The organism is Chryseobacterium piperi (assembly GCF_002285635.2).
Classification (GTDB): Bacteria; Bacteroidota; Bacteroidia; order Flavobacteriales; family Weeksellaceae; genus Chryseobacterium; species Chryseobacterium piperi.
Window position 1 is genome coordinate 980,413 of record NZ_CP023049.2, and the last position, 57,671, is coordinate 1,038,083.

A 57,671-nucleotide genomic window follows, 5' to 3' on the forward strand; every position below is an offset into this window, starting at 1 on the left:
CCGGACAATCCTATTCCTTATGTGAATCAGAAGGGTGTGATTGAAAGAGATTTCACTAAGAAGGAAGCGTATTATGTATTTCAGTCTTACTGGACCAAAGAACCGATGGTCCATATCTATGGACATTCATGGCCGGTAAGATGGGGTGACGTAGATGAACAGAAAATGATAAAAGTATACGCTAACCTTGATGAAGTTGAGCTCTTTCTGAATGGCAAAAGTCTGGGCAAAAAGAAACGTAATTCTCAAGATTTTCCTGCAGCAGGTTTAAGATGGATAGCCCCCTTCGTACAAGGTAACAATACCATCAAAGCAATAGGAAAGAAAGATGGTAAGTTATTGAGTGATGAGATTATCCAAGAATATCAGACTGCAAAGTGGGATCAGCCGGCTAAGATGATTTTAGAAAAAGTATCTGAAAAAGATGATATCACTCTGATCCGGGTAAGAATTCTAGATAAAAACAATATTTTGTGTCTGGATGCTAAAAATATAGTGACTTTCGGTTTGACTGGAGATGGTGAGCTTATCGATGATTTGGGAACTGCCCGTGGTTCGCGTAAAGTACAGGCAGGAAATGGAAGAGCAGAAATCAGCATTAAACTGAATAAAGGAAAAAGCGTAGCGAGTGTAAAAGCTGATGGCCTTGCTTCCGCATTTATTGAACTTTAAATATGTAAAATGAAATTGATCCGATGTTTAATTTTAGGAGTTCTCTCCATTTGTGGTAATGCATATGCTCAAAGTAATGACCCTCTGAGATTATGGTATGATCGACCTGCTACAGTATGGGAGGAGGCTCTCCCTTTAGGAAATGGTAAAACCGGGGCAATGGTATATGGTCGTGTAGGCAGAGAACGTATTGCTTTAAACGATAATACCCTATGGTCGGGTTTTCCTTCTGATGGAAATAACCCGGATGGTCCCAAAATACTTCCTCAGGTAAGAACAGCAATTGATGAAGAACAATATGATCGGGCAGCTATGCTATGGAAGAAGATGCAAGGCCCCTATTCGGCCAGATATCTTTCTCTTGGAGAGCTGTTTCTTAAATTTAACCATTTAGATACCATTCCTGAGCATTATCAAAGGGAGCTAAATCTTCAAAATGCTATTTCTACTGTAAGATATAGTTTAAACGGGATCAGCTATAAAAGAGAAATATTGACCAGCTTCCCCGGGAAAGCATTAATAATGAGAATTACAGCAGACAAGCCGGGCTCGATTAGCTTTACTGCAGGTCTGTTGAGTAAACTTCGTTTTCAAACGAAAGTCTCCGGTACAAACGAACTGACCCTGAAAGGAAAAGCTCCAAAGTTTGTAGCCAACAGGAGTTATGAACCTGAGCAAATCATATATGATGAAAAAGAAGGAATGACGTTTCAAATTTGCCTTAAAATTAAAAATGAAGGCGGCTCCCTTACTGAAAGCGAAAATCAGCTTACGGTTAAAAATGCCAATGCTGTTACCATCTATTTAACCGAAGCGACAAGTTTCAATGGATTTGATAAATCTCCGGGATTAGAGGGAAAGGATCCGGCTATAGAGTCTCAAGACTATATGAATCAGGTCTTTTCTCAAAGTTTTGAAAAACTAAAAACACAACACATCAATGATTATCAGGAGCTATTTAATCGGGTGAAGTTTAATCTTTCGTCGAATCCTGCTGCAGAAAAACAAACAACAGACAAGCGTTTGAAACAATATGCAAAAGATAAAAATGATCAGGGATTACAGGTGCTATACTATCAGTTTGGCAGATATCTGATGATTGCTTCCTCTCGTCCAGGGTCAAGACCATCTAACCTTCAAGGGATCTGGAATGACCATATACAACCACCATGGGGAAGTAATTACACCATTAATATTAACACAGAAATGAACTATTGGCCAGCTGAGAACACCAACCTCTCTGAATGTCATCTTCCTTTATTAGATTTTATAAAAGAGCTATCAGTGAATGGCGCCAGGACAGCAAAAGTGAATTATAATATAGATAAAGGCTGGGTAGCCCATCACAACTCCGATCTTTGGGCCAAGACTTCCCCTGCAGGAAATTATGATACTGATAAGACATACTACCCTGCTGCCTTTTCTTGGCAAATGGGTGGTGCATGGCTAAGTCTGCATTTATTTGAACATTATCAGTTTAATCGCGATCAACAATTTTTAAAAGATACGGCCTACCCTTTAATGAAAGGTGCTGCTATCTTTATGCTACAGTGGCTGGTGAAAGATAGAAAAAGTGGATATCTGGTAACCAACCCTTCGACTTCTCCTGAAAATCTGATTAAGATCGACGGAAAAGAATACGCTTTATCTATGGCTTCAACCATGGACATGTCTATTCTAAGGGAACTCTTTACTGCTTTAATTCAAAGTGCAGAAATTCTTAAAACAGACCTGGCATTTAGAGGAGAGTTAATCACAGCACGGGAGAAACTATATCCTTTTCAGATAGGTCAGTACGGACAACTTCAGGAATGGTACCGGGATTGGGATGATCCAAAGGATAAGCACCGTCATATTTCTCACTTGTTCAGCTTATTCCCGGGAAATCAAATCTCTGTTTTTAAAACTCCCGAACTGGCGAGTGCTGCAAAACAAAGCCTCATTTACAGAGGAGATGTGAGTACAGGATGGTCTATGGCATGGAAAATCAATTGGTGGGCAAGATTACAAGATGGCAACCATGCTTATAAAATACTGGAAGATGCCTTCACCTATGTTGATCCTACATTATCTAAAACACAAGGACGTGGTGGAACTTATCCCAATCTCTTTGATGCTCATCCCCCATTTCAGATTGATGGTAATTTCGGCGCAACTGCAGGAATTACAGAAATGTTATTACAAAGTCATGATGACATGATCAGTTTATTACCGGCATTGCCGCAAGCCTGGAAAGAAGGTCATATTAATGGTATCAAAGCCAGAGGAAATTTTATATTAGATATTGCCTGGAAAGAAGGAAAGCTAAGCTCTGCCTTCATAAAATCAGAAGCAGGAGAAACTTGCAGGCTCAGAACTTTGCAGCGGGTTAAAGTGGTCGAGGTAAAAACAGGTGAAGGCACCTATGAAAAGGGAAAGGTATTATTACAGAAAGACTGGACTCCACCTTATCAGAACCATCCAAAATCTGCATTACAGAAACTTGATATAGAGCCCGGGTATATATTGGATTTCAAAACAGAGAAAGGAAAAACCTATCAGATTATAGTTTTGTAAGTACTGTATTGAGAGATTCATAATAAAGTTGATCCTTACTTTACAAAGCTTTATTTAAACCAGCATAAAGCGCTGGGAACCCCACAAAGTTGTCAATAAATTAATACCTACTCGATAATTAGGCTGAGTAGAAGCCTTTTTATGTAAACTATTTGGGTTTAAAAAGGTTATTCTCCTTTATTTTATTTTCGAAAAATGATATTTGATACACTGTTAATATTTCATTAATAATTCTGTAATAATAGTAAATACGGGTTAAAGTATCTGATCATGAATACTATAACGTTTTCGTGAAAATATTTTTCAATTATTATTAATAACATACTGGTATTGAATTTATTATGCATGATTTTGTATTCTGGGATAACAATACAGGTAGTGGGAATTACTCTATAAAATAATAACGGATACAATAATTTGTATTATTGATAATTAACACTTCTTTTAAGAAGTAATAAACCAATGTATCATGAAAAAAAATGTATTTTTTACAATTTCGTTGTTGTTTTTACTAGCTGGAGATCATGTTTTATTTGCCGCAAATAATTCGACAAATAGTATCGATAACCCAAGCATAACAAATCCGGCTGTTTATAGTAATATAATTGAACTGCAACAGGTTCCGAGTACAGAGACGGAAATAAAAAGGCTGAGACAGGTACAGAAAAAATTTGATCATATTGTTACAGGTTTTTATCTTCCGGCAGGAAAAACACTAAAGCTCAATGTTGAAATTCTGACTCCGGCTTTGGATAACCGTATGCCGACTGTGGTTATCGGAACGAGAGTCAAAAATGGCTCGAATGTAAAAGAAATAGCTTTACAATCAGGAGAAAATATCATTTCTTCTAACCAACATTCCGGTGGAATTATTTACCTCAGGTATATTGCCAATAATGACAATGCTACAGGAAAAGCCAGAATTACTTTTGCACAAACCGGAAGCGAACATGTAAGACATCCGTATTATATTTTAGGAAGTACTACCACCGATGAGTTTAAGCAACAAGTAGCCAACTATGCTTATACAGAGGTGATATTTGCCAATAAAAATGCAATTGTGGTTGTGAATAAAGCCAGTGCAGAAAAATACTCTTTTACCAATTATAACAATAGACCTCACAATATAGATGAATGGCTGAAAGGGATAGAGAAAATATTCGATGCACAGAGAGATATAAGCGGAGTCAGTGCAAACGATCCTAATCCGCTCCATAAGCCTATGAATATCAATCATAGAAACTTGATGGTGGAAGCTACCACTGGCTATATGTTTGCCACAGATTACGGATCCGGCTACAATGGTAATAATGATGGGGCTATGCAAAGATTGTTGACTCAATATCATATAGAAAATAATCCTTGGGGAATTTCTCACGAGTTAGGGCACCAGAATCAACAGAGTGCTTACAAACCCGGAGAGTATACAGAAACTACCGTCAATTTTTATTCTATGGCGGTGATGAGAAGTCTCTTTGGTGCCAATTGGCAAAAATGGGATCAGTCTGTATGGGATAGAGTCCACAACAATTGGTTTCCTCAGCCAGATGCGAACCGTAATTATTGGGGAAGCGAAATCGGAAATGTTTATCAGAATGTTAATGAAAGCCGTTTAATATTTTTAGCACAACTGCAATATATTTTTGGAGATGAGCTCACTAAACTATTACACAGAATAACGAGAGAAGAAGAAAAAGATGGCAGTAGTAATGATGAAAGGAAGTTCTACTTTTTATACAAAGTCATGGAGATTTCCGGATATGATCTTCGGGATCTGTATTACAAATGGGGACTTTTTCTCACGCCTTATTATCAGGAGAAAGTAGACCAGCTTGTTGCTCAAAAGCAGCTTCCTAAACCTCCTTATAATGACAACCTTTATCTGGTAACCCCCTACTCTTCACCAGATCCTGGAATGAGCTATCCCCTACCTTTAATAGGAATTAAAAATTCTTCTCCTGCTCTACCCGACACTCAACCGGCAGATCAGCTCGCATCGAAACTGAAATACTGTAACTACGAAAGCAAAAACGGAGAGATTACAGACCTAAGGGATGGTAAAAAATATGCCTATAAACGTTATGGAAATACGGATTGGTTTATGGAAAATCTAAACTGGAACGGATATGATGGAAGCAATTCAGCAACCAATAATACCGTAGGTATCGCGACTCCTGAAGATCCACAAGGAGCAGTATATGGAAGGTATTATCCTACCAATGCCCGCGTTGCTTCTGCTAATTGGTGTCCTAGTGGATGGAGTGTTGCCAATACCCAAGACTGGAGGGACTTATTCACGAGCATTAAGCAAGAATATTATACTACTGATGACCAACTTGCTCCTATTATGAAATGTGGAGAAGACCGGGATAATATAGCTGACGGGCTTTGGGCAAAAGGCCCCATGGCGAATCATAAGGTCAATGCCAATACCGTAGGGTTCAATGCTCTTCCTGCAGGGGTGTATAATAATGATCAACAATCCTATGATGGTGGTGATCAAGTGGGTATGAAAGCTAGTTTTATAGACCAATCATCAACTTGGAATCATAACTTCACTACAGCGGAAACCAATACATGGGGCAATACAAACAGAAATTCAAGACACCATGCTTCTATTCGTTGTGTGAGACCTACTCTGCATGCTATAGAAGCAACTTTTAATGAGGTTCCTTCTTCTATCCCCGGAAAAATCGAAGCAGAAAACTTTAACAAAGGAGGTCAGAATATGGCTTATTACGATTCAACTCCGGGCAATCAATATAATAAATACAGAACGGATGAGGATGTAGATATTGATGACAGTACCGATGCTGATAATGGTTTTTCTGTAAAATCAATTACTAATGGAGAATATTTAAGATATTTTGTCCATATCAAAACTGCAGGGTATTATGACATCGGATATCGTGTTGTAGCTCCAGCCGGAGGTACCATCGACTTTAGTATTCCAACGCAAAATATTTCGTACAAAAAAACATTAGCTCCGATACATCCTGCCAAAAAGGGTCAACCAGCAAAATATGCAGATCAAATAAGCAATAAAGTATGGCTTGACGAAGGCTTACAAAATATTAAACTGGCTTTCTCTGGTCTGGAAAATAAAGAAATGACACTCAACTATTTTGAAATTCAACCTGAAGGGACTCTGAAAGCAACAGAAGACGGAAATGAATCTTCTCACCATCATAAAATAGAAGTATACCCTAACCCTGCCAAAGAAGTGGTCAATATAAAGCTTCCTGCTGTACAAAAGGGCACTATAAAAATATATAATGTATGGGGTAAACTTGTAAGATCTTCAGAAATCGATCAGAGAAGTCGTACGACGGCGATTGATATCAATAGCTTACTTAAAGGCCCATATTTTATTTACATACAATCAGAAGCTAATATCATCATTTCAAAGTTTATTAAGCATTAAATCATAGGCCATGAAATCGACATCGGATTATTTATATTATAAGAAGGGCGTATTTTTCTTTCTTATGCTAAGTATCGGAGGTTCCATGATGGGACAGAAACTGCCAGAAAAGAAAAAAGATACATTAAAATCCAAGGACATAGACGAGGTTGTTATGGTAGGGTACGGAAAGCAAAAGAAAATCAATGTTACAGGAGCCGTTTCCACAATCGGTCCGGAAGTTTTGGAAGATAGACCCGTTACTAATGTAGCACGTGCTATTCAGGGAGCTTCCCCAGGTTTATCGGTTACAAGAAGTTCTGGTAGACCTGGAAGTGAAAGTATCAATGTGGAAGTGAGAGGAGCAACTACAGTAAACGGAGCAACGCCGCCTCTATATGTCATTGATGGTGTCGTAGCTTCTCAAGAAGCCTTTACAGCCTTAAACCCCAATGATATAGCAGGTATAAGTGTATTAAGAGATGGTGGAGCTGCTGCTATTTATGGATCAAGAGCTGCAGGAGGAGTGCTTATTGTAACGACTAAAACGGGTAGAAAAGGAAAAATGAAAATTTCTTATAGCTCCTCGATGGCTATACAACGTCCTATGAACCTACCTAAAAGAGTCTCACTGCTACAAGAAGCAGAATATGCGAATTTGGCAAGGGCTAATTCCGGATTACAACCCGAATATTCTGAGATAGATTTGGATTATATACGAAGAGGTATCGAATATGTGACGGATCCAAGCAACCCAAACAGGTACATCACTTATAACCAGAAAAGTATTCCGGATATGGTACTTAGAAAGACCTATAATATGTACCAGAATAATATTGATTTTAGTGGAGGTTCTGAGAAGATTACGTATATGGCTTCAATAGGCAATTTGCAGCAGGATGGTATTTTCAAGGTAGGAGAAGATGATTTTACCCGATGGAATTATAGATTAAATCTAAATGCACAGGTTAATGATTATATTTCGATAGATTTAAGGTCCTCCTATGCGAGCGAATATCATAGAAGAGCTGTTGACGGAGGTTATGGTCTGGAAGCTGGCGGGAATGGTATATTTCGACAACTCTATACAGCCAGACAAAGATTTCCGGTTTATACAGAGGATGGCAGATATTATATTGCCGGAACCTCCTCTATTTTTGGTTACGCTCTGCTAAAAGACGGAGGGTTCAACAGACGTACGGTGAATACATTATCCAATATAGGAACCATTACATTAAAAAATCTGGCAAAAGGATTGGAGTTTAAGGCAATCTATGGGCGTGAAAATCTTGATTTCAACGAAACTAATTTTAGAAGAACGGTCAATTTTTACGATAAAGGGCCAGCTGTTATAGGAAGACAGAATAGTCCAAATTCTTATCAAGTAGAAAGACGTCTCCAGTTAACTGAGAATTTTCAATTCCTTGCAGATTATACGCTGAAACTCAATAAGCATAATTTCCACGTGTTGGGAGGTTTTCAATATGAGAATACCAGACGCGATTGGTTAACTGCCAGAACCTCTAATCTATATGTAAACGAGAATCCTTCGCTAAATTTTACCGGAGATCAAAGAAATAAAACGAATAGCCAATATATAGATGAATTAGCTCTACAGGCATTTTTTGGAAGATTTAACTATAATTTTAATGAAAAATATATTTTTGAAGCAACCGTAAGAAGTGATGAAAGCTCCAGGCTGGCACCGGGAAAAAGAATAAAAGTATTTCCATCGTTCTCTTTTGCCTGGAATATGCAAAAAGAAGGTTGGTTTGAGGGTAGCTTAGGGTTTATTACCGAATTGAAGCCGAGAGTGACATGGGCTAAAGTAGGAAGTCAGGCAGGAATTGGTTATTATGACTTTATGAGAAATTTGAGCTCAGGAAATAACATTATTGTGGGGATAGACAGGACAACATTTGTGTATCAATCCGGAATTCCTTCACCAAATCTGGCTTGGGAAACTATAGAGACCAGAAATATAGGGGTAGATTTTAGTTTATTCAATAATAAATTGAGCGGGACCTTTGATTATTATAATAAGTTTAATAGAAATATGTTGGTGGGTATCAATTTGCCTGCTACTGTTGGTATTTCTACGCCCATTGTAAATGCTGGAGAGTTAAAAGTATGGGGATGGGAAGCATCTTTACAATATAAAGGAAAAATTGGACAAGACTTCAAATACAGTGTAACAGCTAATGTGTCTGATAGTGATAATAGAGTCATCCGTTATGATGGCGGAAGAGATGTTGTCAAACAAGGACTGAATCAAGTTGTTAGAGATAGAGGGATTTTTGATCTTATTGAAGGATATTCTCTGAATACTATTTGGGGGTATAAAACAAATGGTTATATACAGAATGCAGAGCAGCTTGCCAATGCACCGAGGATACCTGGAACTATGCCAGGGATTGGGGATATTCTTTATATAGACCAGAATGGGGATGGAAAGATTGATGTTGGAGGGGGAAGATTGGGGGATCGAGGTGATCTGGTAAACTTAGGGAATACCAACCCAAGGTATTTATTTGGGCTTAATATGTTTATGAGTTGGAAAAATATTGACTTTAGCTTTTTTGTACAGGGTGTAGGTAAACGTAATATTATGCCTAGTTCCGAGCTTATTTTTCCTCAGCAACAACCTTGGTATCAACCATTATCTATCCATATGGACTACTGGAGACCGGATAACCCTAATGCAGCATTTCCAAGACCTATGGTCAATGGAAGACAGAATAACGTTCCATCAGATAAATGGGTAGTGAATGCTGCGTATGCAAGACTAAAGAATGTTCAGGTGGGATATTCCTTACCGCAAAGTGCTCTCAAGGGAATGCCTATTAGCAGACTGAGAATTTATGTCACAGGAGAGGATTTATTAACCGTTTCAAAATTAGGAGTATTCAAAGGTGTTATAGATCCGGAACAACCTTATAATGGTATTAACTACCCTTTCTCGTCATCAGTAGCACTTGGGGTAAATGTTGATTTTTAACAAAAAAAGAACTAAAATGAAATTTAACCATAGAGTAATAATAGGATGTTTAGCAGTTTTTATGCTGTCTAGCTCATGTAATGTCGACAGGCTACCAGAAAGTGGGCTTGTTGATGAAAATTTTTGGAATAATGAAGAAGATGTTAAACTTGGCGCTAACTATTTTTATAGAAGCTTGCCGGATCTTAGTGTCAGCCAGAGTCTAGAAGATGCCTGGGGAGATAATCTGGCGAGAAGAGAAACTCCGGATGTAATTAGTGATGGTTCACGGGTGACTCCGGCCCAATCCGGTGACTATGATTATAATCTGATTTTTGCAACCAATAATCTTTTAGAAAAAGCTCCCGGAGTCATTGCAAAAGGAGGAAATGCTGCAGAGATTGATAGTTATGTGGGAGAAGCTTATTTTTTCAGAGCATTAGCCTATTATCAGATGTTTATAAGGTTTGGAGGCGTACCTTTAATTCTTAGAACAATGGGTATTGACGATCCTGATTTATACAAACCAAGAGCGACAAGAGACGAAATTTTAGAGCAAATGTACAGCGATCTGGATAATGCTATTACAAAACTGAAAACAATAAATCAACTTGGTAATACAAATTATGGAAGAGTCTCCAAGACTGCAGCACAGGCACTGAAAGCAAGAATAGCACTGTTTGAGGGAACAAGATGTAAATTTCATTCTTATGGAAATGCTACAAGGCATCTGGCTATTGCAAAAGAAACGTCTGCTGCTGTAATGAGTTCTGGTTCGCATGCATTATTAAGTACACCAAAGATTGGAGCTAACGGTGAAACCCAGAATGATGCATACTATAATCTGTTTCAGGAGGCAGGAGATGGAAGAGCAAATAGGGAAAATATATTGGTTAGAATCTATGGTAATGATATTAATAATAATGTTACTTCCACTACAATTCAAAGGACTTTTGAAGGAAATGCAGGACCCACACAATCTTTGGCCGTATCATATTTAATGGCAGATGGTCTGCCAATAGATAAATCTCCATTATTTATAGCTCCAAATTCAACAATGAAATATGCAGAATATTTTGAAAAAAGGGATCCGAGAATGTCTTTCTCATTTCTGAAAAGAGGAGATGAATTTCAGTTCAATAATCCTTTTACAATACCTAGTCCGACATTTGCCAGAAGCGGATACACGGTTAGAAAATATGCTAATGCCATAGCACATAGGGATCAGAGATCTTTTATCGACAGAGCGATTATTCGCTATGCCGAAGTATTATTGACGTATGCAGAAGCAGTCTATGAATTAGATGGTGCTATCACAGATACAGATCTTGATAGAACGATAAATTTATTAAGAGAGCGATTGCCACAAGTAAATATTGGTACAACAGCAGTTCCTAACTACAAATCTATGCCTAAATTAACAAATTCATTTGTTATAAGTAATGGATTAAATATGAGAGAAGAAATCAGAAGAGAACGTCGGGTAGAATTAGCTTTTGAAGGATTAAGATACTGGGACCTGATCAGATGGAAAACGGCTGAAACGGAATTGCCTAAATCGGTTCTTGGAAGCTACCTGTTTCCAGAAATGATTAGTGGAGGCTGGGATCCTACAACTCCGGTTGATGCTAATAATTATATTCTGATTCAGAATGCAAGTAATAGAGTCTTCAATCCGCTAAAAGATTACCTATGGCCATTGCCAACGACACAAATTGCAATAAATCCAAAAATTACACAAAACCCCGGTTGGTAATACCTTTGTCTATGAACACAAACATTCAATACAAAATGCTATTCATCTTTTTTTTGGGATTATACGCTTTTATTCCTGCCCAAAAATCAGAAATGAAGACCCTGATAGAAGATAACTTTAAAAATGCTGATGAGCAGTATAAACTCCTCATGAAAACACTTCCTGCGGATAAAGTTCCCCAAACCTATGACGCCGTTAATAACAAAATTATTAGTTATGAACGTACCTGGTGGTGTACCGGTTTTTATCCGGGTTCTCTGTGGTATATTTATGAGCAGACCAAAGATCCGGTGATCAAAAAAGAAGCTGAAAGGGTTCTCGATATTATAGAACCTAACCAGACCTATACCGGGAATCACGATTTGGGTTTTATGATGTTTTGTAGTTTTGGAAATGCATACCGAATCACAGGAAATGAAAAATACAAAAACATTATTTTTCAGTCTGCTGCTTCTTTGTCCAGCAGATACAAACCGGGAGCACAAGTAATTCAATCATGGAATAGCAGTAAAAAGTTTAATGGGCCGGTGATTATTGATAATATGATGAATCTTGAACTTTTGAACTGGGTAAGCCAAAATGGAGGTGATTCCAAATACAAACAAATAGCTATCACCCACTCCAATACAACATTAAAAAATCATTTTCGGCCAGATTACAGTTCCTATCACGTCGTAGACTATAATCTTAATACGGGTGAGGTGATCAAAAAGCAGACGCATCAGGGATATTCTGATGAATCGGCATGGGCAAGAGGACAAGGTTGGGGATTATACGGCTATACCATGATGTATCGCTTTACCAAAGATCCAAAATACCTGGCGCAGGCGCAGAATATTGCTAATTTTATACTGACCAACTCTAATTTACCGGAGGATAAAATTCCTTATTGGGACTTTAATGATCCGAAAATACCGAATGTGCCAAGAGACGCCTCAGCGGGAGCATTAATAGCCTCTGCCCTATTGGAACTTGGACAATATACAAAAGGCTCTGAAAAAGCAAGATATCTTGATGCAGCAAAACAGATGATTATTTCTTTATCTGGTCCTCAATATAAAGCGGCAATAGGCGAAAACGGAGGGTTTATACTCAAGCATAGTACCGGAGCACTTCCATTAAATTCTGAAATTGATGTTCCTCTTATTTATGCCGATTATTACTTTTTAGAAGCCTTAAAACGTTATAAAGATTGGTATCTTTAGCCTAAAGTGAAAGACGATGAGTACAATAATGAATTTATGCAGCCTGCTGATTGGTGTTTTATACTCTGCACAAACCCTGCTTGGGATTGAGCTTGTCAACACGATGCCTGTTTCCCGTTTCAATCAGGCTGTAGAAATACCCTTGGAAAAACTTCAACACCTCAAGGAAAGTACAACTTTTGTCATCAAAGATATTGCAGGGAACGAACTACCTTATCAATGGGTCTACCAAGGAAACAAAAAACCTCAGCATTTATTGCTCATCGCTGATTTTACACCTAAAGAAATTAAAAAAATATATTTCTCAAAATTAACTCCTGGCCCTATTCCTTCCAGGGTTTCAGCACAACAGATTCCGGAGCGGTATGACGATTTTGCATGGGAAAATGATAAGGTTGCTTTTAGAGTTTACGGAAAAGCATTGGAAAAAAAGCCCGATGAAAATGGCTACGGTATGGATGTTTGGGCTAAAAGAACGTCCGCTCTTGTCGTTGCCCGATGGTATAAAAATGCAGATTATCATACCGATCATGGAGAAGGACTGGATTTCTTTAAGGTAGGACATTCTCTTGGGGCTGGAGACTCTTTACCGGTAATCAATGATTCTTTGACTTACTTAGGCAATTATACTCAATATAGAGTTTTAGACAAAGGTCCTTTGAGAACAAGCTTTCAACTTTTTTACCCTCCAAAAAAAATCAATAACCAAAGTATGGGTTTAGTAAAGACCGTTAGCCTTGATGCAGGATCCCAGCTCAACAAGGTGCAGCTTGAATACTTACTTGACAAATCCGTGAAATTACCCGTTTTTGTTGGCTTGGTTCATTGGAATGGTAAAGGAACGAAGACTATTACTGATCATTATGTTTCTTATTGGCCAGAAGCGGATAAAAAAAATGGAAGCATAGGTACTGCAGTGCTTTTTGAAAGCAGCAGCAATAATTTTATCGATCGATTCCAGCATTTGGGGAATCAGGTGCAAGCAGAAAATAAGCATAAAATAACCTACTTTGCCGGAGCAGCCTGGGATAAGGCGCAGGAAATACAGTCAGCAGAAGATTGGAATAGCTACCTGAAATCCTATGGACAGTCACTTCAGAATCCTATTATCATTAATATAATTTCTTTAAATCAGAAGCGATGAGAAAAAGAATGACTGTTATTATGCTTTTTTTGTTAAGTATTTTATGCCGCGCTAATGATTTTGAAATTATAGGTCAGCGCATTGCTGAAGAGCAGTGGGAACAGATTAGCAACAGAAGTGAACTGATTATTAATACCAAAAATTTAAGTGAGTCACTTCAGAATGGATATTGGAAGGATATAGATTATATGAGCAAAGCCCGGAGTCCATGGCCTCCGATACAGCATCTCCAAAGAGTAAAAACGTTGACAACAGCTTATACTGCACCTTGGAGTATATTCAAAGGGGATCCGGTTGTTTTTAAAGCAATTGAGAGCGCTTTGTCATACTGGAATGAGCATCAGTATCGCAGTACCAATTGGTGGCATAATGAAATTGGAACACCAAGAACATTGGGCTTGATTTTGATTCTGATACAGCATGCAGGAATTCAAAAGCTCGATCCTGTTCTCCAGAAAAATCTTATTGAAAAAATGAATATCAATCGGTTTAATGGGACTACCGGTGTTAATAAGGCAGATTTTGATATAAATCTTTTTTATAGGGGAATCCTGCGACAGGACTCTGAACTCACCTCCAAAGGTATAGAAGGAATATACAGCATCAATGTAACCACAAACAAGGAAGGAATACAGCCTGATTTTTCCTTTGCCCAGCATGATATTATGCTACATATCTTCGGATATGGCTCAGAATACTTCAAGGGACAGGTTATCATAGGAGATATCACACGGGGAACAGCCTTTCAGATGAAGGGAAGACAACTCCATATCTTATCCGAATTTGTCAGAAGAGGGATGCTGGCCCAGATTCGTGGACGCTACATTAATCATAATACCTTCGGTCGGCAAATAAGCCGGAGAAATTTTACCGATGCCAGAGGGTTGATTCCTTATCTTGAAAAAATGAAAACGATGGATCCCAGGTATAAGAAAACATATGAAAATGCGTTGAAGCGAATCTCAGAGACAAAGGGCCCCGGTTACAAGATGGAGCAGGTATTTTCCAACTACTGGCGTACAGATTTTGCATCTGTACAAAACAAGAATTTTTTGTTTTCTGTAAAAGCTTCTTCCATCAATACCGCACAGGCAGAGACGGACTATTGTGGGACTTATGGAAATATGGGAAATGGGGAGAATAATAAAGGCGGATACCGCTCTATTGGCTCTACTACCCTCTTGATGAAAGGAAATGAATATTACAACATCTATCCGGTATGGGATTGGGCAAAAATTCCAGGGACTACTGCTCCTCAAAAAGATCCTATTCCATCCACTGATTATATCACCTATGGTACTTCTACTTTTTCAGGAGGAGTAACCAATGGAAAAATAGGAAATTATGTTTTTGAGATGCAAAATCAATTCGAAACAAATGCACGAAAAGCATGGTTTTTATTCGAGGATAAAATTGTAGCCTTGGGGACAAGAATTTCGTCCGAAGCAAAAGAAAATGTAGTCACTACTATCGAACAAAGCTGGGCAAAAGGAGACATATACCAATTAGGTCATAACACTATGGATAAAGTGATATCAAATGATCAGAAAATACAAATGGAAGGTTCCGGTCTGTATCACAATAATACGGCTTATATTTTCCCTAAAAAACAAAAGGTTTTTTTCTCCGGTGGAACACAAACGGGCTCATGGAATAGTATTGCCTGTGGAAGTAAGGCAACGGATGATATGGTAATGCAAAGCAAAAAAGTCTTTAAATTGTGGATTGACCATGGTGTACATCCTAATCAATCGGACTATGAATATGTTATCTATCCACAAATAAAACAAAGAAAGGCTCAAAGGATGGTAGATCAGCTGGATGTTATCATTTTGAAAAATGATAGTACCGTACAAGCAGTATTGGAAAAATCTACGCAAACTCTGCAAGCGGTCTTTTATAAACCTGGAAGCATTCAAGTTAGAGATCAGACAATCATAGTAGATAAAGGTTGTAATCTGATCATAGAAAATATCAACAAAAAAAGCTCCCGGAAAATTTATATCTCTAACCCTGATAAAAAAACGGAAAGAATAAATAATGCGATCGTAAATATTTTATAATGATTAGGTAAAATCGCTGATTTTTTAAATCGTGAGTTTAACGAATGTTTGTCATTTCGACGATAGGAGAAATCTCTTAATAATCCTAATAACTGATTATTTCTTAATGGTTCAGAAAAATAAAAACTAATAAATAAGTACCAAAAAGTTCACTTTATGATTAGAAAAATAACTTTGGGCATTTTCGCCTGTTTCACAATGTTAAAAGGGATGTATGTTTTCTCACAAAGCCGCCAGGTTATTCCATTGAATAGTGATTGGAAATTTCATAAAACCGATATTCAGAAAGTTAAAAAAATTTCAGATACAATTGGATCTCCGGTAACTATTCCTCATACCTGGAACAATGAAGATATGCAACTGGGAAAAGATTTTTACCAAGGCAATGCGATCTATGAAAAACAATTCAAAGCAGATCCGGCATGGAAAGACAAACGGGTATTCATCCGTTTTGAAGGAGTGGGTAATGTTGCGAAAGTTTTAGTCAATAATCAATTAGTAGGAGAACATAAAGGAGCTTATAGCGCATTTTCCTTTGATATATCATCATGGCTCCGTTTCGGTGAGCTCAATACTTTGAAAGTAATGGCTAATAATGAGGCAGATCCAGAGGTTATCCCTGTCAACCACAAACTGTTTGGAATATATGGCGGAATTTACCGTCCGGTTTCTTTAATTATTACCAATCGTTTGAATATCAGTGTCGACAATTATGCGGGGCCAGGCGTTTATATTTCCCAAAAAAATGTTTCCCAGGCACGGGCAGATCTATCCATTTGTACAGAACTGAATAATAAAACAGGACAACCACAAGAAGCAGTATTACTGGCTAATATTTATGATCAGGCGGGAAAGGTTATTCAATCTTCAGAATTACCTGTAACAGTAACTGCACAAGGCCTACAGCGTTTCTGTCACAACATACAATTACAAAATCCTCATTTATGGAATGGCCTGGAAGATCCGTATCTCCATAAGGTAACAGTTCAGCTTAAACAGCAAGGAACACTGGTAGATGAAGTTTCCCAGCCTCTGGGTATTCGTCATATTGAAATCAATAAAAAGACAGGCTTATCCCTGAATAATAAAAAAATAAAACTTCATGGAGTAACAAGACACCAGGACTGGTGGGGATTTGGGAGTGCTTTGAGTAATAAGCAGCACGCTGCAGACCTCGAAGATATCCGGGATATAGGCGCTAATTCTATCCGATTGGCTCATTATCAGCAAGCTGAGTATGTGTATGCAAAAAGTGACAGTATTGGCTTTTTAGTCTGGGCAGAGATTCCGTTTGTCAATGCAACCAGCGGAAAAGAAAAAGATAACGCATTGCAACAGATGAAAGAATTAATCCGACAGAACTTTAATCATCCTTCTATTTATGTTTGGGGAATGCATAATGAAGTATATGAAAAGAATGCTGGTGGCTATGTAAGTCAGGTGACCGCAGCTTTACATGACCTGGCCAAAACAGAAGACCCCGGGAGATACACCGTAAGTGTTAACGGATACGGGACTATGGAACGTCCGGAAAATGGAGAAGGAGATTTGCAGGGCATGAATCGTTATTATGGTTGGTATGAAGGAGAAACAGAAGATTTGGAACAATGGATGAAGAAGCTTGAGCAAAACTATCCGGATAATAAAATTATATTATCTGAATATGGCGCTGATGGTAATATCTTTCAACAAACGGAAACAATACCAGCCAAGTTTGATCCTGTCAATGGAACTTTTTTTCCTGAACAACGGGAAACACGAATGCATGAAATACAATGGGGAGCCATATCCAAATCTTCTTATTTAGTAGGAAGCTATCTGTGGAATATGTTTGATTTCGCAGTTCCTCTTTGGAGTCGTGGAGGTATTCCTGCCAGAAATATGAAAGGGCTGATCACCTTTGACCGGAAAACTAAAAAAGACGTTTTTTATTGGTATAAAGCAAACTGGAGTGCACAACCCGTATTGTATATTTCGGACAGAAGATTGATTAACCGTAAAGAAGCGGTCACAAACATTACGGTATATTCTAATATTGGAATTCCTGACTTAAAAGTCAATGGAAAAAAGATTCCGGCTCCGGAAAAAGGAACGACGGATGTCCACTATATATTCAAGAATGTCTCTCTCAAAAAGGGGAAGAATAAAATCAATGTCCTGATAAAAAAAGAAGGTAAAACGTATACTGATGAAGTATATTGGAATTTAAACTGATACTAGATATCACCGATTTATCATGTAATCTCTGAAAATCTAAAGAGATACTAAAAAAACTTGTAATCTATGTTCTTATCTGTTGAAGAAACTTATAAATGCCTAAAAAACACTAGTAAAATGCAATTAATCAAACAAACTTTATTGATCTGTTCCTTATTAGGATTTCTTTCATTGCCAGCACAAAACCGTGAAAAGAAACAGCTAAAATATGGGGCACAATACAAAGGCAAACGTGAGGATGCTGCTATGCAAAAATGGCGAAGCAATCGGTTTGGGCAATTTATCCATTGGGGTTTATATGCTATCCCCGGCGGAGAATGGAAAGGAAAGACCTATCCTTATGCCGCAGAATTTTTAAAATCAAGTGCTCATATTTCTAACGCTACCTGGGATTCATTAAGCTATAAGTTTAATCCTGTGAAATTTGACCCAAAAGCATGGGCTAAAATGGCAAAAAATATGGGTGTAAAGTACATGACGATTACTACCAAGCATCATGAGGGCTTTTCTTTGTGGCCTAGTAAATATTCTGAGTTCAACGTAGCCAATACTCCTTACAAAAAAGATATTATAGGAGCGTTGGTTAAGGCTTATAATTCAGAAGGAATTGATGTTAATTTCTATTATTCCGTATTGGACTGGCATCACCCTGACTGGAGGTATGATATCCAATCAAAAGAAGACAGTATCGCATTTTCGAGATACCTCAATTTTGCTCAAAACCAGCTTAGAGAGCTTGCTGAAAATTATCCTACCGTAAAAGGATTTTGGTTTGATGGTACCTGGGATAAATCCATAAAGAAAAATGGATGGTGGACTTTAAAAATAGAAAAAATGCTTAAAGAAATTCGTCCGGGTGTTGTAGTAAACAGCCGCTTAAGAGCTGATGATTTTGGTTCACGCCATTTTGACTCTAATGGAGATATGATGGGAGACTATGAATCGGGGTATGAACGGCGACTCCCCTCTCCTACAGACACCCAGGTCATTCACCGGGATTGGGAAGCTTGTATGACAATTCCTGAAAACCAGTGGGGCTATCACAAAAAATGGGATATAAGTTACACCAAAACGCCGTTTGAGCTCATTGAAATGCTGGCACAGACCACTTCATTGGGTGGGAATTTTCTTCTGAATTTTGGACCTCAGGCTGATGGCATGATAAGAACGGAAGAGCAGCAGATTGCTGAAACTATCGGAAACTGGATGAAAATAAATCATCCTGCCATATATAATGGTGGGTATGCAAAAGGCTGGCAAAGACAGGATTGGGGATACTTTACACAAAATGAAAAAGACAAAAAACTGTATGCCATTGTTTTTAATATTCCTATTTCAGGAATCCTAAAGATTCAAACTCCGGAAGGAGTCAGCATTGGTAAAGCGTCTTTACTGGAAAATACTAATTCCAAAATAACCATAAAAGAAATAGCCAAAAGGCAGATCAATCTCTATTTGCCGAAACAGTCATTTCCAGCTCCTTTTGTTATTGTTTTAGATACTGCGAATGAAAATAAAAATAACTACATTGATGCAAAAACATAGTTTTTCAACGGTGTAAATATCTTTAAATTATACGCTATAAATATACTGTTAAGATTTCTCACGTTGTTCAAAATAGCAATACCGGAGACAATTGACTACTCGTGTTATTGCTACGTCTAATCTTCGATTTAAGAACACAGACGATAAGTCTGCGAACGCAGTTCAGAAACGAAGTAAAGAATCTAAATGTAGAAAAGCAACCACAAACATCAGTGCACATCTGAGGTCATCTGTGGTGAAAAAAAATAACCACAAAAGTCACAAAAGTTTTTAAACACTTTAGTTATTTAAGTTCAATTCATAATGTATAAAAAGTACACATAAGCTTCTTAAAATCAAAGATTTTTGTTCTCATAAGCTTCATCAGCGAAGCTAACCTTCGCTCACTTAAAATTATACAGCATTACAATTAATCCTTTGCGTTTTAAAATTTAGAAAGCTTAACCATTAAGAGAAGATAAGAGTTTAAGAGTATTTTGCAGGGTGTTCGAAATGACAACCTTGAAAAGACCTTCAGGCTACGTTTAATCTTCGATTTCAGAGCGAAGCAAAGAATCTAAATCATTTTTTAACAATAAAATTCAATAACAAAAATACGATCCACGATTTGATTACATCATCAGTTGATTGAGATACATAGAATTTTGTTTTCCTTGTGATCTTTGTATCATCAATTACAACTAAAAAAATAGAAGAAAAATGGAAACAAAAAAAGTATGGTTCGTTACGGGTGCTTCAAAAGGATTAGGACTTACCCTGGTAAAAAGATTATTGAATGAAGGATTTCGTGTAGCTGCAACGTCAAGAAATGCAGAGGCTCTAATTCAGGAGATAGGAAATCTATCGGATGAATTTTTACCGTTAGAAGTTAATTTGAAAGATAATACCAGTGTCAAAGAGGCTGTTGAGAAAAGCATTGCGCATTTTGGGCAACTTGATGTTGTAGTCAATAATGCAGGATATGGACAGATAGGTACTCTGGAAGAATTATCGGATGAAGAAACCAGAGAAAATTTTGACGTTAATGTATTCGGCCCGTTAAATGTGATCAGAAATGTAATGCCTTATTTAAGAAATCAGGGTTCCGGAAATATATTCAATATCTCTTCTGTTGGAGGCTTATTTGGAGGTTTTCCGGGCTGGGGAATTTATTGTTCAACCAAATTTGCAATGGCAGGATTCACTGAAGCTTTGGCTGAAGAAGTTAAAGATTTTGGTGTAAAAGCTACTGTTGTATATCCTGGTTATTTCCGTACAGATTTCCTTGCGAAAGGCTCTGTAAGAACGCCCCAAAATGCAATCAAGGCTTATGAAGCTGCCCGTGAATCAGAACAATTGCATCTTGATACCATTAATGGAAACCAGACTAATGATCCTGAAAAGGCAGCAGAGGTACTGATTGCAGTCAGCAAAGAAGCTCAACCTCCGGTACACTTATTATTAGGAAGTGATGCCTATGAAATGCTTAAGAATAAAATAGGTATTCTTACTCAGCAATCTGAACAATGGAAAGATTATACACTGTCCACAACATATAATGAACTTTCATCCAAATAGCAATGAAACCAACCATCGAAGAAACAAAAGAATACATTGGAATATGGGTAACAAAAGACGGATATATCCGTCACGAATTACTACCAGGCAACCGATATGATGAAGCCCGTGGTTCACGGAAAAGTGCTTATCAGGGAAATTATATAGTTTCCGGAAATCATATTGATTATAAAGATGATACAGGGTTTACGGCAGATGGAGATTTTAAGGAGGGAATATTATATCATGCTGGAATGATCTTGTATAAAGAGAATTGATTTACTAATTTAGCACTGATATTATGGAAAAGACATTTCGCTTTAATTCTATTTCTGAATTTCATAATTTTTGTAATCTGGATGGTCCCGAGCATCCGCTGATCAGCCTTATCGACTATAGTAAAGTTTCTTATCCTGTGACTGAAAACGAAATGCAATGGATCCAGAATTTTTATTCTATAGGATTAAAGCGGAATGTTACCACTAAATTTAATTATGGCCAACAGCAGTATGATTTTGATTCCGGAGTTTTAACGTTCGTCTCCCCGCTTCAATTTCTAAGAGCTGAGATCAACCAAAGTGCTAAAGTAGAACCCACAGGTTGGCTGCTGCTGATTCATCCTGATTTTTTATGGAATACTTCATTGGCTAAGAAAATAAAATCTTACGATTTTTTCCAATACGCTGTGAACGAAGCTTTATTTTTATCTGACAAAGAGGAAAAAGCTATTGTAGAAATTCTTTTGAACATAGAAAAAGAATACCAGTCCAATATTGATAAGTTCACCCAGGATTTAATTATTGCGCAGATCGAATTACTGCTCATCTATTCTGAACGGTTTTATGAACGACAGTTTTTTACCAGAAAAAAATCCAATCATGAGATCATAGAACGTTTTGAACAGACTATTGACCGGTTTTTTGATCGCGAACATATCATGGATCATGGATTGCCTACGGTAAAGGCAATTGCTGAAGAAATGAATATATCTCCCAATTATCTGGGAAGCTTATTGCGGATTCATACCCAGCAAAATACCCAAAGTCATATTCAGAACAGGCTTATTGACTATGCTAAAGAACGCTTAAGTACTACAAATCTATCTGTGAGCGAGATTGCCTATGAATTGGGTTTTGAGCATCCACAGTCATTCAGTAAACTCTTCAAGCAGAAGACAGACCAGTCACCTTTGGAGTTCAGGAAGTTTTTTTCATAAAAGTATTTTTATATAAGACTGTATTAAATGGCATCTATTTGTCATTTCGAACGGAGTGAGAAATCTTATGGTCCTGGTATCACAATTTTTATGATTGCCTTCTTCGAACTTTTAGTTTTTGGAAAAATCTATCCCTTTTTTTGTGTTGAGATTCTTCATTCCGCTTCTGAACTACGTTCGCAGACTTATCGTCTGTATTCTGAATGACAAAGATTGAGCCTTAGCTTGCTAATGACAGAAACATCTGCGCAATCCGTGTAATCTGCGGGACAATAAAAAACTCAACCCTTGCTAAGTGAAACGCCTTTGCGCCTTAAAACCGATTGTTTTTAAAATCTCTTGCGACTTTGCGTTTTACCATGTTTAGATTCTTCATTCTGAAATCGAAGATTAGACGAAGTCAATGAGAAAGATTGAGCCTTAGTTTGTTAATAGTAAGAAACATCTGCGTTATCCGTGTAATCTGCGGGACAATAAAAAACTCAACCCTTGCTAAGTGAAACGCCTTTGCGTCTTAAAAACCGATTATTTTAAAAATCTTTTGCGTCCTTGCGTTTAACCATTCTGCAGGATAATATTAAAATATCGCAGATAACATTTATTTTTGTAGCCACGAATGCACGAATTCTTTCATGCTAAAAACAAAAAAGAAGTAATCTTGTTTTGAAGCGGCTTCTTTAATCTTAATAATCATTGATTCAGTTATTCAATTCCTGTAAAAAAGAAAGGTAGGTTTTTAGCCTTGCATGGAAGAAAGTATCTGTGATAAACAAAGTTAAAAAAAGAATAATACAGCCTACTGAGAAGCCTTTCATATAAATTCCGTTGAGAAGAAAATAAAACAGTATTGAAAATAATAACAGTGTTCCCCAGATCGTTTTAAACATGACATAACTCTTGCTATTTTGGTCTGCCTTGGCTTGCTCTTCTTTAAGAGTCTGTTGATGGTTTTCTGAATACTGTGTTTCAATCTTTTGGATCTCTCTTCCTTTTGTCGTTAAAAGATAGCTTCCGTAACCCAAAAGCATCAGTATTAATAAGCTTAAAGGGATAATCATCCCCTTAAAAAATACATGATGGGTTTTGATGGAATAAAAAATGAGTGGGAGACAAAAAATAAAAATCCAGGCTATCATTAATTTTGCCTGAAATAGATCTCCTTTCGCCCAGGTATTAAGTTGTTGAATAAAATCCATAATGATGTATTTGTTATATTAAACCCAGTATAAACTTATCAAAAAAACTCCATATTTAAACAATTAAGGAGAGTTTAAGAAATGAATTTCACGGCTGTGTACAGGCTTTCTTAATGCTCTTAACAACTTAAATAGTGACACAAAAATAAAAGGTTAAACAAGTTATTATTGATCGCTAGATTTCCGATGTGGTAAGTCCATATTTCTCTTTAAATGAATAATAAAAATGAGATAGATTTTCAAATCCCAGATCTAAATAAATATCCGTAGGCTTTTTATCTTTATGCTTGATGAGATAATAGGCTTCCTGTAACCTTTTTTCCTTAAGCCATTTTTTAGGAGGCATATGAAAGGTTTTCTGAAAATCGCGCTTAAAGCCTGAAAGGCTACGTCCTGTCAGTTTTGCAAATGCGTCAATCGATAAATTGAAAATAAAATTCTTATTCATGAATTCCTTCAGGTCTGTTTTATGAGGATCAGAAAAATCAAAAAGGAGGTTTTTAAAATTTGGATTACTCTGTAAAATCAATTCAATAGCTTCCTTAACTTTTAAGTCGGCAAGATTGGAGCTGATGGTTTTAGTTTTATCAATATAAGGGGTAAGCGACATAAAATAATTCGAAAAAAAAGCGTCCGATTCAAAGAATATTTTCTGCTTATCATGGAAGATATCATCTGTTGTAACCTTATTTTCAGCAGCATATCGCTGTAAAGTCTCCTTATCAAGCGTAATTGAAATGAATTGATATTTCGTGTTTTTGGAAGGATATTTTATGGTTCTGACCAATTGATTTTTCCTGACCAGAACCACTGTATTTTCCTTAATGATTGTTTTTCCCTGATTATGAAAAGCATGAGTTTCCCCCGAAAGCTGAAATCCCAAAAAATGATCCGGGATAAACTCCTCATATCCCCTGTGCTTTTCAAATGCGCACGAGTACACCAGTTTATCAAATAATATTTCAGATTGAGCAGCCATGATACAAATATGCAAAAATTAAAAAATAGCAGTAACACCTTCATGTGCAATTTCTTTATCCTGTTCAGGAGTGCCTCCTGAAGAGCCAATCGCTCCTATAATACTCCCTTCTTTATTCTTGATGACTACACCGCCGGCAATCGTAAGAAGTCCGTCATTTGAATTCAGCATCCCGTATCCATGTACATCTGCACCGGAAATAATAGATCCCATTATATCGCTGTCTACGCCAAACATAACCGCTGTTTTTGCTTTTTTAATGGCGAAATCAATGACGCCATATACACTGTCTAAACGAGCAAACGAAACCAGATGTCCTCCTGTATCTACAACAGCCAGGCTTACAGGAATCCCCAGTGTTTTTGCTTTTTCTATAGAAGCATTTAATGCTTTTACCGATTCATGATAAGTGATATTCATTGAGTGTTTTTTTTATGTAATAGATGAATAAAAATGAATGCGTGATTATTTTTGTTCACGCATTCTATAAATACAAAGTTTTCTAACTCTTTACGCTCCAGGCCTCAGTTTGTAATTGCTTTACAAAATCTTCTGTTTCCTTAGGATGTAAATTTCTGAAGTTGCTATTATCATCTAAAGCAACATTCACGATCACGTCTGCCATAGACTGAGGATCTAACTGATGAGCAAGGGATTCTGAAGCTCCTGCAAAAGCTGATTCAGGAGTGAAATTTATCTTAGGATCATACCAGTGCATAATAGAATCTACTCCCCTATCATTAAATCCGGTCCCGAATACTCCCGGATTACAGGTAGCGATTTTGATATTGAAAGGAGCCAATTCGGTTTTTAACCCCTCAGCTATAGCCTCTAAGGCATGTTTTGAAGCGCAATAAGCAGCTACATAAGGAACCGTCCATAAACCTCCCATTGAAGAAGTAAAGACAATTTTTCCGCTTTTCTTTTGAATGAATTTTTTAATAAATCCCTGTGCCAGCTCTAAAGCTCCGAATACATTGACTTCAAACATGGAACGGATAAGGTCTAAAGGCTGTTCTGCGATTGGTCCTCCTTCCATAATACCTGCATTACTGATTAAAATATCAATATCATAGGTCTTTAAAATATAAGCTATATCTCTGGAATTGGTAACGTCCAGTTTATCAACGGTCATTTTTACACCTTGTTCTTTGGCCTCTCTTATCAGGTCACTCATTTGAGGGTACACTTGTGCTGTTGCAATCACATGGTGTCCTTTTCTAGCTAAATCGAAAGCTGCTATTTTACCGAATCCGCTTGCAGCTCCGGTAATTAAAATTGTTTTGCTCATTTTGTATTTTTTATTTGTTGGGTTAGTATGAAAACAAATTTCAGCTTTATATAAGCTTTCGTTGTTGGTGAAAAGTCCAATGTTTTATTGCTGTAAAGTTCAAACTAAAAAAAGGTTATTTTTTGATATTTACTAATGATTGGTCGGCTTTTTGAATAATATAATTCAACCAAAGATCTATAAGGTATGTATTTTTTATAGATAACAAAATATGCTTCATTTGAAACTAATTACATTTACAAAAAAAGGAATATATTGTCCTCAGGGTAAGTTTTATATTGATCCCTGGCGGCCTGTTGATCTGGCAATTATTACACACGGACATGCGGATCATGCCCGGTGGGGTATGAAAAAGTATTTTTGCCATGATTTTACCAAACCTATTTTATACCAGAGAATCGGCCCTGATATCGAGTGTCAGAGTGTCGGTTATGGTCAGGTAACTACTATTAATGGTGTCAAAGTGTCTTTACATCCTGCCGGCCATATTATCGGTTCCGCACAGGTAAGATTGGAATATAAAGGTTATGTGACTGTTATTTCCGGGGATTATAAAGTTCAGGATGATGGATTAAGTACTCCTTTTGAATTGGTAAGATGCCATGAGTTTGTTACCGAAAGCACATTTGGCCTTCCTATTTATAACTGGCTGGATATCGAAGATCTTAATAAAAAGCTCCAGAATTGGGTTCTGAGAAATAAAGAAAATTCCAAAACCTCTGTATTCATAGGATATTCCCTGGGAAAAGCACAACGGATTATGAAAGCAGTCGAAGGATTAGGAAAAATACACGTTCATTACTCCATAGGCAAACTTAATGAAGCTTTTGAAAGTGCCGGCATTATACTTCCTGAATATGAAATTCCTGATTTTAAAGAAAGTACAAAACATTTGCAAGGCGAAATTGTAATTGTTCCACCTGCATTATTAGATACCAATATCATCCGTAAAATACCTGACGCTGCAACCGCAATCTGCTCCGGATGGATGCAGGTACGGGGAGCCAGGAGATGGCGGAGTGCAGATGCAGGGTTTGCCATGAGTGACCATGCGGACTGGGGTGGATTATTACAAGCTGTAAAAGCGACTGAAGCTGAAATCGTGCATGTCACTCACGGACAGACTGAAGTCTTTTCAAAATATTTAAATGAAATAGGAATCAAAGCAGATGTGGTAGTCACTCAGTTTGGTGATGACGAAGAAGAAACCGAAAAAGAAATCATTGAAAATCCTGAACCATGAGACATTTTGCAGAATTAATCAATGCTTTGGAAAGTACCAATAAAACCAATGCTAAAATCGATGCCATTATCGATTATCTCGAGCGTACGCCTGATGAAGATAAAGTATGGTTTATAGCCTTGTTTACCGGCAAAAGACCCAAAAGAAATGTCAATACGAATTATATGAAAGAATGGGCTTTGGAGATTACAAAACTGCCATTCTGGCTTTTTCAGGAAAGCTATTCTTCCGTCGGAGATCTGGGAGAAACACTTTCTCTGATCCTTCCGCAGCCCACAGAAAAAATAGAACGAGGCCTTTCTCAATGGATGGATGATATTGTTCATTTAAAAGACAAAACTGAAGCTGAGAAAAAGACTTTTGTTTTAGAGTCCTGGAACGGCTTGGATTATACGGAACGTTTGATATTTAATAAATTATTAGGTGGAAGTTTCCGGATCGGTGTATCGGATAAGACGCTGATTAATGCTTTAACGAAATATTCAGGACAGGAAGCCAGTGCATTAATGCATAGCATGATGGGAAAATGGAATCCTGGGGAAGTTTCTTTTCAGGAATTGATTTCCGCAGAAAAAGTAAATACGGATAACTCCCGGCCTTACCCATTCTGTCTGGCCTATCCACTAGAAAAAGAACTGCCTGAATTAGGAGAACCTGATGAATGGATTATCGAATATAAATGGGATGGAATCCGTGGACAAATCATCAGAAGAAATGATGAAGTTTTTATATGGTCCCGGGGTGAAGAACTGGTAACCGAACAATTTCCGGAAGTGGCAGAGGCTGTAAAAGCAATGCGTGGAAACTTTGTACTAGATGGAGAAATACTTGCAGTAAAGGAGGATAAGGTTTTAAACTTTAATGAATTACAAAAAAGATTAAATAGAAAAAACGTTACCAAAAAAATGCTTACGGATGTTCCCATTGAAGTATTTGTCTATGACCTCATTGAGCTTGAAGGAAATGATTTGCGCGAAAAGCCCATTTCGGCAAGAAGAGCGATGCTTGAAGAACTATTTCTTAATGAAAGCCCCGAAAAGCTTCAACTATCCCAAATCATAGCTTTTGAAAAATGGGAGGAACTGGATCAGATCAGAGAAAATTCCAGGGATATCAACAGTGAAGGATTGATGCTCAAGAAAAAAGATTCTCCTTATCACTCAGGGCGAAAAAAAGGTGACTGGTGGAAATGGAAAATCAGTCCGATGACCATTGATGCGGTATTGATTTATGCTCAAAAAGGTAGCGGAAGGCGAAGTGCTTACTATACCGATTATAGTTTTGCCGTTAAAAACGGTGATTCCCTGGTAACAATTGCCAAGGCTTATTCGGGATTAACAGATAAGGAAATTATGGAGGTAAGCCGTTTTGTTAATAAAAATGCCATTGAAAAATTCGGACCTGTCCGTACCGTAAAGGCAGAATTGGTCTTTGAAATCGCTTTTGAAGGAATTGGTTTTAGCAGCAGACATAAAAGTGGTGTTGCCTTACGCTTTCCAAGAATTGTTAGATGGAGAAAAGATAAAACGGTAGATGAAATAGATGATCTTGAAGAAATAAAAAAACTAATACAATAATTTGACTGCTTTTGAAAATACCAACGGATTTAAGGTCATTCAGCAATGGATGGCTGAAAAAGGGAATTCCCCATTTAAGTTTCAGACCGATACCTGGTGGAAGTTTGGTAATGGATACAGTGGAATGGTCATTGCTCCTACAGGATTCGGAAAAACGTTTTCCGTTTTTCTGGCATTGATCACCGATTTTCTTAACCATCCTGAAAAGTATAAAAAAGGACTTAAATTGATCTGGATCACGCCCCTCCGATCCCTTTCCAAAGATATTGCCAAAGCAATGGATGAAGCCATCAATGAAATTGGATTAGACTGGACCGTTGGCGTTCGAAATGGTGACACAGATCCCAAAATAAGACAACAGCAGGTTAAAAGTATGCCTGATATATTGGTCGTAACTCCTGAAAGCTTACACTTACTTCTTGCCCAGAAAAACCACATCAGATTTTTCCAGAATCTTCAGTGTATTGCGGTAGATGAATGTCATGAATTATTGGGTTCTAAACGAGGAGTAATGGTAGAACTCGGTATTTCACAGGTTCGAAAATATGTTCCTGGGTTAAAAATATGGGGAATTACAGCGACTATAGGCAATCTGGACGAAGCCATGGAGGTATTGATTCCCTACGATGTTAAAAAAGTAAAGATCACAGCAAAACAGCATAAAAAGATTGATATTATTCCCGTCTTTCCGGATGAAGTCGAGATTTTACCATGGGCGGGGCATTTAGGAGCTAAGCTTGCCGATAAAATTGTTCCCATTATCCTGGAATCTAAATCTACGATCGTCTTTACCAATACCCGGAGCCAGAGTGAAATGTGGTATCAGTTGCTGTTGAATGCTTATCCTGATTTTGCGGGACAAATTGCCATTCATCACAGTTCCATAGATGCTCATTTACGGATCTGGATTGAAGAAAATTTAAGTAATGGTAAATTAAAAGCTGTCGTTTCTACTTCATCTTTAGATTTAGGTATCGACTTTAAACCGGTTGATACTGTGATTCAAATAGGATCAGCAAAAGGTGTTGCCAGATTCCTGCAACGGGCGGGAAGAAGCGGGCACTCCCCTTTTGAAACTTCTAAAATTTACTGTGTTCCTACCCACTCTTTGGAGCTGATTGAAGTCGCAGCTTTAAAAGAAGCGGTCAAACAAAAAGTGGTTGAGCCCAGAGAACCACAGGTATTGTGTTTTGATGTTCTGGTTCAGTTTCTGATGACATTGGCGGTCGGTGACGGGTTCTATCCAAACGAAACCTACGAAAGAATAAAGCAAGTGTATACTTTCCAGGAAATTACGGATGAAGAATGGAAAGGTATTATAGATTTCCTGACCATTGGCGGCAGTGCTTTAAAGAGCTATGAAGAATTTCATAAAGTAGTTGTAATGGACGACGGATTGTTTAAAGTCACTTCCCGAAAAATAGCAATGCTGCACCGGATGAATATGGGAGCTATCGTAAGTGATGCCATGCTGAAGGTTAAATTTATTTCCGGAGGCTATATCGGAATGGTTGAAGAATACTTTATTTCAAAGCTTAAAAAAGAAGAAAAATTTATTTTGGCAGGAAGAGTCCTTGAAGTTGCAATGGTTAAAGATATGACTGTTTATGTACGTCTGGCGAAAGGAAAAGCACTTGCTCCCAGTTATCTGGGCGGAAGATTACCATTAAGCTCTAATCTCGGGCAGTTTTTAAGGGAAAAACTATCCGGAGCACTCAATCCCTCTGCTTCCGAAAAAGAATTGAAATTCCTGCACCCGTTATTGGTCAGCCAGGAAAAGCGGTCTCATATTCCTAAAGATGATGAATTTCTGGTGGAACTGATCAAAAACAGAGAAGGATATCATTTATTTATGTATCCGTTTGAAGGACGTTTGGTACATGAAGTAATGGCTGCATTAATTGCTTTCAGGATTTCTAAGCTTGCCCCTATTTCTTTTTCCATGGCGATGAACGATTATGGATTTGAGCTTTTCAGTGATAAGGAAATACCTTTGAGCGACGAGATTTTAAAAAAAATATTGACTCGGGATAATCTGATGGTCGACGTGATTTCAAGCATTAATTCTGCAGAAATGGCCCGACGTAAATTCCGGGATATTGCTGTAATTTCAGGAATGGTAATACAGAATTTTCCGGGTCAGCAACGATCCAATAAAGCACTACAAAGTTCGGCAGGATTGATTTTTAAAGTGCTGGAAGATTATGATCCCAATCATTTTCTCGTAAGACAGGCCTATACGGAAGTCTTTAATATGCAGCTGCAGGAACAAAGATTGGTGGAAGCTTTTAAAAGAATCGAAAAGTCTAAGATTATTTTAAAATATGCCAATACTTTTACGCCATTAAGCTTCCCGATTAAAGTAGACAGCCTTCGTCAAACCCTTTCAAGTGAAGGTTTAGATATGAGAATACAAAAGCTGATACAGCAGGCAAGTAAGGGAAGAAAGATTAATGAGTAATGATGAATAATTAGTAATAAGCAATGGGTAATGAATAATAATGAAGAAAAAAGAAAAAAGAACAAAGGAAAAAGAGAAAAGACCGGGATACTCAATAATCTGTAATTTTGCTTCTAACTTCTAACTTCTAACTTCTAACTTCTAACTTCTAACTTCTAACTTCTAACTTCTAACAAATGAACATTGCAACAAAAAATATAACCATTCAAACTGAAACCTTTACGTTAACGAATCAGCGTGCAGTATTCTGGAAAAAGGAAAAAGCATTGATTTTATCCGATCTTCATATTGGAAAAACGGCTCATTTCAGAAAGAATGGAATTGCATTGGCTAATCATGTTATGAAAAGTGATCTTGAGAGGCTTTCCGTACTGATCGCTTATTTTCAGCCTGAAAAATTTATTGTTGTAGGTGATTTATTACATGCGGGAAATAATTCTGATGTGGAGGAGTTTTGCATATGGCGAAGCCAGTATCCGAAATTGAAATTGTATCTTATTGAAGGAAATCATGACCGGATTTCCAAAGAGCTGGAAAAAAAGCTTTGCCTCGATGTAAAAACAAATCTTTTAGAGATTAACGGAATTACCTTTATTCATGATTTTGATCAATCTCATTCCGGATTTCAGATAACAGGGCATATTCATCCGGGATTTGTCATTCCATCTACAGTCAAAAACATACGTCTACCCTGCTTTGTAAGAACATCTGATCAGTTGTTGCTTCCGGCATACAGTGAATTCACAGGACTGGATACAAAAAACCTTCCCAAAGGAGGAAGATTTTTTGTATTTACGGATGCTGAAATTTATGAGATCTAATAGTTTTAATCCAATGTTTTTTTCATCATCAGATCGGTTTGTTCATCATTTCCTAATCTGAAAATATGCTGATCAAATTCTACAAAGCCATTTTTTTTGTAAAAACTAAGGGCTTTTAAATTCTTTTCCCAAACGCCCAGCCAAATGTATTTCTTTTGTTGGCTTTTGGCTATTTCCAAAGATTGATCATATAATAATTGACCTATCTTTTTAACCTGATGGTTGCTCTTTACATAAATACGCTCAATTTCAAGGGCGGTTTCATCCTGTAATTCTGTTTGTGCGTTACCTATATTGAGTTTTAGATAGCCTACAGGATTATCATCTTCCCAGGCGATAAAAAAGAATGAATCAGGATTATTAAGTTCTGCTGTTATCTTTTCTTTATTGAAGCTTTCTTCAAGGTACCGATCCATCTCTTCTTCAGAATTGCTTTCCCCAAAGGTTTCGGCGAAAGTTTCTTTTCCGATCGCCTGTATAATTTCAAAATCTTCAGGAAAGGCTTTGTTAATGATTATCGAGCTCATTTTTAATCAATTTTATCGTGATATACAAAGTTACAAATAGATTCTTACAATAGTTTATGGAAACTTCTATTTCCCTCTTGTCATTGTTTTTACCGATAGCAGCCATCGAGAAAAAAGGCTTTTAAGATGTCTAAATATTCAGGAAATTTGTAGGATGAAAATTATTCCTCTTAAAGAAGGCAATTTTTTAGCCAGCAAAACCAAAGACTTTAGTCTTCTTGATACTACATCGGACCTTACTAAAGGGCTGAGGATGTCAATACAACCTTTTCTGATTGTTACAGAAAATGATTATATCCTTTTAGATGCCGGAATCGGATGGAAAGATGAAAACGGGAAAATGGTCATGCTCCAAAAACTGGAAGAGGAAAATATTGATCCCGGTCAGATAACGAAAGTCCTTTTCTCCCATCTTCATAAAGATCATATCGAAGGTGCCATACGATCCACAGAACATGGCTTTGAAGCTACGTTTCCTAATGCGGAACTCTATATTCAAAAACGTGAGCTGGACTTTGCCATGGAAAATAAAGGAAATCCTTCTTTCGATTTTGAAGTACTTGAAAAGCTGATTCGCTTACCCAATGTGGTCTGGATGAATGATGATCAAGGACAGCTTACCGATGAAATCTCTTATGAAGTTGTGGGCGGACATACTCCTTTCATGCAGGTTTTCTGGATCAGGGAAGATGGAGAGATTGCTTTTTATGGAGCTGATGATCTTCCGCAGGAATCCTATTTACAGTACAATGTCGCTTTTAAAACTGATTTTGACGGCAGGAAAGCCATGGAATTAAGACAAATGTGGCAAAAAGAAGCTGAAGAAAATCACTGGAAGATATTATTGTATCATGACCTCAAAAAAGGTATCATAGAATTTTAAGAATACACTATAAGTCATTAAACCATTTGTAAATATCGACTTCTGATGGAATGTTCAGTTTTTTCCGAAGTCGGTTCTTTCGGTTTTGTACTGCCTTAGGGGTTACATAGGTATAGGTTGCAATCTCTTTAGTAGATAAATTTAATTTTAAATAAATACAAAAAATCAATTCAGAATTTTTGAGGTTAGATTGTATAGCAGATATTTTATCAAAAAAAGAAGGATAGGCTAATCTGAATTTGTTCAATAACCTTGGCGAGTTCTCTTTGGCCAATGCTATGATTTCATCTTGAGCAAAAAATTTTTGGTTTAAATCTTCTAAATTTAATTCAGGTTTTTCGTTTTTCATATTACTTTTTTCATCTCTACTAAGCTCTGCAGCACTAGTTATTTTTAACTACAGAATTAATTTCTGTTTTTATATTTTCGCTTTTGGCGAATCAGCTATACTGTTGTCATCAACGAAATGACGCCTTTTTTATTTTTATTTATTCAAAATTTTATCATATTACAAAATAAAGCTTGCCCTCTATCAGGAATGCCATCATTAAAAATTAGAGTAATTATTTTTTACATGAAGACAAAGAAAGAAAAAATGATTAAAATTTTCTTGAATTGAAATACCACATAGATACCACGCCAACTCTCATATATCCCAATCCAGCTTTGATTTTAAGTGATTTTTTTAATTCATTCGCTTTTTTAGTAATCAAGGGTCAAATATAAAGTATTCCTTATCTTGTTTTTTATGATTACAATCAATCTTTTGAAATTTTATTGGTCTTTTATTGATCGATCTTTACACAGATTTTAAAATAGCAAAAATAGTGCTGTGTGGTACCTATGTGGTATCTTTTTTTTAGGAAATTTGCTAAAATTATTTTCTCTTTACTTTTTTAAATAATTAGATAGCAAATATTCGCTATTTCGTAATATTTAATTTTAAATCTATAGTCCGATTCAATATGATAACCGAAGATCTATTGCTTTCTTATGGAGCAGAAATTAAAAATTATAAAGCAAACGAAATCATCTTTCGGGAGGGTGAGTTTTCGTTATATTATTTCCAGATTCTCAAAGGAAAAATAAAACTCAATAATTATACGGAAGATGGAAAAGAGTTTATCCAGAATATTTTTTCTGACGGGCATAGTTTCGGAGAGTCAATTCTATTTGTAGATAAACCCTACCCAATGAATGCTATCGCCTTAAATCCGTCAAGCGTACTCAGGCTGCCCAAACCTGATTTCCTAAATTTATTAAAAGAAAATCCGGATATATCACTCAGCATATACCACTGTCTTGCAGACCGGATGTATCATAAATATATTATGTTTTACAATCTTTCATTTCAGAATCCGACCTCTAAACTCCGTTTATTGATGGATTATCTGAAAAGTTACCACGAAGATAAAATTCCTTATTCATTTCAAATTCCCTTAACCCGACAGCAACTGGCATCCCTTACAGGCCTTCGCGTAGAAACGGTTATTCGGGTGATCAAGAACATGGAAAAAGAAAATGTCTTAAAAATTGTGAATCGTAAAATTTTTTACTAAAAAAACTAAGACCTAAACACTAAAACGACCCTCATGAATTCACAAATTGTAAAAGGAGTCTTATGGACTGCCCGAAAAATAGAAAACCATTATATTTTAAGCCTTAAAGATGAAGCCAATATCATAGATGCCCTAACTGATTTTATCAGCCACGAGAAGTTTACAACCGGGAAGATTTCAGGGATTGGTATTTTGGAGGAGATTACCTTACGCTTTCTGGATCCCAATCTGAAAAAACATGTATACACAAGATTAAGTAAGCCCACGGAAATACAACATATTTCAGGAAATATTTCAGAAACCGATGGGAAAATTTTGCTTCATTTAGATGTGACACTAGAATGGAAAAACGGGACACTTCTGTCTGGCCAGATGGTAGATGCCAGAGTATATGGTTGTACAGAATTCTTCTTTTATTCTCTGGAAACTAAGCCTGTTTTACCTGAAAATGATAAAAAAGCCCCGGATTTCCATGATGTATCCCAATGGAGTTTTAACTGATCTTTTAGATTTTGATACGAAACGGATCTGAAAATGCTTTGGGAATCCACTGCCATTGATCCTGTATTTTGTCGATATATCCAATTCCCGGCCAGGGAAGATGACAGGTTGTTACAAGTGTTTTATTCAGGTAGCAATCCTCTAGAACTTGCTTTCTTGTGGCAATTCCCTGGTCAAAATTCACGTCCCATCGTGTTCCCCATTCAGGATATCTAATCAATAAGGGAGAGTGGACAACATCTACTATGTGGGTAATCGATTGTTTTCCGGAAAAGATATTAAAAATAATATGTCCTGGAGTATGGCCCGGTGCAGCTTGCGTTTGAATACAGGAAAAAAGAATATCTCCGGGATGAAATATATTTAAACGGTCTTTAATTACCGACAATGTCTTTTTCTGTAACAGTCCGTTAGGATAAGAATCGGCAGGCATTTTACTATAAGAAAAATCTTTTTCTTCACTAGTCCAGAAATTCAATTCCTGAGCAGAAATATAATAGTCTGCATTGGGATAGATCCGCTCATCTTCTCTGGAAAGGATGCCGCCAATATGATCCCGGTGGGCATGAGTAATCAGGATATCTGTAATGTCTTCGGGAAATATTCCAATTTCCGTAAGACTATTCTGAAGCCAGCCTGCACTTTTAGGGTTATGATATCCTTCACCGGTATCAACGAGTATATTACGATTTCCCTTTCTGATCAGAAGAGTGCTGATCGGCAGCTTGTAATCATCTTCAGACAAATATAAAGCTTTTAATGCATCTGAAACGATTTCTTTTTCTATTTCGGGCGCCAATATAGGCTGTGGTGTTCCGATTCCAAAAGACCCGTCTGAAAGGATATAAACTTCCAGATCTTCCATAAGAATCTGAATAAATGCACTGTTTTTAGCTTTCATCTCTATTAATTGGACAATTGCTTTTCTTTAAACAGGATTTTACTGAATGCTTCTGCAGCTAAATGTACCTGTACTGCCCAATCATCAGCAGCATCGCTTCCGGCATCATCAGAAATATATTTAAGACATAAAAACGGAATATCTTCTTTCATAGCGATTAAAGCTAAAGGATAAGCTTCCATATCTACAATATTATAATCGGTTTCTGTATGACCCATTTCAAAACTGTCCCCACTTCCACAGGTTCCGGTTTTCATGTCTTCCATTTTCAATCCGTATTCAAGCAAAGGAGGAATTCCTGATAGCGGGGTTTCATATTTTTTAAAACCAAGGCCTCTTACATCCATATCCCGCTGAATAAATTGAGTGCAGCAAATTACTTCTCCTTTTGTAAAGCTTTGACTTCCTGCTGAACCCAGGTTGATGATCAGTTTAGGCTTTTTTGTAAATATTGATTTTGTCAGTGCCGAAGCGGCATTCACTTTTCCTATTCCTGTAATCAGTTTGTTGGTATGTTCAAAAAGGTCTGCCGCTTCAGATTCCAGGGCAAAAACAAAAAGAACATCTGGTAAGGCAACGGAAAATTCAGAATTAATGGTTATCATGGATCGGTCGATTGTTTAAGAAATAATGAGTACAAATATATTATAATAACGTGATGTATTTATCAAAAAAGGATACGAAAAAAGGCTTTTTCTAAATAGAAAGCCTTTGTATGATTGATCTAATTTAAATTATTTTGAATGGTATTTTCTAATCATCACATCGTATCTCCATTTTCAGGAAAGTCCAGCAATGTGTACGCATTTTTGGGCAAGAATTAAAGTTGGATCAACAAGCTGGATCTTTTTTCCGGAATGATCCATTGAGTTTTGGTCATTAAACATCAATGGAAGTTCTGTGCAACCAAGAATAATAACATCAACATTAGAGTCGATAAGATATTCTGCTGCTTTTAGAATCTGTTCTTTACATTCCCCTTCCGTATAGCCTGCTTTAACTCCTTTTTCTCCAAAAATACTTTCCATTACATATTCCTGATGCTCTTTATCCGGAATGGTAATCTTAAGACCATAATCGGCAAGAACGTTATGATATACCCTGCTTTCTATCGTTCCGGTAGTACCCAAAAGCCCAACATTGATTGTATTTCCAAAGTGATTGGCGATATATTCAGCCGTTGTCGTAAGCATATTTACAATAGGAATATTAAGGTAAGACTGAATACTGTTTACAAAAGCATGTGCCGTATTACAAGGAATGGCAATGGCATTTGCACCTTCCGCTTCCAATTGTTTACAGGTCGCAAACATCGCCATTGTTGGATCTGATTCATTATAGATCAGATGGGCTGTCCTGTCCGGAATTTGAGGGTTTTGCTCTACAATCATTTTAATATGATCCTGGTCTTTTTTAGCCGAAGTATTCCTGATCACTTTATTCATGAAATCCACAGTTGCAGAAGGACCTACCCCACCTAATATGCCCAGTTTAAATGCTTTTGGGTATTTTTCTCCATGATTGTTCAGGGCATAATCAGCATAAACCTGATTGATGTCAATAATCCGTATTCCTCTTTTCCTTAATGTTTCCGTTACTAAAGACAGCTCTGTAATGCATGGAAGAATCACATCGCATTGATCCTCCAGCTCGCAGCAAACCTCATAGATATGCTCCAATGGGAGGCCATCCAAATTTCCGTTTTTGATTCCTCTTTCATCATATATGGCATTCATCAGTTTTTCTTGATCCGAAGGAAAAACCAGTTCATATTCCTTAAAATGAGTCGTAAGAACATCCGATTCTTTAATAAAATCGGATGTCAGAATGCCAATTTTAGAGCCTTTAGGATAATACTCTTTCAGGTAATCCAAAATCGCATTATAAAGACTGATAATGGGAATAGAAATTTCTGTCTGAAGTTCATTTAAGAAGGAATGGCTGGCAAAGCAAGGCAAAAGGATTTTGGCTACCTTCTGTTCTTCAAATTTCTTACAAATGGTATAGGTATAAAATTTTCTTGACCGAATATCCTCCTGGTGATGTAGTGGAACATCTATTTGATTAAAAGGCTGCTGCTCAAATATAAAATGATAATTCATTTGGTTTTTGAGGACTTTTGGAGATTTCAAAAGCTTAAAAAACAGATCACCTCCTGATAATGTACCTAAACCTCCTATTATTGCAAGTTTTTCCTGGATTTCCATGCTTTAATTTTTCATGATCAAACAAATTTATAGAATAAAAACAGGTTTGAAAGTCTAGATTATAAGTTTTTTTCATGAATAAAAAATAATGGGATAAAATACATCAGAGCCATACGACTTTCTGTTCCGGTTGGTGTTCCTGTCCAAGAATATCTCTATATAAATCAGGTCTTCTTGCTTTGATATAACGGTATCCTCCTGCCTGAGTTAGTTTTTCAGGGGTAATGGTAGCCGTGACAAAAGAGTCTTCAAAGGAGCCGCATTCTGCTAAAATATCTCCAAAAGGATCAATAATCATAGAATGTCCGTTCTTCAATTGATCATCATCCATCCCAACAGGATTGGAAAAAATAACATAAACCCCATTATCGTATGCTCTTGAAGGAAGCCATTTCATCAGCCAGTCTCTGCCTTTCATCCCCTCGAATTCAAGGCGCAATGAAGTAGGGTCATTTTCACGATTTGCCCAAAGTTGAGGGTCTACAAACCCGGCTCCCGGTCTTGAAGAAGGCGTACACATGGTAACATGGGGCATAAAAATAACGTCAGCCCCCAAGAGTTTGGTCGCCCGTACATTTTCAATAATATTGTTATCATAACAAATTAAAATACCGAATTTCCATCCATGAATTTCAAAAATACAGTATTCATTTCCTGCTGTCAGATTCGGATTGATGAATGGATGAAGTTTTCTGTATTTGGCAACCAATCCGTTTTTATCTACACAGACATAAGCTTTAAAAAGGTTATCATTTTCATCCTTTTCAAAAAGCCCTGCCAATATTGTAATGTTAAATCTACCGGCGATCTTCTGTAACCTCTGAATACTTTTTCCTTCAGGAATACGTTCAGCGATATCCAGCATTTGATCTCTGGTAAGCTTTCTGGCAAACGTATATCCTGTCATGGAACATTCATGAAAGGCAATAATTTGAGAACCTTTTGCAGCTGCTTCCCCACTTAGCTTTTCAATAATCGAAAGGTTGTAGTCTTTATCTCCGCTTTTATTTTCAAATTGGGCGGTTGAAATTTTGAGATTGTTCATACTTTTTTCAGCAAAATTATAAAGGCTTGGGTTTCTGAAATTGTAAAAAACCGACATCTGTGGAGATTATTCTCTGTCTTTTTGATAATACAGATGAACAGTAGGTTTGCTTCCCGCAGATTACATTGATCGCACAGATTATTATAGGTAAGTTTAAAAATCTACGTAATCTGCTTGATCTGCGAGATAATGTATCATTTCGACGGAAGGATAAATCTTAAGTATATAAAAGTTTTTGTGATTTAGTTTTTTACCACAGATCGCCTTTAGATTTACACAATGAATTAGTATTAAATTAGATAATAATTATATTCTGAAGAACCAGAGAAAATAAAGTGAACTAAACAGATTTCCAGAACAGAACTATTCTGAGTATCAGACTTTATTTTCTCTTTTGAATATCTGCCATTTAGAATGTTAAGCATTAAGGCTTATTAAAGGTTTTAGCATTATTCAAAATGGTTCATTCAGGATAAATCCTAAATCCAAAGTTATGAAAAGTTATTTTATAGGAATTGATATTTCCAAAGATACCTTGGATGTTTGTATCATGAGTGATTCTGAAGAGAAAGACATTTTTTTTAAAGTTGAAAATACTCTATCAGGAATTGAAAGTATGATTTCAAGAAACATCCCAGAGAATGCTCAATTGTGGTATTGCTTTGAAAATACAGGAAATTATGGGCTGCTCCTTGCCAGGATATTGGAAAGCCAAGAAATAAGCTATTATCAGGTCCCGGCTCTCGAAATAAAATTAAGTCAGGGAATACAAAGAGGAAAGAATGATCGAGTTGATGCCTGGAGGATTGCCAAGTATGCAAAAACATATTGCAAAGAACTTAAACCTTATCTCCTTCCCAGTAAAGAACTGCTTAAGATAAAAAATCTTCTTACCTACAGAAATCATTTGATAAAGGTAAGAACACAGTTCAAGAATGAGATAAAAGCTTTTTATCAGATCAATAAAATAGCTGATGTAAGTTTTGAAATTAATGATATTATGGGCCATATACAGCAACTGGATAAAAATATAGCATTAGTTGAAGAAAAAATAAAACAGGAAATCCATAATCAACAACACCTCAACCGAAACTTTGAAAAAATAACCAAAGTGAAAGGGGTTGGATTCCTCACAGCAGCTTATATGATTGTATTAACGAATAATTTTACAAGTTTTCAAAGCCCAAGGAAATTCAACTGTTATGCAGGGATTGCTCCTTTTGAGCATACATCAGGAACAAGTGTTCAAGGCAAAACTAAAACAAGTAAACTTAGAAATAAAAGAATTAAAACGATTCTTTTTAATGGTGCTAATTCTGCCGTAATTTATGATGAAGAATTAAAATCTTATTACCAAAGAAAAAAACAACAGGGAAAAGCACATAATTCTATTATCAATGCTGTATGCTGTAAAATTGTATATAGAATATTTGCTGTCGTAAAAAGGGAAGAACCTTTTGTAAATTTAACAAGATATAATTTGCATATGTCTTAGAATACTCAGATTATCACGGATGTTTATGATTGCTTTTTTACTCTCGCAGATTAAGCAGATTGAGCAGATCTTTCTTTTTAGAACCGGTACTTTTGTTCTTATAAATTTACTATTGATGTATTTCCAGCAGATTACACTGATCACACAGATAATTATAGATTAAGTTTAAAAATCTGCGTAATCTGCTTAATCTGCGAGAGATAAAAAATATTTAAAACTTATTAGATCTTATTTCCCACAGATGGCATAGATTATACTGATTTTTATGGGTGAATTTTAAGATTCTCTTTTAAAGTTCTATAAAGTTTACAGCCAGCTTGTTCTTCGTTTTCATATACTGACCGGGGGTGAGCCCAATACTATTTTTAAACTCTTTAATCAAATGAGATTGATCTGAATAACCAGCTTCATATGAAAGCCCGGTCATTGTTTTTTGTCCGTTATCTTTTATCAGGCTTAAAAAATGATGAAGACGTATGATCGTATTATATTTTTTAGGAGATATGCCGATCTGATTTTCAAATGTTCTTTCAATATGTCTTTCGGAATATCCTGTAAAATTTTCCAGATCTTTTAGAGATGCAGATCCTTTATTTTTGAGCATATACTGCTGAGTATTGATCAACCAATAATCAACAGGATTGCTTTTAGAAATCAGCTTGATAAAGAAATCATTGAGTGCAGCTATGATCATAAAAGGATCATTCTTATTGTATAAACTCTCCTGAAATGGCTGTAATTGGCCCTTTAAAATATCGGCAGCCGAGATAATTTCGTTTTTTATCTCTTTTGCAGATACACCAAAAAGCAGATTGAAAAAATAAGGCTGAAAGACTACTGCAAGTAAAGAAAAAGTTCCCTGGGTTACGAGATCTTTATAATGGGTTGGCTGTCCATAAAAAAAAGATAAGGGAAGATTCTTGCCTAAAACATCATCATGCATATGAATATCACCGGAAATAATGAGACCCGTATTTCCATCAGCAAAGAGCCGCAGCTTTTTTATATCATTTTCCGGATTGTCCAGGAAGATATAATGCTTGATGTAATTGGTCAGTTGTTTTGGTGGAGCGATTTGCACCATCCAAAATTAATCAAAATAATCGGCTAATGTTTGCTATAACTTTAGTTTTTTAACTACCCAGGGTAAAGTAAGCCCTTGTCCCAAAAGAGATAATAATACAACAGCAATAGACAGGAAAATAATCTCATTACGCATCGGAAAGGGCTCACCGTTATTGATAACGGTAGGAAGACCGAGGGCAATGGCCAATGATACAATCCCCCGCATTCCGGACCAGGTAATGATAAAACTGGTTCTGGAGTCAAATAAAGCATCTTCACTGATCTTTCTTTTCCCTTGAAAGGCCCTCTGAAGATTAAACTGCTGTAAATACACCCTTGCCATCCTGATGAGTAAAGTTACCAATACAATAACCCCGGCATAACCGGCGAACGTCCACACCTGAACTTGGGGCATTTTCTTTAATATGATGGGAAACTCAAGGCCTATTAATAAAAAGATCAATCCGTTAAGCAAAAAAATAATGACATCCCAAAAATTACGGGACTGTTCTTTTACATGATCAGGAAATTTAGTCCTGCTGAGTTTAGACATTCCCAGCCCAAGAACAACCACGGCAATTACTCCCGATACTTCAAAATGTTCCGCAATAAGATAGGTTACAAATGGCATCAGAAGAATCAGGCCATTAACCACCATAGCATCCTTGCGGAAGAAACCGATAGTAAATCGTAATGCTGTAAAAATAATCCAGCCAACCAGAAACCCGCCTCCTAAAACCATTACAAATTCGATGGAAGCCTTCCAGGTTACAAAAGCGATTCCCGTAACTGCTGCTACTGCAAAACGATAGGAAACAAGTGCTGAAGCATCATTAATAAGGCTCTCCCCTTCCAATATGGTAATTGTTTTATGAGAAAGTCCCAATCCTTTCGTTACTCCTACAGCGGCAACAGCATCAGTAGCAGAAAGAATAGACCCTAAAACAAAAGCTAATGGCCAACTCATTCCGGGAATTAAATAATAAGCGAGGACAGCGATTCCAGCAGTCGTTAGAAATACCAGTCCAATCGCTAAAGTCCCAATGGTATTAAGATTGGTTTTAAACTGTTGAAAAGAAATATTAAAAGCTGCATCATACAATAATGGTGGCAGAAAGAGAAGCATAATGATTTCCGGATTAATCTCAATCTCAGGCATTGCAGGAACGAAACCAATGATGATTCCTACAATTAACAGCAGCATCGGAGCCGGAATTTTAATTTTACCTGCCAAACCGGATACCCCGATCATCAACGCCATAATCACTAAAATAACAGCATAGTTTTCCATTTCAATCAATATTACTTCTGAAATTTTTTATTCTAAAATATTTCAATATAATAGGAACGATATAAAAGTAACAAAAAAACCGGATTGGTAATATACTATAAAATATAAAGACTGTTTTTAGAAATAGTAGTTTAGTTAAAATATGAATCTTGAAAATTTCTACGAAATCGCAAACTTCAAAGAGCAGAGAACAGATACTTATATTGATAGCAACGAGGCTGTCTCAAAAGAGATAGCCTTTTTTATGCAAAAAGGAAAGCTTTCGCTTTCCTAATAGTTGCAAATTGATTAATTTGCATTGTGTTAAGTACGTCAAAAGTAGTCTTTAAAGATTACACCCCCAAAGAAAATCTGCTTTTTCCTCCCAATTTATCGGAGTTGATTGATGAGCGACATCCTGTGAAAATTGTTTCAAACATTATTGATGGCTTGGATATCAAAAGCTTAATTAAAACCTACAAACCTGGCGGAACATCTTGCTACCACCCGAAAATGCTTTTGAAAGTTTTGATTTATGGCTATTTAAGCAATATCTATTCAAGCCGCAAAATGGAGCAGGCCTTGAAAGAAAACATCCATTTTATGTGGCTCTCTGCAATGAGCCGTCCCGATCATAACACCTTAAACAGGTTCCGTAGTGAACGATTGAAAGGTGAGATTAAAGCTATTTTCACACAAATTGTTCTTCTTTTGGAAAAGGAAGGTTTGGTAAGTCTGAAAACCACTTTTGTAGATGGCACCAAGATAGAAGCCAATGCCAATCGCTATACTTTTGTTTGGGGAAGAGCTGTCAAAAAACACAAAGAAAGGATTGCAGAGCAATTAGAAGAGCTTTGGAACTATGCAGAAACAGTTGCCAAAGACGAGCTTGAAAATACAGAAAGTATTGATTTTAAAGAAGTAGATTCTGAAAAAGTAACTCAAACCATCGAAAAGATCAATGAAGTTTTGAAAGATAAAAAAGTAGCTTCAAAAGTTCGTCAGAAACTGAATTATGCTAAGAAAAACTGGGCAGATAATTTAGAGAAATATAAAAAACAGCAAGAATTATTAGAAGATAGAAATTCCTATTCCAAAACCGATACAGACGCTACTTTTATGCGAATGAAGGAGGATCATATGCGAAACGGACAACTAAAACCCGCTTACAATCTACAAATTTCTACCCATAGACAATTCATTTTACATTATTCAATTCATCCCAACCCAACAGACACCAAAACATTAGCGACTCATTTACTGGGTTTTGAAGAAAGCTATCATAAAGCTCCCAAAGAGCTTGTTGCTGATGCTGGTTATGGCTCAGAAGAAAATTACAACTTGTTAAAATCTAAGAAAATAAAAGCTTATGTTAAATATAATTACTTCAGAAAAGATCAGAAATCGGGACAAATAACCACTTCACAAAACAATCCTAAATTGGCAAAAATCAGAGAAAAGGTTTTCAAACTTCTTAATACCAGCAAGGGCATCAAACTCAGAAAACAAAGATGCCATGATGTTGAACCTGTTTTTGCAGAGCTCAAACACAACAAAAATTTTAAACGATTCATGCTTCGGGGAAAAAATAAAGTCGAGGTAGAAATCGGCATACTCGCAATTGCCCACAATCTAAAGAAAATGTCAAAAGCAGCCTAAAACAGACTGCTTTTTTGACTTATATCTTCTTTTTTCCAAGATATTTTTTTTATTCAAAATATCGAAATCTTTTTTCAATGAAATACTAAAAAGAGACTGTCCTTTTGAGACAGCCTCGCTATTATTATTATTATTATTATTATTATTATTATTATTATTTATCCCAACCTATATGATTTCGTAAAATTGAACGATTAAATATTTTATCATATCCCACAGGCTTATAAAATAATAATGTAATAACCAGAGACTTTCTAAGATTGTTACTGTCATTTTCTTTTTTGATTACATACTGTACATATTTTTGATGTATATTAGGACCCGCAATGCTAGTATCTTTCACTTTAATATTCCTTAGCAGAATATCATTTGGATTTATTTTTTCATAATTCTTATGAGAAAATTAAGGTCTACCTGCATTACCCCTGAAAAAATACCAGGATCCGCAACCAAATTTTTATAGCCTTCAAAATCATTAACTTTAGCTACACTCCAAAATTTCTGAACAGTTTTCTTTATTTCTCCTTCCTCCTTTTCTTTTTGATTAACACTACAACTAATGCTTAAAAGAATTAATCGTATTGATAAGTATTAAATGTTTTCATTAGCTAGGAATCTGAATTGTCTGATATTATATTTCTTTCTATTTGTTTCCCAATATACTTTGTACTTGCTTGGTTTATAGGATAATAAAATCGATTTATTTTTATTTCCCGAGAAGTTACAAACTTCGCAGAGCAAAGCAAAATAATCGTTAGTATCACTTATAACATTAATCTTTTTTAAACTTCACAATACATAATTCGATGAATTGTTGCTGTGTGAAGATTATTTTATTTTCATTTACATATATAAAAATAATGAGTCGTTTTTAACGGTATTGGATTTTTTATCATGAACATTTAAAAGAAAAAATGCCTGATAATTACCTGTTTTAATATTTTTGGGTTTCAAATACTCGACACTTTTTATAATTTTTATTTCGTGTTTCATACTGTCCTCTACTTTTGCATATTTTGATTTGATTCGTTCCAAATCCTTTATTGTTTTAACATTCTCAAGCTCTTTTGTTAATTGTTGCTGTTGCTTATTTAATATTATCAATCTCTGATTAGAATATTGAGATACGAAGTCAGCCTCTTGCCATTCTTTTAAAGTATCAAATTTTAAAAGTTGAATGGATTCTAAAGAAGAACCGTCTTGTTTAAGTTCTTTTGCAATTTATGATCTATTATATGATTTGCTTAAGTTGGTCCGTAAGCTCTATAAAAATTATCAAACCTATAACTCGTAGTCCTGTTGACTTTATTTTGAATCCGGGCAAATCAGTACTTAATTTTGTAGAAGAATAAATAGAAAAAACAAAGCTACTGCAAAAGGCAGTAGCTTTGTTTTTGTTTTCTATAAAGTTACAAACTTTGTAGACCTATATGCATCCTGCCATCGACTAAATTATTTTAATGTATCAGAAATATAAATATCATTCTGTCCGATATTACCATTTTTTAATTGAAACATTTCCCAAAAGTTCCCTTGAATAATTAAGTCATTAGGATAAGAACCTTTAGGAATTTGAAACTCACAATTAAATATGTTTTTATTTTTAATACCTATACATTCTAAATGCTTTTTTATCTTTCCTCGAAAAAAGTATCTATAATTTAATTTCCCTTCTGAACGAATTTCATCAGTTTGAATAGGCATATAAAATTTATATTTAGCTGAGTTTCTAGTTTTACTAAATTTATAAAACTTACTATTTAAAGTATCTATTTTTCCTTTTTTAAATAAAATAAATTGATTTACAAATTCTTTATTTTCAATCAGTTTATAGTCTAATTTTGCTAGTAAATCTTTCGTATTGATATCGGAGACGCTCCACCAACTAATCCTAACATTATTTTTATTTACATACCCATTTATGATATAATTATTGAATAATCCTTTAACTTTATATAAAGAATCATTAATCTTATGCTTTTCAATATTTTTTAAATTTTTAAGATTAGTTGCAATTGAAAAATACTCTGTTGAACTTAAATTTTTATACTTATCTTTCTTTTCTTCTTTACATGAAAAAACTAAAGATAATAATATAACTAAAATATATTTTTCTTTATATATATTACCATTTTGAACGTTTTGTTGAATCTGCTGTTTTATATAATCTGGACCAAGCTTGATTGAATGTTTCTCCTTTTTTTACAGGTGTTTGATACATCGTATCCTTAAGACCGCTTTTATCATAAGTATAATCTTTATAATAAACAGTATCTGTTTTATTAATGCTTTTTTCTGTTTCACTATAAAATAAATTTTCAACATCAGTTAATCTGTTTATTGCCTGTGAAAAAGCATAAAGTAAACCTCCTCCTATTTTTTCAGGAAAAGTACTTGGTGTTATAAAATTATCAAAGTTAATTGTATTAATTTTATCATTAGGTAATTTTTTATCCCAACTGCTTGCATCAAAGTCTCTACTCATAAGACTTGTAGTAAAAGAAGGAAATTCTTCGGCTGTCCAAGTAGTCCACGTACCACCTGCAAACATAGGCATAGCGCTTGTAAAAGCATCTATTGCTCCATATGACTGGGCGTAACTAGCAGATCCACCTTCATTTAATCTTACATATCCAGCTTCTCCATCAGGTCCAATTTTTGCATCAGCAAGAACTGTCCCATTTTTAGCGAAACCATCTACGCCTGCCTTTTCTTGAGCCTGCTCTACAGTTGTGACAGTTGCATCATATTGCCATTTCCCATCTTTCCGAATCCAATCTTGTTCTGATCTACCATCCGGATCAATAAATCTTATAGGATTGTTTACTGCATAATTATATGGAGTAAACCTCCTTGAAGTTTCTGCTAAAGGGTCAACAACTCCCCATCGTCCTATATCCGACATATACATTCTAGCTCCAAAGTCATACATCCCGGTTTCAGTTTGTAATTCCTTACCATTATACTTATATTGATAGCAACGCCACTCAATGAGTGGCGTTGGCTATTATTTATCCCAACCTATGTGGTTTTGCAAAATTACAGAATTGTATATTTTATTATACCCAACAGGCTTATAAAACATGAAAGTTATAATCAATGGTTTTTTCAGGTAATTACTATCATTCTCTTTTTTAATTACATATTGTACATATTTTTGTTTATTTTGAGCAAATGTTACAACAGTATCTTTCACTTTTATATTTTTCAGTAGAATATTATTAGGATTTATTTTATCATAATTTTTTTTCAAAAAATAAAACTCACCTTGAATGCCACCAAAAAAAGTATCACTATCATCTATTAAACCATAGACCTTTTGTAAATCATTTTCCTTAACTGCTTTCAAGTACTCTTTAACAGTATTTTTGATTTGTTCTTCATCTTTTTTCTTCTGATTTACACAACAGCTTATATTCAATAAGAATAGTATTCCTAAAATGTATTTAATTGTTCTCATTATTGTGGTATATTTCTACTTTTTGTTGTTAATTGTTCGTCAAGTGGTTGTACAGGTAAATTATTATTTCTCAGAATTTGTGTTCCGTTTTGGATTATTAAAGAATTTGGCATTAATCCAGCATCCGCATTAGGTAAAGTACCATCAAAAACAAAATTAATAACATCATTTCTTGTTTGCTGGTTCATATCGATTCCACTTTGATCAACATAATTAATAGCTTGCCCCATAAATCCTGCTTGATTCTCAATTGTCTTAACATCATTTGATGCCTGTACATAATCGCTTGTACTTTTAATAGCATCAGGAATACTTGCTCCCAATTTTGCTAATTTGACAATCTCTTTTATTCCACTGCTTGCTGAGATTGCTTGATCAGCTCGGTATTGCTTAATATTCCACATTTCCGAACCTGTTTTTGTTGTTTTAAAGCTCTGTCTAACTTTAGTAGATATTTTATCTCTTGTATTCTGCATTTGCACAGCATCAGGTACTGGACACTGTATTTATAAGAATTAAGTCTTAGACCTGTACTTCCTGAAGTAAATCTTGCCCCATCAGGATTATATCCAGTTGTTGATAATCCAATATCTCCTGCTGTAAATGTTGCCTGACCACTACTATTCATTTGAGAAACTGGAGCTCTTTTTACTTTCATCGCATTTCCATTAATTGCAAAAAATCCAGTATGATTTTTCAATAATTCCAAACCTTCCAACTCAACACCCATTCCCATTTTATTCTCTTGGAAAGCATAGGTAGAATTATAAGGATATTTTTCAGCCAAAGGATCTATGTTGAAGAAACGACCAACATCCGGCATATATTGACGCCACTTAAAGGAATAAAAACCCGTCTCCTGTAGCTCTTGCCCTTGATACTTGTAGTTAAACTATCTAATCTAACAAAGAAAAGCTGCCATTGGCAGCTTTTCAAGCTATTATTAAGGTTCTGAACTCTTACAATTTTCAAAAAATTCACTTATTTGTTCTTTACTCTCAACAAATTTACCATTTTTAAAATATGCATATTCACCATATACGACTGATTGATTCTTTATTTCAAAGCTGTCTATACGATAATCTGATGGCTTTAATAATTTATCTAAAATTTTCTTTCCGTAATCACTTGTTTCATTAGTTGCATCTGTAAAATAAAAAACAGGGAAACCTTTATATTGATAAGACTTATAAACAGGTAACTCATTATTATATAACATCCTATCTACAGAAAAAATTATCTCTTTATCACATTTTCTAATAAAAGTAATTCCTATATATTTTATCTTTTTTCCATCATTGATAGTTCTATCTAAGATATTATAAAATTTTATATCTACTTTTTTATTCAATTGTGCAGAATTACAACTAAAAATAGAAAGTAAAAAAAAGAAAAGACTAATTTTTTTTATATTTTCCTTCATAAGCTTTTAACATTGTTGTGTTATCATAAATAATTGTTGTATTATGTTTAGGAACACTGATAAATGTTGTTCCGTTTGGTGTTGCAGCTTTAATATCCAATGCTTTCACCGTTTTCCCAACCTCAAAAGAATAGTTATTTTCTTTTGTTGGAATTTTGCTTAGATAAACTCCACTTGGATTTAAAGGTCCAGTACTTAAAACACCTGGCCTCAATATAGTTGACTCCATTTTATCATTATGTGTATGTCCTTGCAAACTTACATTAACAGATTTATTATCATAAACCGGCGATATTGTATTACCACTGGTATCTCCTGAATAAACAACAGTAAGATCACCTCCAGATAAATTTGCAGTTTGGATACCCATTTCTGCGTCAATATTTCCTGAAGCAATCCAATCAGCTGCTTGGTTAAAGTATTCTAATCCTTTAGATTGATCTGCACCAAAATCTAAAAAATTTCTTGAGCCATCGGATCGAGTACGGTCGTTCACAAATCCCTTATCCCCAATTGTATACCCACCATCATTACTCTCTTTTAATTTCCTATTTTCTCCTTCTCCTTCAAAGTTATTTGATGTGTATATTACATCTTTTTCAGATTCGGCTCTCCATGAAAGACTTCCATTTTTATCTATCTCAAAAATATCTTTCCCTTGCCTTCCATCCGGATCAATAAACCTTATCGGATTATTATAGGCATAGGTGTAAGTACTCCAACGTCTGGAAGTTTCCGCCAGTGGATCAATTACGCCCCATCGTCCTATATCCGCCATATACATCCTCGCTCCGTAATCATACATCCCGGTTTCTTGCAGCTCCTTACTATTACTTGTAGTTTAATACCCACTATAGTTTTTAGTTTGTCTTTTGGAGGAAGAGTCCGTTTCACTGATTGTGAGACAGACTCATTGTTATTTCGATAATTATTTCTTTCTTATCCTTAAAAAAGTATGGCTTGGTGAGGATAGTTCAAAAGTGTAGTTCTTATCTTTACTTAACGGTTCTAAACCTTTATTCTTCTTATTATTTAGATTGTAAATTCGTAATATATTATAGTAATCCTGTAACCACGGCTTCTTTATTTCTATCTCGTAAGAGTTTTCATTTTGCTTGCCATTAATATACCTGTTGTCTTCAATGTATAATAATATGGAATCAGTTTCTTTACTAATCAGATTTTCATAATCAGATTTTTTTATTGATAAATTGCCAGGCCAATAGTTAACTAATAATTTATCTATCTGTCCTTTATGATACCTTACTATATTAAATTTAGTATAATGATCAAATATTTCACCATCCACTACAATAATAAAATCAAGGCTTTTAGTGTCTTCCTGAGCATATATTTTATTAAAAAAAAATGTCAATACCACTATAATTAAAATTTTACTTATTGATTTCATCATCTTATTTTTTTAAAATTCTTTGTATTGCTCTTTGCTCTAACGTTAATGGCTTCTGGTTACCTCTATATATAACAGCACCATTACTTCTCGTTGGAATATTCATTGTTCCGTCAGGATTTTTGGTAGCATTAGTTATGGTTCCCAATGGGCCAACAATAATATTAGTTCCATATTGTCCAAAAGTTGTCCTATCTTGAGAAGACGGCGTATTTGCAGATTGAGGATAGACAGTATTATCTACCGTTTGGACAGTAGTAGGATGCGAATGTATAGTAGTCTCCACATCTGCCACTGTTTTTCCATTTGGTATATCAGGCAGATTAGTGGATGCTGTTTGGATACCATTTTCTATAGTTGGTAATTCTCCTGTTTTGCCCCTAACAACATCCCCATTACTCATTACTAATGATGATTCTTCTTTTAATCCACCATTATTTACAGTTCTATCAAGAACGTTGAGACTTTCATTTAAGGCAGCATTACTAGGTAAAGTAACCCCAGAACTTACTGTGCTTGGATCTATATTCCCTTTTGTTTTAGAAATAGATCTTGCTTCTTTATTATCCGTAACCACAACGTTGACACCATTATTAACTCCGTCTGTCCCTATCTTCTTACCATCTTTATTAAAAAAATCAGTTAATGGAGCCCTCCCATCTGGATCGATAAAACGTATAGGGTTATTAAATGCATAATTATAGGGACTGTGTCTTGTCATCTTTTCTGCTAGAGGGTCAATTGTCAACCAACTCTACTCAACTTTTCCCTCGCGCGAGGCTTTACACTGTGATCATCTGCTCTTGCTCGCTTTCTCAAAGATAATATTTTTCTTTTCATTTGAAAAAAATAAGCAAGGATTGCACACATTTTTGATTCGTGTAATATGGTGAGCCATATTTGTAAAAAATTTAAAATTTATGGAACTTATCATTTGTTTTGTACTATCAATGATTGTTTTAATCATCGTTTCTAACAATGCCACTAAATCAAAAGACTAATTTTGACCAGTATTGTCGCTGTTGTTGTAGATGTGGACTTGTGGGTAAAATCGATATTGTTTTTAGCCCTGGCTTTATCCACAAATCCACATCCTTTACCCACTAATTTTGGGTTCCCGGCTTCATTCAACGCGGGGCGCATTTTTCCTTGATTCAGGGCGGTTGAAGCTTGGGCGAAAAAGTCTTTTTCTGTGGCTGGTTTAGCGTTGGGAAGATTCGGAGGAGTTGGCTCCTGAGGGCTGTGCCCGAAGGATAGGAAAGCATTTTACATAATCTCAAATTATAGGTGCCGATGGATTTGCCAGTAGCGCAGCTTTAGCGGAGTGGAAGGCAACGTTTAGGTGCTGCTGCGCGTATAATTTTATTATGTAATTTGCTGTGGCATTAAAGCTTTGGGAAGTTTAGGCAAGCGTGGAAGGAAAATGTCTTTTTTGTAGCTGGGGGCGGGATATTTAATTCAAAATGCAAGCATTGGAGTTTTACTTTAGATATTTTTCAATTTCCTGTTTCAGATTTTCAAGTTCGGTTTGGTTAAAATATTCCAGACTTCTTAAATATCTAAATCCTGATTTGTATTGGACTTCCCTTAAATTATATTGTTTAAGCCAAAGATTTATTCTGCTGTTTCTGATCAATTGTAAACTTTCAATATTAATCTGTTTTCTGATTTGTGATGTGATGCTGCTAAATCTCGTTTTTTCACTTAAAATAAAAAGCTTATCGGTTTCTTGTACGGTTTTTGAGATCTGTAACAGCTCTGCTCTTGTTTTATTCAGGTATTTGTAAAGTTCTAAGATCTGTGAAGCTTCTAAAGGTAAGACTCTTTCTTTTAACCGGTTTTCTGTAGCCTGGGGAACCCGGATTAGTCCTTTTTCCAGATCAATATCCTGTATGGTTAATTCCCGTAAACATCCTGAGCTTAAACCTTGATAAATGATTAGTGATACAATAACCTGATTTCTTTTTCCAAAGAGTGTATATTGTCCTTTCTTGTATTTTCTTTCTTTAAATTCTTCCTCAATATCCTGTAGTTCTTCTTCGGTTAAAAATCCTGTAATTAATAGTCTTTTGGGTGTTTTTATCCTAAAGTTCTTTAAAGGATGGTCTTTTCTTTTTCCTGTGAGTTGGAGATAGTCAAAATACTGTTCTATGGTCTTTATCTGATTGTTAACCGTTATTAACTCATATTTTTTCTGCTGTAATGCTATCATTTTTAAAAGTTCCGTTGTTCCGATTTTATCAAAACTCTGTTTCCGGGAACATAGATCTTTCCATAACAAAACCTGCTTTTCTTTTTCTACAAGTGTGCTTTCTGTGTAATGATAATGGTCTTTTAAATGCTGTAAAAATTCTTTCATAGATGGGTATAACGTTGGGTACTTTCTAAACTCCGGTGTCCTAAAAATCTGCTGACCTTTATAAGTTCCATTCCGTTTTTTAATAAATGAGTAGCAATACTGTGTCGTAATAAATGAGGGTAAATTTTCTTTTTTATATCGCTTTTCTGTGCGATTCTTTCTACAATAAATTCTATTCCTGCGGGAGTAAGGTTTCCTTTTAATCCCTGTAAAAAACATGCTCCTTTATGGATTCTTTGTTTTAGGTAGACTTCAAAAATTTCTAAGGCTTTGCTATGTATCGGAACTTCCCGCTGATAGCCGGTTTTAGATTTTCTGACGAGCACTTTCCCGTTTTCCAGATCCACATCTTCCAACAATAATTCTGCCGCTTCTCCGGCTCTTAAGCCTAAATAATACAGGCTTGCCAATACTGCTTTATCTCTTATGGTTTCTGCATTTTTTAGAAGGGTTTGTATTTCTTTTATTGATAAAATTTCTATTTCCGCAATGTGGGTTTTAAAGCTTCTGCAAATGACAAGACCCGTTTCTTTCTGCAGGATTTCTTTCTGATAATTTTTATAGATTTTAAGTGCAAAAAGATGATTGTTTATGGTACTTACATTAAGGTTTTTATGAGGTTGAGTTTTGTGTTTTCTCTGCTTTAAATAATTAATATATTCTGTTGGAAGATTTCCTCTTTCTATATAATTTCTATACTCCTGAACCATTGATAAAATCTTGATAACATTCCTTTTCTGATAATTCCTGAGTTCTAAATATCTCTTGAAGTTTTCCATCTATAACCGATTTACTTGTGTAATATTTGTGTTTTTCCGAACGCTAATCGATTTCTCTTTATTCATCGGTATTTATAAGTATTCTAGTGTTCGTTTGGTTTCCGTTTAGCGTTCGATAGCGTTCAATTTTAATTGTTCCAATTGCTTTGTAAAAGATTCTTTCAATTCTTTTCTAACTCTCTGTATATTATCGTTATATGAGATTTTATATTTAAATCCTTTATTCGCAAAACCGATTTGCTTTAAATATTCTAGTCTTACCAATTCGTTCAGATAAAACTGTAATTGTGTCTTTTTAAATCCTGTAATTTCCATTGCATCAAACCTTGAGAACTGATCTTCTTTAAAGGCTTTTTTCAACTTTTCAAAGAACTGCCTTAAACTTCCGTCTAGCTCGTCAATCTTTAAAATAATACTCTCAAATAGTATTTCTACAGCGTTCTCGATATCTTCAATCTCAGTAATTAAATAATCGTTTTTTATTTCTCTCTGATATTGATACAAAAGTGTAATTTGCTTGATAATACTTTGAAACATTTCATTTAATCGTCTCTTATTCTTTACATTACTAGGCAATTGTATTTGTGTCGCATATGGATTGATAACCTCATAATGTTTTAAATTCCTGATGATTTTTTGTATAAAGCCAACAGCCTTCTCTTCTCCGTTTTTATTAATTTCTCCGGCATTTCTGCGGTTCTGATAACTGATGATTTTCTCTGTCTGTTCCTCGCTTTCGTTGACTGCTACAATAAAGCTGCGGTTCATATTATCCTCATACAATTCTCCTTTTGTTGTTGCCGATAAACTGCTAAACTGACCTTTTACGATCTTATGACTCGATTTATTATTTCCCTTTTTATCCTTAATAGTAACCGAACTTCTTAAAACCTGGTTGCTGATAAATTCTCTCAACGCATACAATGCATCTTCCTTTAAACCGTCTAAATCTTCAATGATAATGATCTTTTGGAACAGATCGAACTCGCCCCAATTATACAAACTTGATTCTGTAATTCTTGTAAATCTCAACACATCTTCCTGTGGCATCATGTCTGCAATTCTGCTGATAATGTGCGTTTTTCCGCTTCCTGAACTTCCCTGTACAATTCCGTGTAACGGACTTCTGTTTAAATAACTGATCGTGATTAAAAATAAAAGGAGTCTGCTGTTTTCTTCGCCGATAATTCCGGCTTTTTCTATGAGCTGATTTAAGGATGTTAATAATTCTTTTTGCTGTAAAAAATCTACTGCTGTTTTCGGTTCTGCTTTTGGTTCTCTCGCTGATGGCGCAGATTCCGCAGATTTCTCTACAGTAACTTTTATTTTTTCAGTTGAAAGAAAAATATCTTTTCTTTTTTCTAACAGTTCTTTAAAAATACTTTCATCGTGTAACTGTAATGTCTCATTTATATCATTGTTCGGAAGTTCTACCGTTGATACTTTGTAACTCTTAAATTCTTCTGCATATTTCTTAACGGCTTTCTTTCCTGCATCGTCATTATCAAAACAAAAAATAATTTCCTCTAATTCTTTGAGTTCTTTGATGGCTGTTAAAATTTCTTCATTCAATCCGTTTGTTCCAAAGCAACTTATTACACTGTAATTGTCCCGTATTTCTTTTATCTGAAGCAAGCTCGCACAATCGATAATTGCTTCTGTTAATATCAGTTTTTTAGTTTCTGCTTTTGGATATCCCGGATAAATTCCGGAACGATTCTTCAGATAAAAATGTTTTCCGTTTTTGTTCTCTACGATTGCTCTAAAATAAAAGCTTACGATTTCATTTTCTTTATTCTTCAAAGGAAAAGCAATACACTTATTCGCAAAAAATACTGTAGCCTTTTTCTCCTGTTCTGTTGTTGACAAGTCCTTTATCCTGTAATAATCCAACTTCCAAAGCATTGCTGATTAATTCTTCGCTTTTCCTTTCTCCGTGATGGAACTGACCGCTGTTGTAACCAATCTCTAAAATGGAGTTGTCAAGATTCCTTTTCTCAATATATTGTTTTGCAGGAACGCTACAATACAAAGCTTTCCTAAAATAACTAAATGTGTTTTCTAAAAAGTCCGTGTCGGACAAATGATTATTTTTTTCTTTTGTAGGATTTTTTATAATTGACATTTCAGAACTGATTAAACTTTGTGCTTTCTTTATCGCTTCATGTTTCGTTAGCTTTTCGTAATCTTCTATAAACTGGATAACATCGCCGGTTTTTCCACAACTGTGGCATTTGTAAAAGTTCTTTTCCAGATTCACCTGAAGACTTGCCGTTTTATCATCGTGCATAAAACATTTAAGCATATTATTTTGGGGTTGCAAGTTGTAATACTGTAGAACCTCTGATAAACTTAAACGTTCTTTGATAGCGGAGATTTCCATAAATAAAAAATATTTTGAAAAAGTTTTATATACCTTATTGAGTACAAAGGTATATTATAAAATCTATTTTGCAAAAATTATTAGATTTTTATTTACCTTATAAAGTATTTATATTTGCTTATTATTAATAAAATACAGTGGTTTAATACCTTAAAAGATATAAATAATGGATTCGTTCGGTAAAAAATTAAGAGAATGCAGAGAAGCTAAAAACCTTTCCCAAAAGGATTTAGCAGGGATTTTAAATACTTCTTACTCTGTAATCGGAAAGTATGAACGTGATGAGATGATTCCTTCTATTGGGGTGGCTAAAAATATTGCTAAGATTTTAGGAACTACAGTTGGTTATCTTTTGGGAGAGACAGAAGAAGTAAATATTTTTAAAGATCCTGCAATGCTCAACCGTTTCAACGACATCGAAAAACTTGATCCTGAAAATAAAAAACATTTGCTTTCTGTAGTAGATGGGTTTATTCAGGCTCTTAAAATTAAAAATATTGCTGCACTTTAGTTCAGTTTCCTTATACAAACAGAACACTATAAAAATACAAAACCCACTACAATTGCAGTGGGTTTTTGTTTGTAATTTTATTTTCTAATTGGAGGAAGAGATTTTTCTGGTAAATAATTATCTATCTCATTTTGTTTTTGAATATCATTCTTAATTTGATCAAAATTAATTTCAAATTCTGATATTCTTGCGGAATCATCTTGTTTATATACTTTTTCCTTAAGTAAATCTATAATATCATTGAAGCTAGAGCTCATAAAAGGAGGAATAAAAAACAGTATCCTTGTGTCTTTTTAAATAGACATTCAATTTTCCGTTTTTATCCAATGTTGAATATGATAAAATTGAAACGTTTTTGGCTTCAATATCATAAGC

At 35.5% G+C, this 57,671-nt stretch carries 48 protein-coding genes and 3 pseudogenes (1 of these 51 running past the window's edge); 24 read left to right on the plus strand and 27 right to left on the minus strand.

Going from position 1 to position 57,671, the window contains the following annotated elements; translation table 11 throughout:
• From CJF12_RS04310 to CJF12_RS04370, 13 genes are all read left to right on the plus strand, one after another.
• A protein-coding gene (locus CJF12_RS04310; RefSeq protein ID WP_034685395.1) for a glycoside hydrolase family 2 TIM barrel-domain containing protein crosses the window boundary here: on the plus strand, positions 1 to 672 show its end. Its footprint begins 1,782 nt before the window's first position; only the last 672 of its 2,454 coding nucleotides appear in the window; the start codon falls outside the window, past its left edge; it ends in the stop codon at positions 670 to 672.
• A 9-nt stretch (positions 673 to 681) separates the two neighbouring features.
• Positions 682 to 3,228: a glycoside hydrolase family 95 protein gene (locus CJF12_RS04315; RefSeq protein WP_034685394.1), complete on the plus strand. Its 2,547-nt coding sequence runs from the start codon at positions 682 to 684 to the stop codon at positions 3,226 to 3,228.
• A 469-nt stretch (positions 3,229 to 3,697) separates the two neighbouring features.
• The gene (locus CJF12_RS04320) at positions 3,698 to 6,652 is read left to right on the plus strand and encodes a M60 family metallopeptidase (protein WP_084675652.1); all 2,955 of its coding nucleotides are present in this window, start codon (positions 3,698 to 3,700) and stop codon (positions 6,650 to 6,652) included.
• 10 nt (positions 6,653 to 6,662) lie between these two features.
• The gene (locus tag CJF12_RS04325) at positions 6,663 to 9,629 is read left to right on the plus strand and encodes a SusC/RagA family TonB-linked outer membrane protein (protein WP_034685393.1); all 2,967 of its coding nucleotides are present in this window, start codon (positions 6,663 to 6,665) and stop codon (positions 9,627 to 9,629) included.
• A gap of 16 nt (positions 9,630 to 9,645) precedes the next feature.
• Positions 9,646 to 11,364 (plus strand): RagB/SusD family nutrient uptake outer membrane protein, encoded by a 1,719-nt coding sequence (locus CJF12_RS04330; RefSeq protein ID WP_034685428.1) that lies wholly within the window; start codon positions 9,646 to 9,648, stop codon positions 11,362 to 11,364.
• A 92-nt stretch (positions 11,365 to 11,456) separates the two neighbouring features.
• Complete coding sequence (locus tag CJF12_RS04335) at positions 11,457 to 12,569, plus strand: glycoside hydrolase family 88 protein (protein WP_394337000.1); 1,113 nt, start codon at positions 11,457 to 11,459, stop codon at positions 12,567 to 12,569.
• Between the two features lie 16 nt (positions 12,570 to 12,585).
• Positions 12,586 to 13,713 (plus strand): DUF4861 family protein, encoded by a 1,128-nt coding sequence (locus CJF12_RS04340; RefSeq protein ID WP_034685390.1) that lies wholly within the window; start codon positions 12,586 to 12,588, stop codon positions 13,711 to 13,713.
• Entirely contained in the window at positions 13,710 to 15,776 is a 2,067-nt protein-coding gene (locus CJF12_RS04345) for a polysaccharide lyase family 8 super-sandwich domain-containing protein (protein WP_051887309.1), read from the plus strand. Before CJF12_RS04340 ends, CJF12_RS04345 begins: the two co-directional genes overlap by 4 nt.
• Before the next feature lie 156 nt (positions 15,777 to 15,932).
• Positions 15,933 to 17,990, plus strand: coding sequence for a glycoside hydrolase family 2 protein (locus CJF12_RS04350; RefSeq protein ID WP_095591057.1), 2,058 nt, complete (start codon positions 15,933 to 15,935; stop codon positions 17,988 to 17,990).
• A 120-nt stretch (positions 17,991 to 18,110) separates the two neighbouring features.
• Positions 18,111 to 19,538: an alpha-L-fucosidase gene (locus CJF12_RS04355; RefSeq protein WP_051887313.1), complete on the plus strand. Its 1,428-nt coding sequence runs from the start codon at positions 18,111 to 18,113 to the stop codon at positions 19,536 to 19,538.
• A gap of 699 nt (positions 19,539 to 20,237) precedes the next feature.
• Entirely contained in the window at positions 20,238 to 21,095 is an 858-nt protein-coding gene (locus tag CJF12_RS04360; protein ID WP_034685388.1) for an SDR family oxidoreductase, read from the plus strand.
• 2 nt (positions 21,096 to 21,097) lie between these two features.
• Entirely contained in the window at positions 21,098 to 21,352 is a 255-nt protein-coding gene (locus CJF12_RS04365; RefSeq protein WP_034685386.1) for an Atu4866 domain-containing protein, read from the plus strand.
• 23 nt (positions 21,353 to 21,375) lie between these two features.
• Positions 21,376 to 22,290, plus strand: coding sequence for a helix-turn-helix domain-containing protein (locus CJF12_RS04370; RefSeq protein ID WP_034685384.1), 915 nt, complete (start codon positions 21,376 to 21,378; stop codon positions 22,288 to 22,290).
• Between the two features lie 698 nt (positions 22,291 to 22,988).
• Here the strand turns inward: CJF12_RS04370 and CJF12_RS04375 are convergent.
• The 4 genes from CJF12_RS04375 to CJF12_RS04390 all read right to left on the minus strand — a co-directional run bounded on the left by CJF12_RS04375 (position 22,989) and on the right by CJF12_RS04390 (position 25,756).
• Entirely contained in the window at positions 22,989 to 23,486 is a 498-nt protein-coding gene (locus CJF12_RS04375; RefSeq protein WP_034685382.1) for a hypothetical protein, read from the minus strand.
• A gap of 175 nt (positions 23,487 to 23,661) precedes the next feature.
• Positions 23,662 to 24,465 carry a helix-turn-helix domain-containing protein gene (locus tag CJF12_RS04380; protein ID WP_034685379.1) on the minus strand — a complete coding sequence of 268 codons (804 nt, stop codon included), beginning with the start codon at positions 24,463 to 24,465 and terminating at the stop codon, positions 23,662 to 23,664.
• A gap of 18 nt (positions 24,466 to 24,483) precedes the next feature.
• Positions 24,484 to 24,885: a GlcG/HbpS family heme-binding protein gene (locus CJF12_RS04385; RefSeq protein WP_034685376.1), complete on the minus strand. Its 402-nt coding sequence runs from the start codon at positions 24,883 to 24,885 to the stop codon at positions 24,484 to 24,486.
• Between the two features lie 82 nt (positions 24,886 to 24,967).
• Positions 24,968 to 25,756, minus strand: coding sequence for an SDR family oxidoreductase (locus tag CJF12_RS04390; protein WP_034685375.1), 789 nt, complete (start codon positions 25,754 to 25,756; stop codon positions 24,968 to 24,970).
• 220 nt (positions 25,757 to 25,976) lie between these two features.
• On the opposite strand from CJF12_RS04390, the gene CJF12_RS04395 reads away from it, so the two are divergent.
• From CJF12_RS04395 to pdeM, 4 genes are all read left to right on the plus strand, one after another.
• The gene (locus tag CJF12_RS04395) at positions 25,977 to 26,999 is read left to right on the plus strand and encodes a ligase-associated DNA damage response exonuclease (RefSeq protein WP_034685420.1); all 1,023 of its coding nucleotides are present in this window, start codon (positions 25,977 to 25,979) and stop codon (positions 26,997 to 26,999) included.
• Complete coding sequence (locus CJF12_RS04400; protein WP_034685372.1) at positions 26,996 to 28,576, plus strand: ATP-dependent DNA ligase; 1,581 nt, start codon at positions 26,996 to 26,998, stop codon at positions 28,574 to 28,576. Before CJF12_RS04395 ends, CJF12_RS04400 begins: the two co-directional genes overlap by 4 nt.
• A gap of 49 nt (positions 28,577 to 28,625) precedes the next feature.
• A complete protein-coding gene (locus CJF12_RS04405; RefSeq protein WP_051887312.1) occupies positions 28,626 to 31,037 on the plus strand; it encodes a ligase-associated DNA damage response DEXH box helicase in 2,412 nt (803 codons plus the stop codon).
• A gap of 176 nt (positions 31,038 to 31,213) precedes the next feature.
• Positions 31,214 to 31,858 carry a ligase-associated DNA damage response endonuclease PdeM gene (pdeM, locus tag CJF12_RS04410; RefSeq protein WP_034685366.1) on the plus strand — a complete coding sequence of 215 codons (645 nt, stop codon included), beginning with the start codon at positions 31,214 to 31,216 and terminating at the stop codon, positions 31,856 to 31,858.
• A 5-nt stretch (positions 31,859 to 31,863) separates the two neighbouring features.
• On the opposite strand, the gene CJF12_RS04415 is transcribed toward pdeM, so the two are convergent.
• Positions 31,864 to 32,385 carry a GNAT family N-acetyltransferase gene (locus tag CJF12_RS04415; protein WP_034685365.1) on the minus strand — a complete coding sequence of 174 codons (522 nt, stop codon included), beginning with the start codon at positions 32,383 to 32,385 and terminating at the stop codon, positions 31,864 to 31,866.
• A 154-nt stretch (positions 32,386 to 32,539) separates the two neighbouring features.
• Between CJF12_RS04415 and CJF12_RS04420 the strand changes: the two genes are divergently transcribed.
• Complete coding sequence (locus CJF12_RS04420; protein WP_034685364.1) at positions 32,540 to 33,268, plus strand: MBL fold metallo-hydrolase; 729 nt, start codon at positions 32,540 to 32,542, stop codon at positions 33,266 to 33,268.
• Positions 33,269 to 33,275: 7 nt separating this feature from the next.
• Here CJF12_RS04420 and CJF12_RS04425 read toward each other — a convergent pair whose 3' ends face one another.
• On the minus strand, positions 33,276 to 33,617 hold the full coding sequence (locus CJF12_RS04425) for a helix-turn-helix transcriptional regulator (RefSeq protein ID WP_051887307.1): 342 nt from the start codon (positions 33,615 to 33,617) through the stop codon (positions 33,276 to 33,278).
• A 616-nt stretch (positions 33,618 to 34,233) separates the two neighbouring features.
• On the opposite strand from CJF12_RS04425, the gene CJF12_RS04430 reads away from it, so the two are divergent.
• Positions 34,234 to 34,827, plus strand: coding sequence for a Crp/Fnr family transcriptional regulator (locus CJF12_RS04430; protein ID WP_034685363.1), 594 nt, complete (start codon positions 34,234 to 34,236; stop codon positions 34,825 to 34,827).
• Positions 34,828 to 34,860: 33 nt separating this feature from the next.
• Positions 34,861 to 35,328, plus strand: a complete 468-nt coding sequence (locus CJF12_RS04435; protein ID WP_034685361.1) for a PPC domain-containing DNA-binding protein — start codon at positions 34,861 to 34,863, stop codon at positions 35,326 to 35,328.
• Positions 35,329 to 35,332: 4 nt separating this feature from the next.
• Here the strand turns inward: CJF12_RS04435 and CJF12_RS04440 are convergent, their stop codons facing one another.
• The 4 genes from CJF12_RS04440 to CJF12_RS04455 all read right to left on the minus strand — a co-directional run bounded on the left by CJF12_RS04440 (position 35,333) and on the right by CJF12_RS04455 (position 39,481).
• On the minus strand, positions 35,333 to 36,229 hold the full coding sequence (locus CJF12_RS04440) for an MBL fold metallo-hydrolase (protein WP_051887306.1): 897 nt from the start codon (positions 36,227 to 36,229) through the stop codon (positions 35,333 to 35,335).
• 5 nt (positions 36,230 to 36,234) lie between these two features.
• Entirely contained in the window at positions 36,235 to 36,834 is a 600-nt protein-coding gene (locus CJF12_RS04445; protein WP_034685358.1) for a 5'-methylthioadenosine/S-adenosylhomocysteine nucleosidase family protein, read from the minus strand.
• Positions 36,835 to 37,008: 174 nt separating this feature from the next.
• The gene (locus tag CJF12_RS04450) at positions 37,009 to 38,436 is read right to left on the minus strand and encodes a cysteate racemase (protein WP_034685356.1); all 1,428 of its coding nucleotides are present in this window, start codon (positions 38,434 to 38,436) and stop codon (positions 37,009 to 37,011) included.
• A gap of 103 nt (positions 38,437 to 38,539) precedes the next feature.
• Positions 38,540 to 39,481 (minus strand): nitrilase family protein, encoded by a 942-nt coding sequence (locus CJF12_RS04455; RefSeq protein WP_034685417.1) that lies wholly within the window; start codon positions 39,479 to 39,481, stop codon positions 38,540 to 38,542.
• Between the two features lie 493 nt (positions 39,482 to 39,974).
• On the opposite strand from CJF12_RS04455, the gene CJF12_RS04460 reads away from it, so the two are divergent.
• Complete coding sequence (locus tag CJF12_RS04460; RefSeq protein WP_095591058.1) at positions 39,975 to 40,976, plus strand: IS110 family RNA-guided transposase; 1,002 nt, start codon at positions 39,975 to 39,977, stop codon at positions 40,974 to 40,976.
• Positions 40,977 to 41,265: 289 nt separating this feature from the next.
• Here CJF12_RS04460 and CJF12_RS04465 read toward each other — a convergent pair whose 3' ends face one another.
• Together CJF12_RS04465 and CJF12_RS04470 are read right to left on the minus strand one after the other, a co-directional pair.
• Entirely contained in the window at positions 41,266 to 42,060 is a 795-nt protein-coding gene (locus tag CJF12_RS04465) for an AraC family transcriptional regulator (RefSeq protein WP_051887415.1), read from the minus strand.
• A gap of 33 nt (positions 42,061 to 42,093) precedes the next feature.
• Positions 42,094 to 43,332 carry a Na+/H+ antiporter gene (locus CJF12_RS04470; protein ID WP_034688352.1) on the minus strand — a complete coding sequence of 413 codons (1,239 nt, stop codon included), beginning with the start codon at positions 43,330 to 43,332 and terminating at the stop codon, positions 42,094 to 42,096.
• Between the two features lie 142 nt (positions 43,333 to 43,474).
• Between CJF12_RS04470 and CJF12_RS20340 the strand changes: the two genes are divergently transcribed.
• Both CJF12_RS20340 and CJF12_RS04475 read left to right on the plus strand, forming a co-directional pair.
• Complete coding sequence (locus CJF12_RS20340; RefSeq protein WP_262483429.1) at positions 43,475 to 43,606, plus strand: hypothetical protein; 132 nt, start codon at positions 43,475 to 43,477, stop codon at positions 43,604 to 43,606.
• Positions 43,607 to 43,632: 26 nt separating this feature from the next.
• Positions 43,633 to 44,970: an IS1182 family transposase gene (locus CJF12_RS04475; protein WP_095591034.1), complete on the plus strand. Its 1,338-nt coding sequence runs from the start codon at positions 43,633 to 43,635 to the stop codon at positions 44,968 to 44,970.
• 1,452 nt (positions 44,971 to 46,422) lie between these two features.
• Here CJF12_RS04475 and CJF12_RS04485 read toward each other — a convergent pair.
• The 14 genes and pseudogenes from CJF12_RS04485 to CJF12_RS20125 all read right to left on the minus strand — a co-directional run bounded on the left by CJF12_RS04485 (position 46,423) and on the right by CJF12_RS20125 (position 56,785).
• The gene (locus CJF12_RS04485) at positions 46,423 to 46,674 is read right to left on the minus strand and encodes a hypothetical protein (RefSeq protein ID WP_095591060.1); all 252 of its coding nucleotides are present in this window, start codon (positions 46,672 to 46,674) and stop codon (positions 46,423 to 46,425) included.
• A 1,084-nt stretch (positions 46,675 to 47,758) separates the two neighbouring features.
• Positions 47,759 to 47,947: pseudogene (locus CJF12_RS20470) on the minus strand (RHS repeat-associated core domain-containing protein); the annotation flags it as partial.
• A gap of 30 nt (positions 47,948 to 47,977) precedes the next feature.
• On the minus strand, positions 47,978 to 48,430 hold the full coding sequence (locus tag CJF12_RS04495; RefSeq protein WP_034688148.1) for a hypothetical protein: 453 nt from the start codon (positions 48,428 to 48,430) through the stop codon (positions 47,978 to 47,980).
• A complete protein-coding gene (locus CJF12_RS04500) occupies positions 48,430 to 48,834 on the minus strand; it encodes a hypothetical protein (protein ID WP_034688146.1) in 405 nt (134 codons plus the stop codon). The genes CJF12_RS04495 and CJF12_RS04500 overlap by 1 nt, the downstream gene beginning before the upstream one ends.
• Positions 48,777 to 49,259, minus strand: a pseudogene (locus tag CJF12_RS04505) (hypothetical protein); the annotation flags it as partial. The gene CJF12_RS04500 and the pseudogene CJF12_RS04505, both read right to left, overlap by 58 nt.
• A gap of 114 nt (positions 49,260 to 49,373) precedes the next feature.
• Entirely contained in the window at positions 49,374 to 49,853 is a 480-nt protein-coding gene (locus CJF12_RS04510; RefSeq protein ID WP_034688143.1) for a hypothetical protein, read from the minus strand.
• A 661-nt stretch (positions 49,854 to 50,514) separates the two neighbouring features.
• Positions 50,515 to 50,685: pseudogene (locus tag CJF12_RS20475) on the minus strand (RHS repeat-associated core domain-containing protein); the annotation flags it as partial.
• 96 nt (positions 50,686 to 50,781) lie between these two features.
• Positions 50,782 to 51,267, minus strand: a complete 486-nt coding sequence (locus CJF12_RS04520) for a hypothetical protein (protein WP_034688139.1) — start codon at positions 51,265 to 51,267, stop codon at positions 50,782 to 50,784.
• A 1-nt stretch (position 51,268) separates the two neighbouring features.
• The gene (locus tag CJF12_RS04525) at positions 51,269 to 51,985 is read right to left on the minus strand and encodes an RHS repeat-associated core domain-containing protein (protein ID WP_034688136.1); all 717 of its coding nucleotides are present in this window, start codon (positions 51,983 to 51,985) and stop codon (positions 51,269 to 51,271) included.
• 263 nt (positions 51,986 to 52,248) lie between these two features.
• The gene (locus CJF12_RS19855; protein WP_157759840.1) at positions 52,249 to 52,407 is read right to left on the minus strand and encodes a hypothetical protein; all 159 of its coding nucleotides are present in this window, start codon (positions 52,405 to 52,407) and stop codon (positions 52,249 to 52,251) included.
• Between the two features lie 337 nt (positions 52,408 to 52,744).
• Positions 52,745 to 53,623, minus strand: a complete 879-nt coding sequence (locus tag CJF12_RS04530) for a tyrosine-type recombinase/integrase (RefSeq protein ID WP_034688135.1) — start codon at positions 53,621 to 53,623, stop codon at positions 52,745 to 52,747.
• Positions 53,620 to 54,402 carry a tyrosine-type recombinase/integrase gene (locus CJF12_RS04535; protein WP_095591062.1) on the minus strand — a complete coding sequence of 261 codons (783 nt, stop codon included), beginning with the start codon at positions 54,400 to 54,402 and terminating at the stop codon, positions 53,620 to 53,622. The genes CJF12_RS04530 and CJF12_RS04535 overlap by 4 nt, the downstream gene beginning before the upstream one ends.
• 105 nt (positions 54,403 to 54,507) lie before the next feature.
• The gene (locus CJF12_RS04540) at positions 54,508 to 56,307 is read right to left on the minus strand and encodes a toprim domain-containing protein (protein ID WP_228423529.1); all 1,800 of its coding nucleotides are present in this window, start codon (positions 56,305 to 56,307) and stop codon (positions 54,508 to 54,510) included.
• The gene (locus tag CJF12_RS20125) at positions 56,222 to 56,785 is read right to left on the minus strand and encodes a CHC2 zinc finger domain-containing protein (protein WP_228423531.1); all 564 of its coding nucleotides are present in this window, start codon (positions 56,783 to 56,785) and stop codon (positions 56,222 to 56,224) included. The genes CJF12_RS04540 and CJF12_RS20125 overlap by 86 nt, the downstream gene beginning before the upstream one ends.
• 166 nt (positions 56,786 to 56,951) lie before the next feature.
• Between CJF12_RS20125 and CJF12_RS04545 the strand changes: the two genes are divergently transcribed.
• Positions 56,952 to 57,296 (plus strand): helix-turn-helix domain-containing protein, encoded by a 345-nt coding sequence (locus tag CJF12_RS04545; protein WP_034682512.1) that lies wholly within the window; start codon positions 56,952 to 56,954, stop codon positions 57,294 to 57,296.
• Between the two features lie 77 nt (positions 57,297 to 57,373).
• Here the strand turns inward: CJF12_RS04545 and CJF12_RS04550 are convergent, their stop codons facing one another.
• Complete coding sequence (locus CJF12_RS04550) at positions 57,374 to 57,553, minus strand: hypothetical protein (protein WP_095591016.1); 180 nt, start codon at positions 57,551 to 57,553, stop codon at positions 57,374 to 57,376.
• Between the last annotated feature and the right edge of the window lie 118 nt (positions 57,554 to 57,671).

Excerpts from the sequence above, each read along its gene's own strand:
- CJF12_RS04315 (WP_034685394.1), top strand. The coding sequence starts at position 682 with ATGAAATTGATCCGATGTTTAATTTTAGGAGTTCTCTCCATTTGTGGT.
- CJF12_RS04320 (WP_084675652.1), top strand. The coding sequence starts at position 3,698 with ATGAAAAAAAATGTATTTTTTACAATTTCGTTGTTGTTTTTACTAGCT.
- CJF12_RS04325 (WP_034685393.1), top strand. The coding sequence starts at position 6,663 with ATGAAATCGACATCGGATTATTTATATTATAAGAAGGGCGTATTTTTC.
- CJF12_RS04330 (WP_034685428.1), top strand. The coding sequence starts at position 9,646 with ATGAAATTTAACCATAGAGTAATAATAGGATGTTTAGCAGTTTTTATG.
- CJF12_RS04335 (WP_394337000.1), top strand. The coding sequence starts at position 11,457 with ATGAAGACCCTGATAGAAGATAACTTTAAAAATGCTGATGAGCAGTAT.
- CJF12_RS04340 (WP_034685390.1), top strand. The coding sequence starts at position 12,586 with ATGAGTACAATAATGAATTTATGCAGCCTGCTGATTGGTGTTTTATAC.
- CJF12_RS04345 (WP_051887309.1), top strand. The coding sequence starts at position 13,710 with ATGAGAAAAAGAATGACTGTTATTATGCTTTTTTTGTTAAGTATTTTA.
- CJF12_RS04350 (WP_095591057.1), top strand. The coding sequence starts at position 15,933 with ATGATTAGAAAAATAACTTTGGGCATTTTCGCCTGTTTCACAATGTTA.
- CJF12_RS04355 (WP_051887313.1), top strand. The coding sequence starts at position 18,111 with ATGCAATTAATCAAACAAACTTTATTGATCTGTTCCTTATTAGGATTT.
- CJF12_RS04360 (WP_034685388.1), top strand. The coding sequence starts at position 20,238 with ATGGAAACAAAAAAAGTATGGTTCGTTACGGGTGCTTCAAAAGGATTA.
- CJF12_RS04365 (WP_034685386.1), top strand. The coding sequence starts at position 21,098 with ATGAAACCAACCATCGAAGAAACAAAAGAATACATTGGAATATGGGTA.
- CJF12_RS04370 (WP_034685384.1), top strand. The coding sequence starts at position 21,376 with ATGGAAAAGACATTTCGCTTTAATTCTATTTCTGAATTTCATAATTTT.
- CJF12_RS04375 (WP_034685382.1), bottom strand. The coding sequence starts at position 23,486 with ATGGATTTTATTCAACAACTTAATACCTGGGCGAAAGGAGATCTATTT.
- CJF12_RS04380 (WP_034685379.1), bottom strand. The coding sequence starts at position 24,465 with ATGGCTGCTCAATCTGAAATATTATTTGATAAACTGGTGTACTCGTGC.
- CJF12_RS04385 (WP_034685376.1), bottom strand. The coding sequence starts at position 24,885 with ATGAATATCACTTATCATGAATCGGTAAAAGCATTAAATGCTTCTATA.
- CJF12_RS04390 (WP_034685375.1), bottom strand. The coding sequence starts at position 25,756 with ATGAGCAAAACAATTTTAATTACCGGAGCTGCAAGCGGATTCGGTAAA.
- CJF12_RS04400 (WP_034685372.1), top strand. The coding sequence starts at position 26,996 with ATGAGACATTTTGCAGAATTAATCAATGCTTTGGAAAGTACCAATAAA.
- CJF12_RS04405 (WP_051887312.1), top strand. The coding sequence starts at position 28,626 with ATGGCTGAAAAAGGGAATTCCCCATTTAAGTTTCAGACCGATACCTGG.
- pdeM (WP_034685366.1), top strand. The coding sequence starts at position 31,214 with ATGAACATTGCAACAAAAAATATAACCATTCAAACTGAAACCTTTACG.
- CJF12_RS04415 (WP_034685365.1), bottom strand. The coding sequence starts at position 32,385 with ATGAGCTCGATAATCATTAACAAAGCCTTTCCTGAAGATTTTGAAATT.
- CJF12_RS04420 (WP_034685364.1), top strand. The coding sequence starts at position 32,540 with ATGAAAATTATTCCTCTTAAAGAAGGCAATTTTTTAGCCAGCAAAACC.
- CJF12_RS04425 (WP_051887307.1), bottom strand. The coding sequence starts at position 33,617 with ATGAAAAACGAAAAACCTGAATTAAATTTAGAAGATTTAAACCAAAAA.
- CJF12_RS04430 (WP_034685363.1), top strand. The coding sequence starts at position 34,234 with ATGATAACCGAAGATCTATTGCTTTCTTATGGAGCAGAAATTAAAAAT.
- CJF12_RS04435 (WP_034685361.1), top strand. The coding sequence starts at position 34,861 with ATGAATTCACAAATTGTAAAAGGAGTCTTATGGACTGCCCGAAAAATA.
- CJF12_RS04440 (WP_051887306.1), bottom strand. The coding sequence starts at position 36,229 with ATGAAAGCTAAAAACAGTGCATTTATTCAGATTCTTATGGAAGATCTG.
- CJF12_RS04445 (WP_034685358.1), bottom strand. The coding sequence starts at position 36,834 with ATGATAACCATTAATTCTGAATTTTCCGTTGCCTTACCAGATGTTCTT.
- CJF12_RS04450 (WP_034685356.1), bottom strand. The coding sequence starts at position 38,436 with ATGGAAATCCAGGAAAAACTTGCAATAATAGGAGGTTTAGGTACATTA.
- CJF12_RS04455 (WP_034685417.1), bottom strand. The coding sequence starts at position 39,481 with ATGAACAATCTCAAAATTTCAACCGCCCAATTTGAAAATAAAAGCGGA.
- CJF12_RS04460 (WP_095591058.1), top strand. The coding sequence starts at position 39,975 with ATGAAAAGTTATTTTATAGGAATTGATATTTCCAAAGATACCTTGGAT.
- CJF12_RS04465 (WP_051887415.1), bottom strand. The coding sequence starts at position 42,060 with ATGGTGCAAATCGCTCCACCAAAACAACTGACCAATTACATCAAGCAT.
- CJF12_RS04470 (WP_034688352.1), bottom strand. The coding sequence starts at position 43,332 with ATGGAAAACTATGCTGTTATTTTAGTGATTATGGCGTTGATGATCGGG.
- CJF12_RS20340 (WP_262483429.1), top strand. The coding sequence starts at position 43,475 with ATGAATCTTGAAAATTTCTACGAAATCGCAAACTTCAAAGAGCAGAGA.
- CJF12_RS04485 (WP_095591060.1), bottom strand. The coding sequence starts at position 46,674 with ATGCCTATTCAAACTGATGAAATTCGTTCAGAAGGGAAATTAAATTAT.
- CJF12_RS04495 (WP_034688148.1), bottom strand. The coding sequence starts at position 48,430 with ATGAGAACAATTAAATACATTTTAGGAATACTATTCTTATTGAATATA.
- CJF12_RS04500 (WP_034688146.1), bottom strand. The coding sequence starts at position 48,834 with ATGTGGAATATTAAGCAATACCGAGCTGATCAAGCAATCTCAGCAAGC.
- CJF12_RS04510 (WP_034688143.1), bottom strand. The coding sequence starts at position 49,853 with ATGAAGGAAAATATAAAAAAAATTAGTCTTTTCTTTTTTTTACTTTCT.
- CJF12_RS04520 (WP_034688139.1), bottom strand. The coding sequence starts at position 51,267 with ATGATGAAATCAATAAGTAAAATTTTAATTATAGTGGTATTGACATTT.
- CJF12_RS04525 (WP_034688136.1), bottom strand. The coding sequence starts at position 51,985 with ATGACAAGACACAGTCCCTATAATTATGCATTTAATAACCCTATACGT.
- CJF12_RS19855 (WP_157759840.1), bottom strand. The coding sequence starts at position 52,407 with ATGCGCCCCGCGTTGAATGAAGCCGGGAACCCAAAATTAGTGGGTAAA.
- CJF12_RS04530 (WP_034688135.1), bottom strand. The coding sequence starts at position 53,623 with ATGAAAGAATTTTTACAGCATTTAAAAGACCATTATCATTACACAGAA.
- CJF12_RS04535 (WP_095591062.1), bottom strand. The coding sequence starts at position 54,402 with ATGGAAAACTTCAAGAGATATTTAGAACTCAGGAATTATCAGAAAAGG.
- CJF12_RS04540 (WP_228423529.1), bottom strand. The coding sequence starts at position 56,307 with ATGCTTTGGAAGTTGGATTATTACAGGATAAAGGACTTGTCAACAACA.
- CJF12_RS20125 (WP_228423531.1), bottom strand. The coding sequence starts at position 56,785 with ATGGAAATCTCCGCTATCAAAGAACGTTTAAGTTTATCAGAGGTTCTA.
- CJF12_RS04545 (WP_034682512.1), top strand. The coding sequence starts at position 56,952 with ATGGATTCGTTCGGTAAAAAATTAAGAGAATGCAGAGAAGCTAAAAAC.
- CJF12_RS04550 (WP_095591016.1), bottom strand. The coding sequence starts at position 57,553 with ATGAGCTCTAGCTTCAATGATATTATAGATTTACTTAAGGAAAAAGTA.